The sequence below is a fragment of the Streptomyces himastatinicus ATCC 53653 genome (assembly GCF_000158915.1).
Taxonomy (GTDB): Bacteria; Actinomycetota; Actinomycetes; order Streptomycetales; family Streptomycetaceae; genus Streptomyces; species Streptomyces himastatinicus.
Genome location: NZ_GG657754.1, coordinates 9,173,814 through 9,229,839 on the forward strand (window position 1 = coordinate 9,173,814; position 56,026 = coordinate 9,229,839).

At 72.6% G+C, this 56,026-nt stretch carries 51 protein-coding genes and 4 pseudogenes (1 of these 55 running past the window's edge); 20 read left to right on the forward strand and 35 right to left on the reverse strand.

All coding sequences use genetic code 11. From position 1 onward, the window contains the following. The 10 genes and pseudogenes from SSOG_RS54345 to SSOG_RS39090 all read right to left on the reverse strand — a co-directional run. Positions 1–211: pseudogene (locus SSOG_RS54345) on the reverse strand (hypothetical protein); the annotation flags it as partial. Between the two features lie 12 nt (positions 212–223). Beyond that, on the reverse strand, positions 224–1,441 hold the full coding sequence (locus SSOG_RS39055) for an NAD(P)/FAD-dependent oxidoreductase (RefSeq protein ID WP_009719834.1): 1,218 nt from the start codon (positions 1,439–1,441) through the stop codon (positions 224–226). 12 nt (positions 1,442–1,453) lie between these two features. Continuing rightward, on the reverse strand, positions 1,454–2,242 hold the full coding sequence (locus tag SSOG_RS39060) for an enoyl-CoA hydratase/isomerase family protein (RefSeq protein WP_009719835.1): 789 nt from the start codon (positions 2,240–2,242) through the stop codon (positions 1,454–1,456). Between the two features lie 868 nt (positions 2,243–3,110). Then, positions 3,111–3,968: an amidohydrolase family protein gene (locus SSOG_RS39065; RefSeq protein ID WP_009719837.1), complete on the reverse strand. Its 858-nt coding sequence runs from the start codon at positions 3,966–3,968 to the stop codon at positions 3,111–3,113. A gap of 16 nt (positions 3,969–3,984) precedes the next feature. Beyond that, a complete protein-coding gene (locus SSOG_RS39070; RefSeq protein ID WP_009719838.1) occupies positions 3,985–4,740 on the reverse strand; it encodes an SDR family NAD(P)-dependent oxidoreductase in 756 nt (251 codons plus the stop codon). Further along, complete coding sequence (locus SSOG_RS39075) at positions 4,737–5,942, reverse strand: CaiB/BaiF CoA transferase family protein (protein ID WP_009719839.1); 1,206 nt, start codon at positions 5,940–5,942, stop codon at positions 4,737–4,739. Before SSOG_RS39075 ends, SSOG_RS39070 begins: the two co-directional genes overlap by 4 nt. After that, positions 5,939–6,427, reverse strand: coding sequence for an AMP-binding enzyme (locus tag SSOG_RS56845; protein ID WP_342634424.1), 489 nt, complete (start codon positions 6,425–6,427; stop codon positions 5,939–5,941). The genes SSOG_RS39075 and SSOG_RS56845 overlap by 4 nt, the downstream gene beginning before the upstream one ends. After that, positions 6,428–7,621: pseudogene (locus SSOG_RS56850) on the reverse strand (AMP-binding protein); the annotation flags it as partial. It abuts the gene before it with no gap. Positions 7,622–7,697: 76 nt separating this feature from the next. Then, positions 7,698–8,834 (reverse strand): acyl-CoA dehydrogenase family protein, encoded by a 1,137-nt coding sequence (locus SSOG_RS39085; protein ID WP_009719841.1) that lies wholly within the window; start codon positions 8,832–8,834, stop codon positions 7,698–7,700. A gap of 39 nt (positions 8,835–8,873) precedes the next feature. After that, positions 8,874–10,058 (reverse strand): acyl-CoA dehydrogenase family protein, encoded by a 1,185-nt coding sequence (locus SSOG_RS39090; protein ID WP_208867415.1) that lies wholly within the window; start codon positions 10,056–10,058, stop codon positions 8,874–8,876. 63 nt (positions 10,059–10,121) lie between these two features. On the opposite strand from SSOG_RS39090, the gene SSOG_RS39095 reads away from it, so the two are divergent. The 3 genes and pseudogenes from SSOG_RS39095 to SSOG_RS39105 all read left to right on the forward strand — a co-directional run bounded on the left by SSOG_RS39095 (position 10,122) and on the right by SSOG_RS39105 (position 12,876). Next, on the forward strand, positions 10,122–11,309 hold the full coding sequence (locus SSOG_RS39095) for a thiolase family protein (RefSeq protein WP_009719843.1): 1,188 nt from the start codon (positions 10,122–10,124) through the stop codon (positions 11,307–11,309). Between the two features lie 42 nt (positions 11,310–11,351). Beyond that, the gene (locus tag SSOG_RS39100; RefSeq protein WP_009719844.1) at positions 11,352–12,116 is read left to right on the forward strand and encodes an SDR family NAD(P)-dependent oxidoreductase; all 765 of its coding nucleotides are present in this window, start codon (positions 11,352–11,354) and stop codon (positions 12,114–12,116) included. Beyond that, a pseudogene (locus tag SSOG_RS39105) lies at positions 12,113–12,876 on the forward strand (crotonase/enoyl-CoA hydratase family protein). The gene SSOG_RS39100 and the pseudogene SSOG_RS39105 overlap by 4 nt, the downstream one beginning before the upstream one ends. A gap of 23 nt (positions 12,877–12,899) precedes the next feature. Here SSOG_RS39105 and SSOG_RS39110 read toward each other — a convergent pair. From SSOG_RS39110 to SSOG_RS39130, 5 genes are read right to left on the reverse strand one after another with little or no spacing between them, the layout of a single operon-like run. Next, the gene (locus tag SSOG_RS39110; RefSeq protein ID WP_039939752.1) at positions 12,900–13,631 is read right to left on the reverse strand and encodes a FadR/GntR family transcriptional regulator; all 732 of its coding nucleotides are present in this window, start codon (positions 13,629–13,631) and stop codon (positions 12,900–12,902) included. Between the two features lie 55 nt (positions 13,632–13,686). Beyond that, positions 13,687–14,733, reverse strand: coding sequence for an oligopeptide/dipeptide ABC transporter ATP-binding protein (locus SSOG_RS39115; RefSeq protein WP_009719847.1), 1,047 nt, complete (start codon positions 14,731–14,733; stop codon positions 13,687–13,689). Then, a complete protein-coding gene (locus tag SSOG_RS47815; RefSeq protein WP_078510514.1) occupies positions 14,708–16,696 on the reverse strand; it encodes a dipeptide/oligopeptide/nickel ABC transporter permease/ATP-binding protein in 1,989 nt (662 codons plus the stop codon). Before SSOG_RS47815 ends, SSOG_RS39115 begins: the two co-directional genes overlap by 26 nt. Then, positions 16,693–17,634, reverse strand: coding sequence for an ABC transporter permease (locus SSOG_RS39125; protein ID WP_009719849.1), 942 nt, complete (start codon positions 17,632–17,634; stop codon positions 16,693–16,695). The genes SSOG_RS47815 and SSOG_RS39125 overlap by 4 nt, the downstream gene beginning before the upstream one ends. 18 nt (positions 17,635–17,652) lie before the next feature. After that, positions 17,653–19,182, reverse strand: coding sequence for an ABC transporter substrate-binding protein (locus SSOG_RS39130; RefSeq protein ID WP_050800109.1), 1,530 nt, complete (start codon positions 19,180–19,182; stop codon positions 17,653–17,655). 220 nt (positions 19,183–19,402) lie between these two features. Here SSOG_RS39130 and SSOG_RS39135 point away from each other — a divergent pair, with 220 nt between their 5' ends. After that, on the forward strand, positions 19,403–20,896 hold the full coding sequence (locus tag SSOG_RS39135; protein WP_106516530.1) for an aldehyde dehydrogenase: 1,494 nt from the start codon (positions 19,403–19,405) through the stop codon (positions 20,894–20,896). 3 nt (positions 20,897–20,899) lie between these two features. Here the strand turns inward: SSOG_RS39135 and SSOG_RS39140 are convergent, their stop codons facing one another. The 9 genes from SSOG_RS39140 to SSOG_RS39185 all read right to left on the reverse strand — a co-directional run bounded on the left by SSOG_RS39140 (position 20,900) and on the right by SSOG_RS39185 (position 29,243). Then, the gene (locus SSOG_RS39140) at positions 20,900–21,301 is read right to left on the reverse strand and encodes a Zn-ribbon domain-containing OB-fold protein (protein ID WP_039939753.1); all 402 of its coding nucleotides are present in this window, start codon (positions 21,299–21,301) and stop codon (positions 20,900–20,902) included. Between the two features lie 32 nt (positions 21,302–21,333). Next, positions 21,334–22,512 carry a thiolase C-terminal domain-containing protein gene (locus SSOG_RS39145; protein ID WP_039939754.1) on the reverse strand — a complete coding sequence of 393 codons (1,179 nt, stop codon included), beginning with the start codon at positions 22,510–22,512 and terminating at the stop codon, positions 21,334–21,336. Between the two features lie 9 nt (positions 22,513–22,521). After that, positions 22,522–22,992 carry a hotdog family protein gene (locus tag SSOG_RS39150; RefSeq protein WP_009719854.1) on the reverse strand — a complete coding sequence of 157 codons (471 nt, stop codon included), beginning with the start codon at positions 22,990–22,992 and terminating at the stop codon, positions 22,522–22,524. After that, positions 22,989–23,582 carry an FAS1-like dehydratase domain-containing protein gene (locus SSOG_RS39155; RefSeq protein WP_009719855.1) on the reverse strand — a complete coding sequence of 198 codons (594 nt, stop codon included), beginning with the start codon at positions 23,580–23,582 and terminating at the stop codon, positions 22,989–22,991. Before SSOG_RS39155 ends, SSOG_RS39150 begins: the two co-directional genes overlap by 4 nt. After that, positions 23,579–26,065 (reverse strand): CaiB/BaiF CoA transferase family protein, encoded by a 2,487-nt coding sequence (locus SSOG_RS55175; protein ID WP_208867416.1) that lies wholly within the window; start codon positions 26,063–26,065, stop codon positions 23,579–23,581. Before SSOG_RS55175 ends, SSOG_RS39155 begins: the two co-directional genes overlap by 4 nt. Further along, positions 26,062–26,907, reverse strand: coding sequence for a glucose 1-dehydrogenase (locus tag SSOG_RS39170; protein ID WP_009719857.1), 846 nt, complete (start codon positions 26,905–26,907; stop codon positions 26,062–26,064). Before SSOG_RS39170 ends, SSOG_RS55175 begins: the two co-directional genes overlap by 4 nt. Next, the gene (locus tag SSOG_RS39175) at positions 26,904–27,143 is read right to left on the reverse strand and encodes a ferredoxin (RefSeq protein ID WP_009719858.1); all 240 of its coding nucleotides are present in this window, start codon (positions 27,141–27,143) and stop codon (positions 26,904–26,906) included. The genes SSOG_RS39170 and SSOG_RS39175 overlap by 4 nt, the downstream gene beginning before the upstream one ends. Next, a complete protein-coding gene (locus SSOG_RS39180; protein ID WP_039939756.1) occupies positions 27,140–28,345 on the reverse strand; it encodes a cytochrome P450 in 1,206 nt (401 codons plus the stop codon). Before SSOG_RS39180 ends, SSOG_RS39175 begins: the two co-directional genes overlap by 4 nt. 112 nt (positions 28,346–28,457) lie before the next feature. Beyond that, entirely contained in the window at positions 28,458–29,243 is a 786-nt protein-coding gene (locus tag SSOG_RS39185; RefSeq protein WP_009719860.1) for an SDR family NAD(P)-dependent oxidoreductase, read from the reverse strand. 93 nt (positions 29,244–29,336) lie between these two features. Between SSOG_RS39185 and SSOG_RS39190 the strand changes: the two genes are divergently transcribed. The 3 genes and pseudogenes from SSOG_RS39190 to SSOG_RS39195 all read left to right on the forward strand — a co-directional run bounded on the left by SSOG_RS39190 (position 29,337) and on the right by SSOG_RS39195 (position 31,613). Continuing rightward, positions 29,337–29,777, forward strand: a complete 441-nt coding sequence (locus SSOG_RS39190; RefSeq protein WP_050800111.1) for a nuclear transport factor 2 family protein — start codon at positions 29,337–29,339, stop codon at positions 29,775–29,777. Between the two features lie 95 nt (positions 29,778–29,872). Further along, positions 29,873–30,322: pseudogene (locus SSOG_RS57685) on the forward strand (flavin-containing monooxygenase); the annotation flags it as partial. An 82-nt stretch (positions 30,323–30,404) separates the two neighbouring features. Further along, positions 30,405–31,613 (forward strand): flavin-containing monooxygenase, encoded by a 1,209-nt coding sequence (locus SSOG_RS39195; protein ID WP_281048220.1) that lies wholly within the window; start codon positions 30,405–30,407, stop codon positions 31,611–31,613. Here the strand turns inward: SSOG_RS39195 and SSOG_RS39200 are convergent. The 7 genes from SSOG_RS39200 to SSOG_RS39230 all read right to left on the reverse strand — a co-directional run bounded on the left by SSOG_RS39200 (position 31,511) and on the right by SSOG_RS39230 (position 39,167). Further along, positions 31,511–32,524 (reverse strand): LLM class flavin-dependent oxidoreductase, encoded by a 1,014-nt coding sequence (locus SSOG_RS39200; protein ID WP_009719863.1) that lies wholly within the window; start codon positions 32,522–32,524, stop codon positions 31,511–31,513. The genes SSOG_RS39195 and SSOG_RS39200 overlap by 103 nt on opposite strands. Positions 32,525–32,617: 93 nt before the next feature. Next, the gene (locus SSOG_RS39205) at positions 32,618–33,475 is read right to left on the reverse strand and encodes an ABC transporter ATP-binding protein (protein WP_009719864.1); all 858 of its coding nucleotides are present in this window, start codon (positions 33,473–33,475) and stop codon (positions 32,618–32,620) included. Further along, a complete protein-coding gene (locus tag SSOG_RS39210) occupies positions 33,472–34,473 on the reverse strand; it encodes an ABC transporter ATP-binding protein (protein WP_009719865.1) in 1,002 nt (333 codons plus the stop codon). The genes SSOG_RS39205 and SSOG_RS39210 overlap by 4 nt, the downstream gene beginning before the upstream one ends. A gap of 6 nt (positions 34,474–34,479) precedes the next feature. Beyond that, a complete protein-coding gene (locus SSOG_RS39215) occupies positions 34,480–35,331 on the reverse strand; it encodes an ABC transporter permease (RefSeq protein WP_009719866.1) in 852 nt (283 codons plus the stop codon). Continuing rightward, the gene (locus tag SSOG_RS39220; protein WP_039939758.1) at positions 35,328–36,302 is read right to left on the reverse strand and encodes an ABC transporter permease; all 975 of its coding nucleotides are present in this window, start codon (positions 36,300–36,302) and stop codon (positions 35,328–35,330) included. The genes SSOG_RS39215 and SSOG_RS39220 overlap by 4 nt, the downstream gene beginning before the upstream one ends. A 4-nt stretch (positions 36,303–36,306) precedes the next feature. After that, positions 36,307–37,956, reverse strand: coding sequence for an ABC transporter substrate-binding protein (locus SSOG_RS39225; protein ID WP_009719868.1), 1,650 nt, complete (start codon positions 37,954–37,956; stop codon positions 36,307–36,309). A gap of 35 nt (positions 37,957–37,991) precedes the next feature. After that, positions 37,992–39,167, reverse strand: coding sequence for a C45 family autoproteolytic acyltransferase/hydrolase (locus SSOG_RS39230; RefSeq protein ID WP_009719869.1), 1,176 nt, complete (start codon positions 39,165–39,167; stop codon positions 37,992–37,994). A gap of 128 nt (positions 39,168–39,295) precedes the next feature. On the opposite strand from SSOG_RS39230, the gene SSOG_RS39235 reads away from it, so the two are divergent. From SSOG_RS39235 to SSOG_RS39245, 3 genes are read left to right on the forward strand one after another with little or no spacing between them, the layout of a single operon-like run. Beyond that, positions 39,296–40,198: a MurR/RpiR family transcriptional regulator gene (locus SSOG_RS39235; protein WP_009719870.1), complete on the forward strand. Its 903-nt coding sequence runs from the start codon at positions 39,296–39,298 to the stop codon at positions 40,196–40,198. A gap of 24 nt (positions 40,199–40,222) precedes the next feature. Beyond that, a complete protein-coding gene (locus tag SSOG_RS39240) occupies positions 40,223–41,095 on the forward strand; it encodes a polysaccharide deacetylase family protein (RefSeq protein WP_009719871.1) in 873 nt (290 codons plus the stop codon). A 17-nt stretch (positions 41,096–41,112) separates the two neighbouring features. Next, on the forward strand, positions 41,113–42,084 hold the full coding sequence (locus SSOG_RS39245) for a polysaccharide deacetylase family protein (RefSeq protein ID WP_050800112.1): 972 nt from the start codon (positions 41,113–41,115) through the stop codon (positions 42,082–42,084). Here the strand turns inward: SSOG_RS39245 and SSOG_RS39250 are convergent. Genes SSOG_RS39250 through SSOG_RS39260 form a run of 3 tightly spaced genes read right to left on the reverse strand, consistent with a single transcriptional unit; the run spans position 42,047 to position 44,286 of the window. Further along, on the reverse strand, positions 42,047–42,448 hold the full coding sequence (locus SSOG_RS39250; RefSeq protein WP_039939760.1) for a YunG family protein: 402 nt from the start codon (positions 42,446–42,448) through the stop codon (positions 42,047–42,049). The genes SSOG_RS39245 and SSOG_RS39250 overlap by 38 nt on opposite strands. A gap of 42 nt (positions 42,449–42,490) precedes the next feature. After that, the gene (locus SSOG_RS39255; protein WP_009719874.1) at positions 42,491–43,306 is read right to left on the reverse strand and encodes an MBL fold metallo-hydrolase; all 816 of its coding nucleotides are present in this window, start codon (positions 43,304–43,306) and stop codon (positions 42,491–42,493) included. Between the two features lie 23 nt (positions 43,307–43,329). Then, complete coding sequence (locus SSOG_RS39260) at positions 43,330–44,286, reverse strand: PDR/VanB family oxidoreductase (protein WP_009719875.1); 957 nt, start codon at positions 44,284–44,286, stop codon at positions 43,330–43,332. Between the two features lie 174 nt (positions 44,287–44,460). On the opposite strand from SSOG_RS39260, the gene SSOG_RS39265 reads away from it, so the two are divergent. From SSOG_RS39265 to SSOG_RS39290, 6 genes are all read left to right on the forward strand, one after another. Next, complete coding sequence (locus SSOG_RS39265) at positions 44,461–45,690, forward strand: acyl-CoA dehydrogenase family protein (RefSeq protein WP_009719876.1); 1,230 nt, start codon at positions 44,461–44,463, stop codon at positions 45,688–45,690. A gap of 61 nt (positions 45,691–45,751) precedes the next feature. After that, positions 45,752–46,300: a DUF4442 domain-containing protein gene (locus SSOG_RS39270; RefSeq protein ID WP_106516532.1), complete on the forward strand. Its 549-nt coding sequence runs from the start codon at positions 45,752–45,754 to the stop codon at positions 46,298–46,300. Further along, positions 46,300–47,199: an alpha/beta hydrolase family protein gene (locus tag SSOG_RS39275; protein WP_009719878.1), complete on the forward strand. Its 900-nt coding sequence runs from the start codon at positions 46,300–46,302 to the stop codon at positions 47,197–47,199. The genes SSOG_RS39270 and SSOG_RS39275 overlap by 1 nt, the downstream gene beginning before the upstream one ends. Then, positions 47,196–48,365 carry an amidohydrolase family protein gene (locus SSOG_RS39280; protein ID WP_009719879.1) on the forward strand — a complete coding sequence of 390 codons (1,170 nt, stop codon included), beginning with the start codon at positions 47,196–47,198 and terminating at the stop codon, positions 48,363–48,365. Before SSOG_RS39275 ends, SSOG_RS39280 begins: the two co-directional genes overlap by 4 nt. Beyond that, entirely contained in the window at positions 48,362–49,531 is a 1,170-nt protein-coding gene (locus SSOG_RS39285; RefSeq protein ID WP_009719880.1) for a MalY/PatB family protein, read from the forward strand. The genes SSOG_RS39280 and SSOG_RS39285 overlap by 4 nt, the downstream gene beginning before the upstream one ends. Then, positions 49,522–50,391: an SCO6745 family protein gene (locus tag SSOG_RS39290; RefSeq protein ID WP_009719881.1), complete on the forward strand. Its 870-nt coding sequence runs from the start codon at positions 49,522–49,524 to the stop codon at positions 50,389–50,391. The genes SSOG_RS39285 and SSOG_RS39290 overlap by 10 nt, the downstream gene beginning before the upstream one ends. On the opposite strand, the gene SSOG_RS39295 is transcribed toward SSOG_RS39290, so the two are convergent. Beyond that, positions 50,293–51,729 carry an MFS transporter gene (locus tag SSOG_RS39295; RefSeq protein ID WP_208867418.1) on the reverse strand — a complete coding sequence of 479 codons (1,437 nt, stop codon included), beginning with the start codon at positions 51,727–51,729 and terminating at the stop codon, positions 50,293–50,295. The genes SSOG_RS39290 and SSOG_RS39295 overlap by 99 nt on opposite strands. A 181-nt stretch (positions 51,730–51,910) precedes the next feature. Here SSOG_RS39295 and SSOG_RS39300 point away from each other — a divergent pair, with 181 nt between their 5' ends. The 4 genes in view from SSOG_RS39300 to SSOG_RS39315 are tightly spaced (at most 9 nt apart) and all read left to right on the forward strand, a layout consistent with a single transcriptional unit that may run on beyond the window. Next, positions 51,911–53,056: an ABC transporter ATP-binding protein gene (locus tag SSOG_RS39300; protein WP_009719883.1), complete on the forward strand. Its 1,146-nt coding sequence runs from the start codon at positions 51,911–51,913 to the stop codon at positions 53,054–53,056. Between the two features lie 9 nt (positions 53,057–53,065). Then, on the forward strand, positions 53,066–54,451 hold the full coding sequence (locus tag SSOG_RS39305; protein ID WP_009719884.1) for an ABC transporter substrate-binding protein: 1,386 nt from the start codon (positions 53,066–53,068) through the stop codon (positions 54,449–54,451). Further along, positions 54,448–55,290 (forward strand): metallophosphoesterase, encoded by an 843-nt coding sequence (locus SSOG_RS39310; RefSeq protein ID WP_009719885.1) that lies wholly within the window; start codon positions 54,448–54,450, stop codon positions 55,288–55,290. Before SSOG_RS39305 ends, SSOG_RS39310 begins: the two co-directional genes overlap by 4 nt. A gap of 3 nt (positions 55,291–55,293) precedes the next feature. Then, positions 55,294–56,026, forward strand: the 5' portion of a protein-coding gene (locus SSOG_RS39315) for a carbohydrate ABC transporter permease (protein WP_009719886.1). It continues 212 nt past the right edge of the window; the window shows 733 of its 945 coding nt (coding positions 1–733); its start codon is at positions 55,294–55,296; the stop codon falls past the right edge of the window.

The following is a 56,026-nucleotide window of genomic DNA, read 5'->3' on the forward strand; positions in this document are numbered from 1 at the left end:
CGGGACGAGCAGCCGCCACCGGGGCGCCCGCGTGGCCGCCGCCCGGGGCCACGGCCTCCTCCACCCTCGCCATGTCGGGTCCGGCGCCGAACAGCGTGCTCATCGCGGTGTGCCGGTCCCTGGCCTCGCGTGGCGTCAGCTCGTGCAGGGGCGGGGCCCCGCTCGCGGCCGCGCGGGCGAGGAATTCCGACGTCGCTGGGTCGAGTGTCATCGTCGGCTCCGCTCATCCGCCCGCGGGCGCGGCGCGCCGCTCTTCGGCGAGGGCCAGTGCCTGGTGCCAGCCGCCGCCCGTGCGCAACAGCTTCTGATACGGGGCGAGTTCGCGCGCCCCGCCGAACCCGACGACCGCCCGCAGCGTGCCCCCGCTGCCCGCGATCGCCGTGAAGTCGCCCTCGTCCGGATCTCCCGCGACGGTCCGGACCTCGTCCTCCGCGCCGACCCGTCCATGGATCCGCAGCCGGCCGCCGAGCTGATCCGACCACACGTACGGCACCGCGTCGCAGACCAGGGGCGTCCCGGTGAGGTTGGCGGCGACGACGGACGCCTGGTCGGCGGCGTTCGTCCAGTGCTCGACGCGGAGGTCCGTACCGTAACGGGGGTGGTGCCAGCGGGCGATGTCCCCGGCCGCGTACACGTCCGCCACTCCCAGCGCGCCCAGGTGCTGATCGCATACGACGCCGTCCCGCAGGACCAGCCCGGACCCTTCGAGCCAGCGGGTGGCGGGCCGGGAACCGACGCCCAGCACCACCAGATCCGCCGGGACGAGCCCGCCGTCCCCGAGCCGTACGCCCCGGAGCGCGCCCCGGCCGTCGTCCTCGATGCCCGCCACCGTGGCCCCGAGGCGCACCGCGATGCCGTGCCGGACGTGGCGCCCGGTGAGGGCCGTGCCGAGCACCGGCCCGAGACCCCGCACCATCAGCGCGGGCTGCGGTTCCACGATGGTGACCGCGCAGCCCAGGGACCGGGCGGTGGACGCCACTTCGGCGCCGATGAACCCACCGCCGACGACCACCAGCCGGGCCCCCGCCCGGCAGCCCGCCCGGATGGCCGCCGCGTCCTCGGCGGTACGCAGCATGTGCACACCGGGGCACGGCCGCAGCCCGGGGAGGGTGCGGGGAGCGGAGCCGGTCGCGATCACCAGGGCGTCGTACGGCAGTGGCGGCGCGCCGCGCAGCGCGACGGTGCGGCCCGACGGGTCCAGGCCGGTCGCCGTCGTACCGAGGAGCGGTTCGACGCCGAGCGCGGCGAGTTCCGCCGCCGACAGCAGCGGCGGGGCCTCGGCGCCGGGGTCGGCGAGATAGCTCTTGGACAGCGGCGGCCGGTCGCACGCGACCGTGGGCTCGGCCCCGACGAGGGTGATCCTGGCCTTGCTGCCCCTGCGGCGCAGCAGCTGTACGGTGCGGACGCCCGCGAGGGAGGCGCCGACCACGACGATGTGCATGGCGCGCCTCCTTCAGGCGTCGGGTCCGGGGAAGCGGGGGCGGCGCTTGTCGAGGAACGCCTGTGCGCCCTCGGCCATGTCGGGGCTGCCGATCGACTGCACGAGCATGCCGAGGCCGCTGCTGAAGGAGTCGCGGGCCGCGTTCCACCACACATTGGAGCTGATCTTGGTGATTTCCAGGTAGCGCGGGCTGAGTTGCGCGAGTTCGGCGATCCACGACTCGACGGTCGGCTCCAGCTCGGCGTCGGGCACGACGGCGTTGACGAGGCCGAGTTCCAGCGCCTGCGCGGCGGAGTAGCGGCGGCAGAGCATCGCCATCTCCTTGGCGCGCTTCTCGCCGATCTGCACCCCCATCACATTGGTGGCGCCGGTGACGGGGGAGCTGCCGACCCGGGGACCGGTCTGCCCGAAGGTCGCCGACTCGGCGGCGATGGCGAGGTCGCAGGCGACGACGAGTTCATTGCCGCCCCCGGCCGCCGCGCCGCCCACGGCGGCGATGACCGGGCGCGGACAGTTGCGGACGGCATCGAACAGCCGCAGGGAGGCCCGGTAGAGGCCGCGCATCGCGGTCACATCGGGCCTGCTGAGGCCGGTGAGGGCGCCCCCGGCGCAGAAGCTGCCCGGCACGCCGGTGATGACGACCGCGCGGGAGCGGCTGGCCCCGTCGAGCGCGGCCGCCACCGCCTCGGCCATGGCCGGGTCGTAGGCGTTGCGCCGGTCGGGACGGTTGAGGGTGATCCACGTGGCGTCGCCACGCCGCTCGACGAGGACGTCGCCGCTGTTCCCGGGCCGCCCGGTCACGGCCGACCTGCCCGGTCGTGGCGGCCCGGAGGCGCGCCCGCCCCCGTCTCGGGCCCGCCGGAAGGCCGATCGGCCCAGCCCGGACCGTCGAACGGTGCGCCCGGTTTGCCCGGTGTACTGGGCTCGCCCGGTCCGCCCGTGCGACCGGCGCCACGCGTGCCGCCCGGCCCGTCCGTGCCGTGCGTGCCGCCGTTCGGCGGGAGTTCGCCGGAGGGATGCCGTACGGCGGCCGTATTCGTGCCGTCGGGCTTGCCGGTGCCACCCGTGCCGTGCGTGCCGCCCGGCCCACTTGGCCCGTCCGGCACGCCGGTGCCGCCCGGCCAGCCGGGGCCACCGGGCCCGCCCGGCCCATCCGGCCTGTCCGTGCCTGCCGGTCCGCCCGGCCCGTCCGTGCCGTCCCTTTCGCCGTTCGGCGGGAGTTCGTCGGAGGGATGCCGTTCGGCGGTCGTATCCGTGTCGTCGGGCTTGCCGGTGCCACCCGTGCCGTGCGTGCCGCCCGGCCCACTTGGCCCGTCCGGCACGCCGGTGCCGCCCGGCCAGCCGGGGTCACCGGGCCCGCCCGGCCCGCCCGGCCCTTCCGGCCTGTCCGTGCCTGCCGGTCCGCCCGGCCCATCCGTGCCGCCTCTTCCGCCGTCCGGCGGGAGTTCGTCGGAGGGATGCCGTTCGGCGGCCGTATTCGTGCCATCCGGCCTGCCGGTGTCACCCGCGCCGTGCGTGCCGCCTGGCCCGTCCGGCACGCCGGTGCCACCCGGCCAGCCGGGGCCACCGGGTCCGCCCGGCCCACCCGCGCTGTCCGTGCTGCCCCTGCCGGGGCTGGGTTCGCCGGAGGGTGGTCGCATGGTGGCGGTGTCCGTGCCGTCCGGCCCGGTCAATCCGCCCGCGCCTTGCGCGGCGGCCCTCCCGTCGGTCGGGCGGGGCTCGACGGTTGGTGGCCGGGCCGCGGGGAGGCCCAGGAGGCGGGCGGCGTTGTTGCCGAGGATGCCCGCCGTGGCCTCGTCGGACAGGCCGAAGGGCCCGGATCGCCGCGATCTCCGCCGCCGGGTCGGCCATCGTCCAGTCGGAGCCCGAAAGACCACGCGGTCCGCGCCGTGTCTGCCGATGATCGCGCGTACCGCTCGGGCGCGAGCCGGGCCATGGTGGGCGGCCATGAGGTCTCCAGGAAGACGTTCTCGCCGAGCAACTGTTCCTCCGCTTCCTCCAGCCGGTGGTAGCCGCCGAAGTGGCAGGCGATCAGCCGCAGATCGGGGAAGCGCCGCACGATGGCGCGGACCATCGCGGGGGTGGCCCGCTCGTTGCTGAGCCGGTCGCCGCCCGCGCCGACGTGGGCGATGACGGCGATCCGCGAGCCGAACGCCTCCAGCAGGTCCCACACCCTCGGGTCGTCGTAGGCGAACCCCTGGAAGAGGGAGTGGAGTTTGACGCCCGTGATGCCGTGGCGGCGCAGGCTCGCGAGGTTGTCCTCCAGCGGCAGGTCCGGGTGGACGGTGCCGAAGGGCAGCAGGTCCGGGCCGCGCCGGGCGGCGACGAAGCGGTTGACCGCGTCGACGTGCCGGGCGGTGTCGGCGATGCCGAGCAGTACGCCCTTGTCGACGCCGGAGCGGGCCAGCACCCGGTGCAGGGAGGAGATCTTGCCGTCGCCGTGCCGTTCCAGCTGGGGCACCCGGCCGCCGAGGGCCCGTTCGGCGAGGGCGTCGGGCCAGGCGTGGCAGTGCACATCGATGATCACTTCGGACCCGCTCCCTTCACGGCTGGCCGCCGTCGACGGTGATGACCGAGCCGGTGGTGTACGAGGACAGTTCGCCGGAGGCCAGATACAGCGCCGTGCCGACGATTTCGGCGGGCCGCCCGCCCCGGCGCAGCGCGAAGCCCGCCGCGCGGGCGGCGAAGGCGTCCATGTCCCAGGCGGCGGTCACGTCGGTGTGGAAGGTTCCGGCCATGATGGCGTTGACGCGTACGGTGGGGCCGAAGGCATGGGCGAGGCCCGCGGTGAGGGCGTTGAGCCCGGCCTTGGCGGCGGCGTACGGCAGGACGTCGGCCCGGGGGCGTACGGCGGCGGTGCTGCTGATGTTGATGATGCTGCCGCCGCGATCGGCGGCCATCCGGGTGCCCGCGAGCGCGGCCAGCCGGAACGGTCCCTTCAGGTTGACCCCGATCACCTTGTCGAAGAGGACCTCGCCGACGTCCGCGACCGTGTCGTAACGCGGCGACATCCCCGCGTTGTTGACGAGGACGTCGAGCCGCCCGAACTCGGCGTACGCGGCGTCGACCAGGCCGTCGAGCCCGTCCCACCGCCCGACGTGGCAGGCGTACGGCAGGGCGCGCCGCCCGGTGGCCCGGCGCACCTCGGCGGCGACCTCGGCGCAGCGCTCCAGGGTGCGGCTGGCGATCACGACGTGGGCCCCGGAGGCGGCCAGGCCGAGCACGATCTCCCGGCCGAGTCCGCGGCTGCCGCCGGTCACCAGCGCCACCCGGTCCGACAGATCGACGGCGGTGGTCATGGCACACGGGTCCGGTCCGGGGCCACGGCCGAGGACGCGGCGAGTTCGGCCAGCTCCTCGCGGGTGAGGCCGAGCAGTTCGGTGAGCGCGGGCCCGGTGTGCTCGCCGATGGCGGGCACCCCCTCGTACAGCGGGCCCGGGTAGCTGTCCAGGTGGACGACGGGGCCGGGCACCAGCACCGGCCCGAGGGCGGTCCCGGCCAGTTCGACCAGGGTGCGGGTGCGGAAGTGCGGGTCCTCGACGATGTCCCGGGCGTCGTTGACGGGCGCGGCGACCACCTCGTGGGCCTCCAGATCGGCGAGCACCTCGGCGCGCGGCCGCTGCCGCACCCAGGCGCCGACCAGCCGCTGGAGTTCCTCGTTGTGCTCCATCCGCGCCGGGTTGGTGGCGAACCGGGGGTCGTCGCCGAACTCGGGGTGTCCCATGGCGGTGAACAGGCGCAGCGCGATGGTCTGCGAGGACGCGGCGATGGACATCCAGTGGCCGTCCCCCGCCTGGTAGATGCCGCGCGGGGAGGCGGAGCCGGAGCCGTTCCCCACCCGTTGCTGGATCTCGCCGCTGCTGGTGTAGCGCAGGATGCTGTCGCCGAGGATGAACATCAGCGGTTCGTAGAGGGCGACGTCCACGGCGTCGCCCCGGCCGGTGCGGGACCGGGCCAGCAGCGCGGTGACCGTGCCGAAGGCGCCCATTAGGCCTGCGATTGAGTCCGTCCAAAGCCATAACTGCGGGGGAGGTGGGCGGGTTGCCTGGCCCACCCCGATGCGTGAACGCCTTTCCCGCTCCGGTACGGACCGGGTCTGGCCGAAGCCGGAGACGCGGGTGAGCACCAGGCCGGGGTTGTCGGCGGCCAGCACGTCGTAGCCGAGCCCCCACTCCTCCAGCCTGCCGGGCCGGAAGGACTCCAGCACCACGTCCACCCGCGCGGCGAGGCGGCGCACCAGGTCGCGGCCCGCGGGCCTGCGCAGGTCGATGCCGATGGACTCCTTGCCCGCGTTGAGCCGGGCGAAGCCGAGCGCGAGGCCGTTGTGCTGCGGTGTCCAGTGCCGGGCGAAGTCCCCGGTGCCCGGGTCCTCGACCTTGATGACGCGGGCGCCGAAGTCGCGCAGCATGCGTCCCGCGGTGGGGGCCGCGTACATCGTGCCCAGTTCGAGCACGGTGACCCCGGCGAGCGGCCCAGGACAGCTGCCCCGTTCGCGGCTCATGCGATGCGCTCCGCGGTCAGGGACGCGGCACCGTGCGGGGCGAGGCGGTCGTGGGTGCCGGGGGTGACGCCCTCGGTGCGCAGCAGCGCCTTGCGCACCCGCTCCGACGGGGTCTTGGGAAGCCGGTCGACGACGCGGACGAAGCGGGGTACGGCGAACGCGGGGACGCGTCCCGCGCACCACTCCCACAGCTCGGCGGGGTCGAAGTCGCGCGCGGCGACGACGACGGCCATCACCTCGTCCTCGCCCGCCTCGACGCCGGCGGCGACGCCGATCACGGCGCACTCCAGGACGGCGTCCCAGCCGAGCAGGGCCTGCTCGATCTCGTACGAGCTGATGTTCTCGCCCCGGCGGCGCAGCGCGTCCTTGTAGCGGTCCACGAAGTAGTACCAGCCGTCCGCGTCCTTGCGCAGGGCGTCGCCGGTGTGGAACCAGAGGTTCCGCCAGGCGTCGACGGTGCGCTCGGGCATCCCGTAGTAGCCCATGCTGCACGTCCACGGGTGCTTCGGGCGGACGACCAGCTCGCCGATCTCGCCGACCGGCACCTCCACGTCGGTGTCGGGGTCGACCAGCCGGATGTCGAACCAGTCGGCGGCCTGGAGCCCGGCGGCACCCGCCGGGCGCTCCTCGCCGTAGGGGCTGAGGATCGGCGCGCTGGTCTCGGTGAGCCCGAAGACCTCGACGAACGCGTCGATGCCGTAGCGCTCGCGGAACCCCGCCAGGATGGAGCCCGCGGTCGGCGCGGCGAACACCGAGCGCAGCCGGTTGTCGGCATCGTCGGGCCGGGGCTCCTGCTTCCAGATGAAGTCCATCATCACGCCGATGAGGTTGGTGACCGTGACGCCGGAGGCGCGCAGCTGGTCGACCCACCGGCTGGCGCTGAAGCGCGGCCGCACCACCAGCCGCGCCCCGGCGATGAGCGTCAGATACGCGGCCATGAACTGGGCGTTGCCGTGGAAGAGCGGGGTGCAGGCTGAAAGTACACGTCGTGGCGGTCAGCCGCTCGAGGCTGTCCACCTCCTCGCCGAAGACAGTGCATCTGGGCGTGCGGCATCGCCACGCCCTTGGAGGGGCCCCGTGGTGCCCGAAGTGAAGAAGATGGAGGCAAACGATGAGGGAGCGGGGGCGGGCGTCGGCGGGCGCGCCCCCGGCCGGGCGCCGCGCGCCAGCTCCTCCCAGGGCTCCGCCCGCCACCCGGCGTCGCGCAGCGCGCGCAGGGCGCCGTCGCGGGATCCGGTGTCGACGACCCAGAAGCATTCGATGACGCGGGCGTCGTCGGCGACGGCGAGGAACCGGTCGGCGAGTACGTCGTCCACCACCGCCCAGCGCGGGCCCGCGGTCACCAGCTGGTGGCCGAGGAACACGCCCTCGTAGGCGGTGTTGACGGGCACCTCGACATAGCCGCCGAGCGACACTCCGAGCCAGGTGCGCACGAACTGCGAGGAGTTGGCCGCCATGACGAGCACCCGGTCGCCGGGGGAGGCCCCGGCCAGGGCCAGCGCGTCGGCGACGGATTCGGCCTGCTCCAGGCTCTGCGCGTAGCTGAAGGTGCGGTGCTCCTCCGGTACGTCGAGGAAGACCGCGTCGGGGCGGACGTGTGCCTGGTGGCGCAGCACGGTCGCCAGGGTCCAGTCGCGCTGGTCCGGGAAGACCGGCACCAGGTCCGTGTAGGTCCTCATCTCACCCCTTGTCCGCGCGGTGGCGATGACTCGAACAGAATTGATATAACCATAGTCATGGTTTTGGGGCCAGGGTTCAGCCGTGGCCTTGCGTGAGCGTCTTGGCGAGCTGGCCGGTCAGCACCTCGTTGCCGCCCTCGTAGATCCGCATCGGGCGGGCATTGCGGTAGAGCCGCTCGATGGTGGACCCCGTGACGAGCCCGAAGCGGCCCATCATCTGCACACAGCGGTCCACCACCCGGCCCGCGGTCTCCGTCGCCGCCACCTTCGCCATCGAGGACCAGGGCAGCGCCGCCGCCGGATCCTCGGCGGCCCTCGCGGCCGCGGTGTAGGTCAGGGCGCGCGCGGACTCGATCTCCATCCACGAGGTGCCCAGCAGATGGGGGAGCGGCCCGAGCCGGGCGAGCGCCCGGCCGAACTGCTCGCGCGAGGTGGTGTGCCGTACGGCCTCGTCCAGCGCGGCCTGGGCGAGGCCGACGGCCGAACCCGCCACCGAGACGCGGAAGGTGGACAAGGTCTGGAGCACCAGCGGGAACGCGCCGCCCGGTGTGCCGATCCGGTGGTCCGCGGGGACCGACACCTCGTCCAGGAACACGGTGCCGAGGATGTGCGGGGCGATGATGTCCGGGCCGCTCTCCACCCGTACGCCGGGGGCGTCGGCGGGGACGAGCACCAGGCTGTGGCCGTCGCCCTCCCGGCACAGCACGGTGTAGAAGTCGGCCGCACCGGCGTTGGTGATCCAGGACTTACGGCCGCTGACCACCAGGCCGCCGTCGGCTTCGGTCACGCGCGTGGTGACCGACCGCAGATCGGAGCCGATCTCGGGCTCGGTGAGCGCCAGCGCGGCGATCGCCTCCAGCGCGGCCACCCGGGGCAGCCAGGCGTCCCGTAGCCGCGGGTCGGCCGCGGACAGCGCGAAGCTGCCGATGCCCTGCATGGCGAACAGCGAGTCCAGATGCGCGGAAACGGCCATCAGCGCCTCGCGCACCACCGTGACGGCGAGGGGGTCCACGCGCGCGTCCTCCCCGCCGTGTGCGGCGGGGACGGTGAGCCGGACCAGGCCGCTCGCGCGCAGCGCGTCCCGCGTCGCCGGGTCGATGCCGGTCGCGGCGTCGGCGCGGTCGGCGCCGGGGCGCAGCCGCTCGGCGAGTTCCGCGGCGCGCTCGCGCAGGGCGCAGTGACGTCGGGGTAGCCGGGTCAGATCGAACGGCATGGGCGGTCTCCTTCGCGTTCGTATCCCCGCAGGTGGGGGTCAGCGACGCTGGTCGAAGCTCCGGCCCAGCAGCTCGGAGACGATGCGGGTGCGCTGCATGGTGGGGGTGCCGCCCGCCAGGGCCCAGCCGTGGGCGTCGCGGTGCAGTCGCTCGATGCCGTATTCCTCGGTGTAGCCGTTGCCGCCGTGCAGCTGGATGGCCAGGTCGGTGACGCGCTTCGCGGTCTCGTTGGCCGTGCACTTGGCCAGCGAGACCTCCAGTGGTGAGGGCAGGCCCCGCCCGGCGCCCCGGGCCGCCCGGTAGACCAGCAGCCGCGCCGCCTCGACCTGGAGCACCATGTCGGCGAGGGTCAGCTGGGTGGCCTGGAACTCGATCAGGGGCTTGCCGAAGGCCGTACGGGTCTGTACGTAGTCCACGGTGCGGTCGACGGCGGCCTGGGCGAGGGCCAGGCTCATGGTCGCGTTGCCGAGCCGCTCCAGGGAGAAACCGGTGAACAGCTCGCGGAAGCGGCCCGCGTCCACCAGCAGGTTGGCGGCGGGGACCCGTACGTCGTCGAAGTGGATGTCGCACGACGGGATGCCGCGGAAGCCCATGAGCTTCTCCTGCGCGCCGTACGAGATGCCCGGGGTGTCGGCGTCGACCACCAGCGCGCCGATGCCGCGGGCGCCGGGCACATCGGCGAGCCGTGCGTACAGCAGGTACTGATCCGCGTGACCGCCGCCCGATATCCATCGCTTCGATCCGCTGACCCGGTAGGAGTCGCCGTCCCGGACGGCGCGGGTGGTCATGTCGGTGGCGGCGGAGCCCGCGTCGGGTTCGGAGATGGCCACCGCCATCGTCGCGTCGCCGCGGATGACGGGCGGAAGGCAGCGGGCACGCAGCTCGTCGCCGCCGAGCAGATTGACGACGGCGGCCGGGCCGGTGGTGCACTCGAACACCTGGAACGCCGCGGGGCGGCACTCCTTGGCCAACTCCTCGATCACCACGAGCGCGTCGAGCACCGGGGCGCCGGAACCGCCGAACTCCTCGGGCAGCGTGATGCCGAGCAGCCCCAGATCGCCGAGCCTGCGGCGCTCCTCGTGCGGAAGCGGCAGGCGCTCGGCGTCCCAGCGCGCGGCCAGCGGTGCGTAGTGCTCCCGGGCCAGCTCCCGCGCCATGCGGCGCACCTCGAGCTGCTGCTCGGAGAGGCCGTTCGTGGGGTCGTTCACCATGGTTCCGGACACGAATCCATGGTAAAGGTATGCATAGTTTTTCTGTCAAGGCACCTCACGGAACCGGGGAACGCCATGCCCGCAGCCGTCATCGTCGACGCCGTGCGCTCTCCCATGGGCCGGGGCAGGCCCGGTGGCGCGCTCTCCGATGTCCACCCGGTCGATCTGCTGGCTGCGGTCCTCACCGCGCTCCTGGACCGCACCGGCATCGACCCCGGCACCGTCGACGACGTCCTCGTCGGCTGCGCGGGCCAGGCCGGTGAGCAGTCCGCCACCCCCGGACGGCAAGCCTGGCTGGCCGCCGGACTTCCCGAGCACGTGCCCTCGGTGACCATCGAGCGCAAATGCGGCTCCGGCCAGCAGGCGCTGGACTTCGCCGTGCAGGGGGTGGTCGCGGGGGCGTACGAGACCGTGGTCGCGGCCGGAGTGGAGTCCATGAGCCGGGTGCCGATGGGATCGGCCCGCCTGGGCGCCGACCCCTTCGGCGCGGGAGTGGCCCGCCGGTACGCCCCCGGCCTGCTGCCGCAGGGCATCGCGGCGGAACTCGTCGCGCGGAAGTGGCAGCTGAGCCGCGAGGCGCTCGACGCCTATGCCGCGCGCAGCCACGAGCGCGCCGCCAAGGCCGTGGCCGACGGCGCCTTCGCGCGCGAGACCGTGCCCATCACCACCCCGCACGGCGTCGTCTCCGCGGACGAGACGATCCGCCCCGGTACGACCCCCGAGGGGCTGGCCGAACTCCCCGCGGCCTTCGCCGGATCCGGATACCACCGCCGCTTCCCTGACCTCGACTTCAAGATCACCGCGGGCAACGCCTCCCAGCTCACCGACGGCGCAGCGGCGCTCCTGGTGATGTCCGAGGAGCGTGCGGCCGCCCTCGGCCTCACCCCCCGGGGCCGGATCGTGGCCTCCGCCGTCTGCGGCGACGATCCGCTGCTGATGCTCACCGGCCCCCTCCCCGCCACCCGGCGGGTGCTGTACCGCTCAGGGCTGACCCTGGACGACATCGCCGCCGCCGAGGTCAACGAGGCGTTCGCGAGCGTGCCGCTCGCCTGGCAGGCCGAGTTCGGGTTCCCCGACGACCGGCTCAACCCCCGGGGCGGCGCCATCGCGCTGGGCCACCCGCTCGGTGCCTCCGGCGCCCGGCTGGCCACCACGCTGCTCGGCCACCTGGAGGACACCGGCGGCCGCTACGGACTCCAGACCATGTGCGAGGCGGGCGGCATGGCCAACGCCCTCGTCCTGGAGAACCTCGGCGCGCCCTGAACCCGTACCACCTCGCTCACGAAGCCAAGGAGGCGACCAGCCATGGACGTCACATCAGGGTCCGCCGTGGTGACCGGCGGGGCCTCCGGCCTGGGACTGGCCACCGCCCGGCGGCTGGTCGCCGCCGGAGTGCCGACCGTCCTGCTCGACCTGCCCGCCTCCGACGGCAAGGCCGTGGCCGCCGACCTCGGCGCCCGCGCCCATTTCACGCCCGCCGACGTCACCGACCCCGACGCCGTCGCCGAAGCCGTCGCGGCCGCCGAAGCCCTCGGCCCGCTGCGTACGCTCGTGCACTGCGCGGGCCGGGGCGGCGCGATGCGGGTCGTGGACCGCGACGGCGAACCCGGCTCCCTCGACCTTTACGAGTCCGTCGTACGCGTCAACCTGATCGGCACCTTCAACGTGCTGCGCCTCGCCGCCGCCCGGATGGCCCGCAACGAACCGGTCGACGGCGAGCGCGGTGTCTGCGTGCTCACCGCCTCCGTCGCCGCCTGGGAAGGCCAGATCGGCCAACTCCCCTACGCCTCCGCCAAGGCGGGCGTCGTCGGGCTGACCCTGGTGGCCGCCCGTGACCTGGCCGGCAAGCTGATCCGGGTGTGCACCATCGCCCCCGGCCTCTTCGACACCCCGATCCTGGCCCGGCTGCCCCAGCGGGTGCGCGACTCGCTCTCCACCATGGCGCCGCATCCGCGCCGCTTCGGCGTCCCGGACGAATACGCCCGGCTGGCGCTGCACATCATCGACAACCCCATGCTCAACGGCGAGACGATCCGCCTCGACGGCGCGATCCGGATGCAGGCGCGATGAGCCCCGAGGTCACCGTCGAGGCGCGGGGTGCCGTCCTCGTCGTCACCATCGACCGCCCCGAGGTGCGCAACGCCGTCGACACCGCCACCGCGCGGGCGATCGGCGCCGCGATGGAACGGCTCGACGCGGACGACGCGCTGTGCGTCGGCGTACTGACCGGCGCCGGGGGCACGTTCTGCGCCGGAATGGACCTCAAGGCGTTCCTCGCGGGCGAGCGCCCCTCGGTGCCGGGCCGCGGCTTCGCCGGGCTGGTGGAGGCGCCGCCCGCGAAGCCGCTCATCGCGGCCGTCGAAGGCTTCGCCCTGGCCGGAGGGTTCGAGATCGCGCTCGCCTGCGATCTGATCGTGGCCGCCGAGGACGCCTCGTTCGGGCTGCCCGAGGTGCGCCGCGGGCTGATGGCCGGGGGCGGCGGCCTGCTGCGGCTGCCGCGCCGGGTGCCGCTGGGCACGGCGGCCGAGTGGGCGCTGACCGGGGACCGTATCGACGCCGTACGGGCGCATGCGGCGGGCCTGGTCAACCGGCTCACACCGCCCGGCGGCGCCCTCGCCGGGGCGCTGTCGCTGGCGGGCGGATCGCGGAGAACGGCCCCCTGGGCGTACGGGCCACCAAGCGGGTCCTGAACGAGGGCGGCCGGTGGCCCGCCGAGGAAGCCTTCGCCCGGCAGCACGCGATCTACGAACCGGTCCGCTCCTCCGAGGACGCCCGCGAGGGCGCGTCGGCGTTCACGGAGAAGCGCAAACCCGTCTGGCGCGGCCGCTGACCGTATGGACAACGGCCATGCGATCAGCGCCAGTTGACGACCTGGTCGACGAGCGAGGGGTGGCGCCTGCGCACGTAGTCCGCGTACTCCTGCATGTGCTGCCGCATCAGCCGCTCCGCCGTCGCGGCCTGCCCCTTGGCGATGGCCCGCGCGATGGCCTTGTGCGTGGCCTGCACGTCCTCGCGCCGGTCGGGCGGGAAGAGGAAGCCGCTGACCTGGTCGTGGAAGATGTCCTCGAGCGACATGCTCACCAGGTTGAGGATCGGGTTCCCCGACATCGACGACACCTTGCGGTGGAAGTCATGGGTGGCGGCGAAGTACCGATCGTCGTCCTCCACCACGGACTTCTCGCACGACTCGGCCAGCTGCTCACCCAGCTCCGGCGCGTTCCGCTCGGCGGCCAGCCGGGCCATCGTCGCCTCCATCACCAGCCGCGCCTCCAGCAGTTCACCGAAGGTGACGCCGCCGAGGTGGTAGAAGAGCGTCGACATCCGCCCGTAGTCGCGGGTGCGCACCTCGATGACCATCGGGCCGCCGTTGCGCCCCGGCTTCATCGTGATGAGCCCGTGGACCTCGAGGATCCGCAGGGCCTCGCGGAGCGAGCCGCGCCCGACGCCGTAGTCCTCGATCATCTGCGCCTCGGACGGCAGCAGCGTGCCCGGGGGAAGCTTGCGCTTCACGATGTCGTGGACGATCTCCTGCGCCAGCGCCTCGGCGACCTTGGCCCCGCGTTTCAGTGTCTTCGTCGGTGCCATTTCCTCACCTGATAGCCAAGGTCCCTCCATGGGGCGGAGTATACCGGAACCCTTATCAGGGTTGGCGCCCATGCCCGTTTCCCGCCGGGGAGGGGCCGGGGAGCGGCGCGCCCGCGTCGGGGTGGCCCGAGCCCGGATCGTACCGGTGGCAGCTCAACTCCACCTGGCCCACGGTGGTGGGGGCGGGCCGCGTCGACCAGCACACCTCCGCCGTATGCGGGCAGCGGGGCGCGAAGGGGCACCCCGGCCCGTCCACGGCCACGGCCGCCGCCGTCGAGGTCGACACCGAGGCCCGCCGCACCTGGCGGCGCTTGCGCTGGAGCGCCGGATCCGGCACCGGGGCCGCCGCCACCAGCGCGCGGGTGTACGGATGGCTCGGCCGCAGGCACACCTCGGCGGCGGGCCCCGACTCCATGACCCGGCCCCGGTAGAGGACGACGACGCGGTGCGAGATGTGCCGTACGACCGCGATGTCATGGGCGATGAACAGATACGCCACGCCCAGCTCCGCCTGGAGCGCGGCCAACAGATTGATCACCTGGGCCTGGGTGGACACGTCCAGCGCGCTGACCGGCTCGTCGCAGACGACCAGACGGGGCGAGACCGCCAACGCCCGGGCGATGGCGACGCGCTGCCGCTGACCGCCCGAGAACCGCGCCGGATGCCGGTCCGCCGCGTCGTCGGGCAGCCCGACGGCCGCCAGCAGCCGCCGGATCTCCGCCCCCGCCCGCTCCCGGCCCGTCCCCTTGCGCCGCAGCAGCGGCTCGGCGAGCGTCTTGCCCACCGGATGGCTCGGGTTGAGGGAGCTGTACGGATCCTGGAAGACGACCTGGAGGTCGGACGCGAGCGCCCGGCGGACGCGCGCTGACGCACGCGTGATGTCCGCGCCGTCGAACGAGATCCGCCCCTCGGCGGCCCGGGTGAGGCCGAGGACGGCCCGGCCGATGGTCGACTTGCCCGAGCCGGACTCACCGACCAGGCCGACCGTTTCGCCCGGTTCGACGCGCAGGCTCACCCCGTCCACCGCGCGCAGCGGCGCGGAACGGCGGCCGGGCGCCGGGTAGGTGACCGCGAGGTCAGACAGCTCCAGCAGCGCGCTCATGGTCCACCGCCTTCCAGGAGTCGGCACGGATACAACGGGCCGCGCGCGGCCCACCGGGCGCGGGGTCGCGCACCAGCATCGGCACTGGCGCCGCCGAACAGGCCTCGGTGGCGTACGCGCAGCGCGCGGCGAACCGGCAGCCGGCCGGCCAGTCGCGCGGCAGCGGTACCGTCCCCTCGATGGCGGGCAGCGGGCCCGCCGTCGCCTCGCGCTCCGGCGTGGAGCGCAGCAGGGCACGGGTGTAGGGGTGCAGGGCGGCCGTGAAGATCTGGTCGACCGTGCCCTCCTCGACCACCTGCCCGGCGTACATCACCACCGCCCGGTCGCAGATGTCGGCGACCACCCCGAGGTCGTGGGTCACCAGGATCATCGCCATGCCCAGCTCCGCCTGGAGCGAGCGCAGCAGATCGAGGATCTCGGCCTGCACGGTGACGTCGAGGGCGGTGGTCGGCTCGTCCGCGATCAGCAGGTCCGGTTCGCCGGTGAGGGCGAGCGCGATCGCCGCGCGCTGCGCCATACCGCCGGAGAGCTGGTGCGGATAGGCGCGGCAGATCTGCTCCGGGCGCGGGATGCCGACGAGGCCCAGCAGTTCGACGGCGCGGGCCCGGGCCCGCGCCCGGTCCAGCCCGCGGTGCCGCCGCAGCGGCTCCACGAGCTGGGACCCGATGGTGAAGCACGGGTCGAGCGCGGTCATCGGCTCCTGCGCGATGTAGCCGATCCGCTTCCCGCGGTACGCCGCCAGCCGCTTCTCCGGCATCCGGGCGAGGTCCGCCCCGTCGAACAGGATCCGCCCCTCCGCGACGTGCCCGGCGCCCGGGACGAGGCCGAGGACGGACAGCGCGGTGACGGTCTTGCCGCAGCCCGACTCGCCCACCAGGCCGACGGTTTCGCCCGGCCGTACGTCGAACCCGACGCCGTCGACCACCGGCTGGTCGCCTCCGCCGTCCTCGGGGAAGGACACCACGAGACCCCGGACCCGCAGCAGCACGCCGTCGTCGGCGGGTTCCGCCGCATCGGAGTCCGCGGGCAGGGCGCGGTGGCCGAAGAAGCGTCCGGTGGCCGCCGCTCCCCGGCCCGCGGGGGCCGCGTCGCGCAGCGCGTCGCCGAGGAAGTTGAACGCCAGGACGGTGAGGACGAGGACGCCTCCGGTCGGGACCATCAGCCAGGCGTCCTGGTTGATGGCGGTGGCGGCCTCGGCGATGCCCGCTCCCCAGTTGGGCGCGGGGGGCTGCGGGCCGAGCCCGAGGAAGCCCAGACCGGACTGGATCAGCAGGGCGGTGCCCAGGGTCAGCGAACTCTGGATGAGCACCGGCGCGATGACGTTGGGCAGTACGTGCCGTACGACGATCCGGGGCGCCCGCAGCCCCGAGACGCGGGCGGCGTCCACGTACAGCTCACTCCGTACGGCCGCCGTCGTCGCCCGCACCAGCCGGATGATGGCGGCGGAGAAGATGACCCCGAGGGCGCCCATGGACACCGCGAACCCGCGCCCGTACACCGCGACCACCGCGAGCAGGATGATGATCACGGGCAGGGCCATCAGCGCCTCGGCGATCCGGCTGATGACGGCGTCGGCCCAGCCGCCGCGGTAGCCGGCCAGCAGGCCGAACGGGATGCCGATGAGCAGCGCGACCAGGACGGCTTCGCCGGAGCCGAGCAGGCTGAGGGCCCCGCCGTGCATCAGCCTGCTGAGCACGTCGCGGCCGAGGGAGTCGGTGCCGAGCCAGTACGTGCCGGACGGGCCCTGGTAGATACTGCGCAGATCCTGGTCGAGCGGATCGTGCGGGGCCAGCACGGAGGCGAAGAGGCTGCCGAGGACGACCACGGTGATCCACGCCAGGCTCAGCCAGGTCCCGGGGCGGCGCAGCACGCCGCGCGCGCGGCCCGTGCCCTTGTCGCCCGGGCGCCGGTGACGGCCCGGCCCGGCGGCCGCCACGGTCTCGGTGTTCACGCCGACGCTCATGCCCGCCTCGCCTTCGGGTTGAGCCAGGCGTTGGCGACGTCCACGAGGAGGTTCGCGGCCAGCACGATGGTGGTCGTGAACAGGACGACGGTGAGCACCACGGGGAAGTCCTTTCCGTTCACCGCCGAAAGGGTCAGCGCCCCGAGCCCGTTCAGCGCGAAGACCTGCTCCACGATGACGGTGCTGCCGAGCAGCCCGATGAACTGGAAGCCGACGCTGGTCACGATGGGAATCGAGGCGTTGCGCAGGGCGTGCCGGAAGATCAGCGAACGGTTGGAGACCCCGGCGGCGCGCAACGTGCGGATGTAGTCCTTGGTCAGCACGTCCAGCATCGCGCCCCGGGTCTGCCGGGCGACGGTGGCGATGCCCACCGCCGCCACCGACAGACAGGGCAGGGCGATCGAGGCGAGCCAGCGGCCGGGGGAGTGGGCGAAGGGCACATAGCCGGTGGCGGGCAGCCAGCCCAGCCGGATGGACAGCAGGAAGACCAGCAGCACGCCCAGCCAGAAGCTGGGGACGGCCATGAAGAAGCTGAGCACGCTCTGCCCCGCGCGGTCCAGGCGCCGCCCGCCGATCGCGCTCAGCACGCCGACGGCCACCCCGACGACGACCGTCAGCAGCACGGCACCGGCGACCACGGAGAGGGTGATGGGCAGCCGGGCACCGACATCGGCGGTCGTCGGCCTGCTGGTGAGCAGCGAGGTGCCGAAGTCACCACGCAGCACGTGCGAGAGCCACGTCCAGTACTGGTCGGCGAGCGGCCGGTCGTAGCCCATCTTCCGGTCCAGCGCGGCGACCTGCTCGGCGGTGGCTCCGTCGCCCAGGATGGTGCGCGCCGGGGATCCGGGGATCAGATTGACCAGGCAGAACGCCAGCGTGGCGATCCCCCAGAGCATCGGGACGACGACCAGGAGCCGTCGGAGGACTGTCCTGAGCACAGCACTTGCTCCTCGGACTCAGGAGGCGGGCTCCAGGCCCCTGACGAACGGCAGCGACTCCAGCGGCACGTAGTTCATCTCCTTGACCTTCTTCGGGTTGTAGAAGTAGTAGGTCTTGCCGATGTTGGTGACGACGAAGAGCGCCTGGTCGACGACCTCCTTGGAGATCTCCTCGTACGTCGCCCGCTGCCGCGCCCCGGTCTCGGCGGCCGCCTTGTCGATCAGCTTGTCCAGCTTCGGGTTGTCGACCCGGTACGGGTTGTACTGACCGTTCTTGCGCAGCAGCCGGTTGGCGTCGATGGGCGTGCCGATCCAGTTGTAGAACCAGGCGTACAGCGGGTTCTTGTCGGAGAGGCGCATCGCCTGGTACTGCGGCAGCGACACGTTGTGGATCTTGATGCGGATGCCCGACTTCTTCAACTGCTGGGCGAGCGCCTGCCCGTAGCGGTCGAAGAAGAGCACGGCGGTGTTGGTGACCGTGAGGTCGATGCCGTTGGGGTAGCCCGCCTGGGCGAGCAGCTTCTTCGCCTTCGCGGGGCTGTACGGATACGCCTTGTCCAGCGCCTTGACGTACCCGGGCTGGCCCGGCGGGAAGATCTGGGTGGTGGGCTGGCCCTCGCCCGCGGTCGCCTGGAGGGCCTCGCGGTCGACGGCGTAGTTCAGCGCCCTGCGGACCCGCACGTCGCCGAGCGCCTTGACCTGGCGGCCGCTGCGGTCGTTGATGTTGAGCGCGGTGAAGTAGCTCAGCGAGGAGGAGACGGCGAGGCCCGCGGCCTTGGCGGCCGGGACGTCGTCGAGGGTGCCGATCGCCCCGTCGATCTGCCCCGAGCGCAGGGCGTTCAGGGAGGCGGTGGAGTCCTGGATGATCGGGAACACCAGCTTGTCGAACTTCACCGACTTGGCGTCCCAGTACTTCGGGTTCTTGACGAAGGTGTACTTGTCGCCCGGTGTGGTGGCGGCCGTGTCCAGGGTGTACGGCCCGGCGCCGACCGGCTTCTTCTTCAGCAGCGCCGGGTCCTTCAGCGCCTTCGGGCTCGCCATCTGGCCGAGCACGGCGGAGAAGACGAGCGGCAGCGAGGGGTCGGGCCGGGACAGCTTGATCCGCACCTGGTCGGGCGCGGTGACCGTCACCTTGCTGATGGCGGCTATCTCGTCGGTCCGGGGGCCCTGGACGGATGTGCCGTGGTCGAGGTTGGCCTTCACCGCGGCGGCGTCCAGCTTGGTGCCGTCGGAGAAGGTCACGCCGTGGCGGATCGTCATGTCGAACGTCGACGGGTCGGCGTAGCGCCACTTCGTCGCGAGCCCCGGCGCGAACGACCCGTCCGGGTTGCGGTGCACCAGGCTGTCGTACGCGGCCTGCTGGGGCTGGAGGAACGGGCCCCAGTCGTTCTGATACGGGTCCCACTGCGAGACGACGGTGGTGGTCCCGAGGGTGAGGGTGCGGTTTCCGCCCCCCGATGTGTCGCCGGAGGAGGAAGAGCCGCAGGCGGTGAGGCCGCCCGCGGCCATCACCGTCACCAGCCCGACCGCCGTGAGTTGTACCCGCATAACGCCTCCTTGGGCCCGCTGGGCTGTCCACACGATTGCCCCAGGTGTTCCGACCCGTCAAGGCTTTCTATGCGATTCCTGCGCATAGATTCGAGGACATGGCTCACGGTAAGCCCGTCGTCGCCCCGATGGCCAGATCCGTGCACCGCCTGTTCAGAAGGGATGCGTGCGGATACTCCTCCCACGGTGGGTGATCTCGGCTACAGTGCAATCCATAGTCATGGTTTCAGGAGACGTCCGGATCAAGGAGACGCCCGTGGCCACCATCGCCCCCGTCGACCGGCAGCGGATGTATCTGGACGGGGCCTGGACCGCGTCCCGGGGCGGTACCCCGCTCGACATCCGCAACCCCGCCGACCAGGACCTCGTCGGCCGTACCGTCCTCGCCTCCCCCGAGGACGTGGAGCGGGCCGTCGCCGCCGCGCGCGCGTCGTTCGACTCCGGTGTGTGGCGGGATACGCCACGGCAGGACCGCGCCGAGGTACTGGAGCGGGCCGCGGACATCCTTCAGGAGCGGTCGGAGTACCTGGTCGACCTGCTCACCCGCGAACTGGGCTGCCCCCGCTGGTTCAGTGCCGCGGCCCATGTGCCCAACCCCATCAGGCACCTGCGCTACTACGCCGGTCTGGTGCGCTCCACCGACCCGGACGAGCCGCGCACCGACGGCGCGGGGAACACCAGCCTGGTCACCCAGGAGCCGGTCGGCGTCGTCGCCGCGATCACCCCGTGGAACGGGCCGCTCAGCTCGCCCATGCTCAAAGTAGCCCCGGCCCTGGCGGCGGGCTGCTCGGTGATTTCCAAGCCCGCTCCGGAGGCCCCGCTCACCCTCTTCGAACTGGCCGAGGCGCTGGCCGAGGCGGGCCTTCCGCCGGGCGTCTTCAACCTCGTCCCCGGCGACCGGGACGCCGGGGCCCACCTCGTGGCCCACGAGGGCGTCGACAAGGTGGCGTTCACCGGATCGAGCGCCGCCGGGAAGCGGATCATGGCCGTCTGCGCCGAGCGCATCGCCCGCGTCACGCTGGAGCTGGGCGGCAAGTCGGCGGCGATCGTGCTCCCCGACGCCGACCTGGCGGCGTTCGTCAGGAAGATCCTGCCCATGGCGCTGATGGTCAACGGTCAGGCGTGCATCGCCCAGACCCGGATCCTGGTCCCCGCCACCCGGCACGACGCGCTCGTCGACGCGCTGGCCGCCGCCTTCCGCGAGGTGCCCGTGGGCGACCCGTTCGCGGCCGGGACCGTCGTCGGCCCGCTGATCAGCGAGCGCCAACGGGACCGGGTGGAGGGCTATCTGGCCACCGGCCGCGCCGAGGGCGCCCGGGTCGTGGCCGGCGGAGGGCGTCCCAATGGCCTCGACGCGGGCTGGTACGTCGAGCCGACGCTGTTCGACGGCGTGCACAACGGCATGCGGATCGCCCGCGAGGAGATCTTCGGCCCGGTCGTCACGGTCATTCCGTACCGGGACACCGACGAGGCCGTGGCGATCGCCGACGACTCCCCGTACGGCCTCTCCGGCTCGGTGTGGACCGCCGACCCGGACGCGGGACTCGCGGTGGCGCGGCGGCTGCGCACCGGCATGGTCAGCGTGAACGGCCACCCGCAGGCGTACGGGAGCCCGTTCGGCGGGTTCAAGGAGTCTGGCATCGGGCGCGAGATGGGCCCCGAGGGCCTGCGGGCCTACCAGGAGACCAAGTCGATCGCCGTGTCGCCGGGGTGAGGTTCAGCCGGGGTGAGGCGGCAGGGCGATCGGGATGGTCTCGCCGCCGCCCTCGGGGGTTTCGAAACCGATGCGCACCGGGTGGCCCGCCCGGAGCTTGGCCGGGTCGATGCCCCGCACCCGCACGGTGATCCACGGGCCCTCCGCCAGCTCGACGTACGCCACCACCGTGGGCGGCACCGCGTCCGTTCCGCGCACGGGGATGACCGTCCAGGTGACCACCTCGCCGAGGCCCGACGCCTCCCGCCACTCCAGCGGCGCGAGCGGGGCACACGGGCAGATGACCGCGGCCGGAGGGAGGTAGCCGCCGCACTCCGTCGACCAGCGCAGCAGCAGGACACCCCGGGCCGCGGCGTCGAAGAACTCCGCGGAGTGTTCGTCACGGGTGAGGGGGGAAACGCTCACGGGCCCAGTCCTTCCGGATTCCTCGCAGATGATCAGGGGTGGGGATGCGGGCCGAGGATCAGCGTCGCATGGTGGTCGAGTACCCCGCCGTTGCCGCTGACCAGGATCGCGTCGGCGCCCGCGACCTGCCGCGGGCCGCCGTCGCCCCGCGCTTGGATGACGCCTTCCGACAGCGGCGTCATGCCCCACATGTAGTACGAGGAGAGCTGGCCGCCCCCGGTGTTGGTGGGATGGCTGCCACCCGGCGCGAGGGCCCCCGAGGCCGCGAACGCGCCGCCCTCGCCCTTGCCACAGAAGCCGTAGTCCTCCAGGGACACCAGCGTCGTGAAGGTGAAGCAGTCGTAGATCTCGCGGACGCCGATGTCGGACAGCGAAAGACCGGCCATGGCGAGCGCCGCCGGGCCGGACGTGGCGGCCCCCGTGACCAGGCCGAAGCCGCTGCCGCGCGCCATCGGGTGCCCGGGGTGGCCCTGGCCCCAGCCGAGCACGTACACCGGCGGCCGGGCCAGGCTCCGGGCCCGCTCGGCGCTCGTGACGATGACCGCGATCCCGCCGTTGCTCACCAGACAGCAGTCGAACAGCCGCAGCGGATCGGCCACCACACGGGACGCCTGATGGTCCTCCAGCGTCAGCTTCCGGTCCCTCATCTGCGCCCGCTCGTTGAACGCCGCCCACTGCCGGGCGGCGACGGCCACCGCGCCCAGCTGCTCGCTCGTCGTCCCGTAGCGCTCCATATGACGCCGGGCGGCGAGCGCGTACTTCGCGGCGGCGCTGTCGAGACCCGCGGCCCGCGGCAGCCCGTCCAGGGCGGACGCCTGCCGGGCGGCGCCGGTGTACGCCGCACCGCTGCCCGCGCCCTGGCGCAGCGGCGCGTCCGCGTACACGCAGGCGACCGTCTCGGCGAGCCCCGCGCTGATCGCGAGCGAGGCGTACTGCACCATGGCGCACGCGGAGGAGCCGAAGCCCTGCACCGTGGAGAGCAGCCGCAGCTCCCCGACGCCCAGCGCGGCCTGGAGCGGCAGCCCGATGTCGCCGCCGACGCCCGGGTTGATGAGCAGACCGTCGAGTTCGGTGAGCCCGATCCCGGCGTCCTCGGCGGCCAGGGCGACGGCGCGCACCGCGAAGTCCGTCGCCGTACGTCCGTACACCTTGCCCATCTCGGTGATGCCGAGACCGGCGATGGCGGTCCTGCCGGACAGCTCGTGGGACATCCGGCCTCCTCAGTCCGTGCCGTACGCACTGTCCGCGCGCAGCGGCAGCGTCGCCCGGACCGTGCCGGGGCCGACGGTGACGCCCGCGGAGTTCTCGCAGCGGACCTCGATGTCGACGGTCCCCGGCCCGTCCTCGGTGGTCACCGACACCACCCGGGCGTGCACCCAGGTGGTGTCGCCGACGACGTTGAACGCCCGCATCCGGAAGCCCCTGATGCCGCGGATGGTCCCGGCCGGACCGATCCAGTCGCGGACGATCCGCTCCCACATCCCCAGCAGCAGCGAGGTGTTGGCGTACATCTCGGGCGCGCCGGTGGCCCGTGCGTAGTCGGTGTTGTGGTGGATGGAGTTGAAGTCGCGGTTGGAGCCGGCGGCCATGACGAGGCGGTAGACGGGCAGCGGATACGCGACGCTCGGCAGCTCCTCTCCCTCGCGCACGTCCTCGAAGCGGCGCTGTCCCGCCGCGCGTCCCGCGGTCACCGTACGGCTCCCTTCGGTGTGGGCTCGTAGGCGTAGGTGCTGGTGCGGATCCGGGCGACGACCTCGCCGTCCGCCTCGGTGACGATGTCGCTCTCCCAGGTCAGGAACGCGCCACGGCCCACCGAGGTCTCCTTCGGCACACAGTCGACCAGCCGTCTGCCGCTGCGCCCCACGCGCTCACCGGCCACCACCGGGCGCAGGAAGTCGAATTCGATGCCGGTGGCGAAGAAGCCCGTGGTGCGCGGGCCGAGCGGCATGTCCTGGTTGTTGATCGGGCTGTGCACGGGCTGCGCGTCCCGCTCGGCGGAGTCGAACAGCGTCTGCCCCGGCTCCCACATGGGCGGGATCGTCCAGGTGATGAGGCCCGTGTACGGCATGGTCACATCGGCGAAGCCGTGGGCGCGGGCCACCGCGGGGTCGGTGTGCAGCGCGCAGTCCAGCTCCAGCGGCTCCAGGAAGCGCCGGATCGCGCCGCGCTCGACGGGATCCGCGCCGAAGACGGTGGTGCCGTCGGAGAAGTCCCGCCCGACCGCGTCCACGACCGGCTTCCAGGCCGCCTGCCAGTCCCCGTTCTCACCAGCACTGTTCACACCAGAACCTTCTCTTCTTCGAGGGTGCGCAGCCGCTCCTCCGAGTAGCCGAGGAGGTCGCGCAGGACGTACGCGGTGTGCTGGCCGAGTGTCGGCGCGGCGCGGCGGACCGACCCCGGGGTCAGGGAGAGCGCCGCGCGGGGGCCCTCGACCACCGTCTCGCCGTGCACCGGGTGGGGCAGCCGGACCAGATGGCCGCGGTGGAGCAGCGCCGGATCGGCGCATAGATCGGCGCTGGACGCGGAGAGATGGGCGGGGACGCCCGCCGCCTGGAGCACGCTCTCGGCCTCCTCTGCCGTGCGGCCCGCGGTCCACGCGGCGAGGTGCGCGTCGAGTTCGGCTTCCCGGGCGCGGCGTCCGTCGGCGGTGGCGAGGGCGGGGTCGCTGGCGAGGCCGGGGCGGCCGGTGGCGTGGGCGAGCCGCCGCCACTCCTCGTCGTCGCGGGCGGTCAGGGCGACGTAGCGGGGTGTGCCGCGCTCCGGCAGGCAGGGGTAGACCCCGTGCGGGACAAGCGCTTCGTCGGCGTTGCCGCGCCGCCGGACCACGGTGCCGTCGGCGGCGTAGTGCGCACAGTAGGGCGACAGGAAGAAGACGCCCGACTCGACCTGGGAGACGTCGATGTAGGCGCCGCGGCCGGTCCGCTCGCGCTGTTCGAGCGCGGCGAGCAGCGCGACGAGCGCCAGCCGCGGCCCGACGTAGTCGGTGTACGGGCCGAAGGGGCCGATCGGCAGGTCGTCCGGCCATCCCACGAGGTCCTGGAAGCCGCTGAGCGAGGCCCCGGTGCTGCCGTACCCGGCGAGCGCCGAGTGCGGGCCCGTCTGCCCCATCAGGGACGAACTCAGCACGATGAGACGGGGGTTGTGCGCCCGCAAGGTCTCCTGGCCCAGCCCCCAGCGGGCCATCCTGCCGGGCGAGAAGGACTCCACCACCACATCGGCCCAGGCGGCGAGGTCGGCCGCGACCGCGCGCCCGGCCTCCTTGCCGAGGTCCAGGGCGAGACCGTACTTGCCCGCGTTGGCGTTGCCGAAGAGGGCCGAGTTCTCCACCCCCGGCACGCCCCCGTGGAACGGCGGCATCAGCCGCGAGGTCTCGATCCGCCGGCTGGACTCGACGCGTACCACCTCGGCGCCGTGGTCGGCGAGGGTGCGTCCGACGAGGGGACCGGCGACGACCCACGACAGGTCCAGCACCCGCAGGCCCTCCAGCGCGGGGGCCGGTGCCCGGTCGGACACCTCCGCGCGCACCCCGGTCCGCCCCGCAGGGGTGGTCCACTCGGTGCGCACCTCGTCGGTGTGCTCGCCGAGCAGCGGCGCGGGACGCCGTACGCACGGATACGGGGAGTCGCTGACGTGCGCGAACCGCCCGGGCAGGGTGACCCGGCGCGGCCCGTCGCCGACCGACGTGAAGTAGCCCCGGTGGGCCAGTTGGGGGCTCGCGGCGACATCGGCCATGTCGGCGATGCCGATGCACAGCAGCCGGTGCTCGACGGCGGCGTCCAGGATCTCCGCCTTCGTCTTCCGGGCGAACCAGGCGCGGATGTCGCGGCGCGCCGCCCGGAGGTCGTCCTGGGTGACCTCGCCGCTCTCCACCCGCTCCGGCAGCAGCCGCCAGTCCCATGCGGCGAAGCGCGGCTCGCAGGCGCCCTCGTCGTGCAGCAGCCGGAAGAAGGTGTTGGTGAAGCCCCCCGAGGCGGCGCCCATCGCGAGATGGAACTCGACCACGCCGTCCCGGCACGCCCACTTCTTCATCGCGCTCGACGTGGCGGCGCCGCTGCCGCTCCGGTCCGTACGGGCGGTCCGTGCGACGGGGTTGCGCTGCCACTCGGGGTTCTCGTCACCGACGGCGTCGGCGAGCGCCCGGCCGAGGGTGGCGAGCGGCAGACACGCCTGGACGGAGACGTCGACGAGCTGGCCGCGCCCGGTGGCGCGCCGGGCCAGGTGGGCGAGCAGCGCACCGGACGCGGCGTCGGCCGACGCGTGCAGATACGCCTGCGGGACGCTGATGCGCACCGGGGGACGGTCGCCCTCCCGGTGCGGGTCGAGCGGGCCTCCGGCCGCCCAGAGCACCAGGTCGCTGTCGGCGTAGTGGGCCTTGGGGCCGGTGAGCCCGAACGGCGTGATGGACGTGTAGACCAGATGCGGATGGGCGCGTAGCAGCCGCCGGTGGCCGAGGCCGCGTTCGGCGAGCCAGGCGGGGGAGAGCGATGTCACCAGGATGTCGGCCGCGGCGATCAGGGCTTCCAGTGTGGCGATGCCTTTCGGCGCGTCCAGGTCGAGGGCGACGCCGCGTTTGTTCGCGGCGTACGTGTGCCAGTAGAGCGAACCGCGCGGCGGGCCGCCGGTGAGCGGGGGATGGCGGCGGGCGGGGGAGCCCCTGGCGGGCTCGACCTGGACGGTGTCGGCGCCGAGGTCGGCGAGGAGGCGGCCGCACAGCAACCCGCGTGCGTCGGTGAGGTCGAGGACCCGTACGTGTTCCAGCATCATCGGCGCGGGCTCCTGCGTCCGGCTTCGAAGATCGCCGAGGTGTCCGCGAAGCGCTCGGCGAGAAAGGGCGAGGACCCGGGCGCGCTGGTCATCCCGCCGTCCACGCACAGGGTCTCTCCGGTGATGAAGCGCGCGGCGTCCGAGGCCAGGAAGGCGACGGCCTCGGCGATGTCGTCGGCCTGGATGGGCCGCCCCATCCACGCGGTGTCCGCCATCTTCCGCTCCGCGCCCGCCAGGTCGGCCGCGTCCCCGGTCGTGACGTCGGCCATCATCGCGGTGACGGTCGCGCCGGGGACGACGGCGTTGACGCGGATCAGGTCGGCGCGCAGCTCGGCGGCCACGGAGCGGGTGAGGCCGATGACCGCCGCCTTGGCGGCGCTGTAGGCGTGCGGGCCCTGGCCGCCGGAGAGCCCCGCGGGACTGGAGGTCGAGATGACGCAGCCGGACCGCCGGGGGCGCATGACCCGGGCCGCGTGCTTCATACCGAGGAACACTCCGCGCAGATTGACCGCGAAGGTACGGTCGACCTCCGCCATGTCGGCCGTGCCGATCGGCCCGATGGCCCCGAGGACCGCCGCGTTGTTGAACATGATGTCGAGCTGTCCGTAGCGCCGTACCGCCTCGTCGACCAGCGCCGCGACGTCGTCCTCGGCGGCGACGTCCGCGGTGAGCACGGTGAGCCGGTCGCCGTGGCCGGAGAGGGCGCCGCCGGGGTCGGGGCCGCGCAGATCGCCCGCGACGACGGCGGCGCCCTCGTGCAGGAAGCGGCGCACGGTCGCGGCGCCGATCCCGGACATGCCTCCGGTGACGACGGCGACGCGGCCTTCGAGGCGGCCGGTCACGGCTCGCCGTCCGTCGTGGTGGGCGCCGGTGCCGCGTCGAGCAGGGTGATGGCCATCTCGGGGCAGGCGCTCTCGGCGTCGGCCGCCTGGCCCAGCAGCGGGCCGGGTACGGGGAGGTCGGTGCCGCGCTGTTCGACGAAGCCTTCCTCGTCGTCGCTCAGCAGATCGGGTGCCACGGTGTAGCAGCGCCCGTGGCCGGTGCAGCGGGCCGCGTCGAGGCGGAGCCGGGCGGTCATGCGTCCCACTCCAGCGGCAGGCTCATCAGCGTCAGCTGGCTGCCCCGCTCCACGAGCGGCGCGTCGGAGGCGATGCGGTAGTGGGGGATGCGCCGGTGCCATTCGCGCAGCACGATGGCCAGCTCGACGCGGGCCAGGTGCATGCCGAGGCAGCGGTGCGGCCCCGCGCCGAACCCGAGGTGCTGGTTGACGCCCTTGCGGCCGAGCCGGAACGTCCCGGGCTCGGGGAACTTGCGCGGGTCGCGGTTGGCGGATCCGATGCCGAGCCACACCACCTCGCCCGCGTCCAGGCGCAGCCCGTCGAGTTCGACGGGGCGGGACACCTCGCGCCCGGCCTGGATGACGAGCGGATAGAGCCGTATGAACTCCTCGACGGCGGCGGGTACGGCGTCCGGGTCCCCGATGAGGGTCGCGCGGTCGTCGTCGTGCCGTGCGAGGTGCCAGAACATGTAGCCGAGCGCGCTGCGGGTGGTGTCGAGCCCCGCCATCGTGAGCGTCAGGCAGACGGTGAGGATCTCGTCGTGGGTGAGCGGCTCCTCGTCGGCCCCGCGGCGGGCCTGGACCAGCCGGGACACCAGGTCGACGGCGGGGTCGAGCGGGTTGCGGCGGCGCTCCCTCACCCGGGCGTCGAAGTAGTCGGTGATGTTGGCCGACGCGGAGCGGGCGCGCTCCGCGTCGCCGGTGAAGATGCCACCGAAGACGTCCTCGACCCAGGGCACGAAGAACGCGCCGTCCGAGGTGGGCAGGCCGAGCAGGTCGAGGAAGACGTCGGTGGGGTAGCGGATGGCGAACTCGGCCACGAAGTCGCATCTCCCGAGGGGACGCAGCTCCTCGATCAGCTCGACGCAGCGGGCGGTGGCGAAGGGCTCCATCCGGCGGACCGCGGCCGGGGAGAAATACGGATTGACCACGCGCCTCAGCCGGGCGTGTTCCTCCCCGCCGAGCTGCTGGGGGAGCAGGTCGATGCCGCGCTCGGGGTTGAGCGCGCTGGTGACGTCATTGGTGAACGTGTCGGGGTTCTGGAAGCCCTTGAGCACGTCGTCGTACCGGGTCAGCATCCAGAAGCCGCGCTCCGTGGTGTCGCTGAAGTGGTAGCGGCTCGCTTCACGTTCGCGGTCGAGAAGGTCGTAGTGTCCGGCGGGAGCGGTCGTGCTCCGGTAGTCGGTATGACTCACCGGGCACTGCTGGATCTGCTCAGACATCGCCACGGCTCCTGGTTCGCTCGTGCGGCCCGTTTGTCGACCCAACATGACCTGAGGGTTCAGCCCAAGTCAATAACCATGCGCATAGTTCCGGAGCGGGTGCGGCGGCAGGTCAGTCGCGCATACCGCGCCACGCCGTCGTACCGCCGTCCACGGAGTAGACGGCGCCGGTGATGAACGACGCGTCGTCGGAGGCCAGGAAGCAGACCAGTTTCGCCACTTCCTCCGGCCGCCCCATGCGCGGGATCAGGTGGGTGCCCGACATCCGGCGCTCCTGTGCCGCGCGGTCCTCGGCGACGCCCAGCCGGGCGCGGCTCATGGGGGTGTCCACGGAGCCGGGGCAGTAGCAGTTGCACCGCACGTCGGGCGCCAGGTCGATGGCGCAGGCGCGGGTCAGCTGGATCACCCCGCCCTTGCTGGCGGCGTACGCGGCCGCCGGGTACCCCGTCAGCCCCGCCACCGACGAGGCGTTCACCACGGAGGGGCCCCGGTCCGAGGCGCGCAGATGCGGCGCGGCGTACTTCGTGGCCAGCCACATCGCCTTGAGGTTGATCCCCAGCACCGCGTCCCAGGCGTCCTCGGGCAGCGTCTCGAACGTCGCGCCGGGCGCGAAGGCCGAGTCGAGAACGCCCGCGTTGTTCACCAGGACGTCGATGCCGCCCATGGCGGACGCCGCCGCGGCGACCATCTCCTCGACCTGGGGCGGGCGCCGCAGGTCGACGGTGATCGCGACCGCCCGCGCGCCCAGCGCGCGCACCTCGGCGGCGGCCGACTCGGCGGCCTCCGGGGCGATGTCGGCCAGCGCCACGTGCTCGGCGCCGCGGGCCGCGGCTTCGAGGGCGATGGCGCGGCCCATGCCCTGGGCGGCCCCCGTCACGAGATAACGCTTGCCGGGCACTCGTACACCCCCCACAGCGGAAGTAGTGTGCATATCATGCGCCTGGTTTTGAGATAGGGTCAAGACGCGGCACACCCGGGGAAGGACGTGGCCATGGACCTTGAGCGACGACTGCGGGACGTGGAGGACCGGCTCGCCCTCCAGGAGTTGGTCGCCCGGTACTGCCTCGCGATCGACGACCGCGACTGGGAGGCGCTCGCCGCACTGTTCGACGCCGACGCCGCCATGCCCATCCGCGGCGAGGAGGTGCGCGGCCGGACCGCGGTGGTCGCGGCCCTGCGCGAACGGCTGGCGCCGGTCGCGCGGTCCGTCCACGCGCCGCACTCCTGCGTCCTGGACGAGCTGGACGAGGAGAGCGCGCGGGGTACGGTGCTGGGCCATGTCGAACTGGGCCTGGCCGACACCACCCACTACGGCGCCCTCCGCTACGCCGACCGTTACGTACGCCGGGCGGACCGCTGGGTCTTCGCCCGGCGCGAGATGACCTACGTCCACATGGGGCCCTGGTCCGAGGTCGGGCGCTCGCTGCGCTGAGGGCCCGCCCCGCCCCCTTAAAACAGTCGCATATTTTGTGCTTCACTCGTTTTCGTCGCGTCACCTCACCCGCTCACGGTCGGGAGGAACTTCCGATGGCCGACTCCCAGGCGTCCCCGTCCCCTGCCCACCTCGACGCGGTCGTGGTGGGCGCCGGCTTCGCCGGGCTGTACGCGCTGCACCGGCTGCGCGGCCTCGGCCTGTCGGTCCGCTGCCTCGACGCGGCGAGCGGCGTGGGGGGTACGTGGTTCTGGAACCGCTACCCGGGCGCGCGGTGCGACGTGGAGAGCATGGACTACTCCTACTCGTTCTCCCCCGAGCTGGAACAGGAGTGGGTCTGGACCGAGCGCTACCCCGCCCAGCCCGAGATCCTCCGCTATCTGGAACATGTCGCCGACCGCTTCGACCTGCGGCGCGACATCCGGCTGGAGACCCGGCTGACCCGCGCCGTCTTCGACGAGCGGGACCCCGGATGGGACCTCACCACCGACCGCGGCGGGCCCCTCCGCGCGCGGTTCCTCGTCATGGCCACAGGCTGTCTCTCCACGGCCCGCGTCCCCGACCTCCCCGGCCTCGACTCCTTCCAGGGCGCGACGTACCACACCGGGAACTGGCCGCACGAAAGGCGTGGACTTCGGCGGCAGGCGGGTCGGCGTCATCGGCACGGGCTCCTCCGGCACCCAGGCCATCCCGCTGATCGCCGCGCAGGCCGCGCACACCACGGTCTTCCAGCGCACCGCCAACTTCAGCCTCCCGGCGCGCAACAGGCCGCTCGACCCCGCCGAGCAGCGGGCGCTGAAGGCCCGCTACCGCGAGCACCGCGCCATGGTCCGCTACTCGCCCAACGGCACCGGCCGCCGCAACAACGACCAGTCGGCGCTGGAGGTCTCGCCGGAGGCGCGCCGGGCCGAGTACGAGGCGCGCTGGCAGGAGGGCGGGGGCGGCTTCATCGGCGCCTTCAACGATCTGCTTGCCGATGAGCGGGCCAATGACACCGCCGCCGACTTCATCCGGTCCAAGATCCGGGACATCGTCCATGACCCGGCGGTGGCCGAACTGCTGGTCCCGCGCGGCTTTCCGGTCGGGTCGAAGCGGGTCACCGTCGACACCGGCTATTACGCCACCTACAACCGCGACAACGTCACCCTGGTCGATGTCGGTTCGTCCCCGATTGAGAAGATTGTCCCCACCGGCGTACGGACCGCCGACGCCACGTACGAACTGGACAGCATCGTCTTCGCGACCGGCTTCGACGCCATCACCGGAGCCGTGCTCGCGGTCGACATCCGCGGCCGGGGCGGGCGGAGCCTGCGCGAGAAGTGGGCGGCGGGCCCCCGCACCTATCTGGGGCTCGCCACGGCGGGCTTCCCCAACCTCTTCCTGATCACCGGCCCCGGAAGCCCCTCGGTGATCAGCAACATGGTGGTGTCCATCGAGCAGCACGTGGACTGGATCGCCGACCTCCTCCACCACGCCCGGCACGGGCGGCATGGTGTGCGCCGAGGGCGGACGAGGGACGCCGAGGACACCTGGGTCGCGCACGTCAACGAGGTCGCCGACCGCACCCTCTTCCCGCGCGGCGCATCCTGGTACACGGGAGCGAACATCCCCGGGCAAGCCGCGGGTCTTCATGCCGTACGTCGGCGGTGTCGGCACCTACCGCCGCCACTGCGAGTCCATCGCCGAGCGCGGCTACCCCGGCTTCCGATTCCTGCCTGGAGCCTGATCCGCGGTCACGCCCGGAACCGCGGCAGCACCTCGTCCCGGAACAGCCGCATCGTGGCCAGCACCTGCTCCTGCTCCAGGTCGTACCACTGCATCCGCAGGATCACATAGTCCACCCCGAGCGCCGCCAGCTCGCCGAGCTTGGCGGCCGCCACGTCCGGGGTGCAGAAGAGGTACGACTCGTCCGCCACCTGCGCGGCCGCCGCGTCGCTGGTCAAGTGGCGGTACGACGCCGTGGTGTCCGGCGCGTCGAAGGCCGCGTACGCACGGGTGAGCGCGCCCCGCGCCCGCAGCCCGATCTCCCGCGCCCGGTCGCCGTCGTGGTCGAGGACCAGCTCCCTGCGGACGACGTACGAGAACGGGCGCTCCGCCCGGCCGTACCGCGCAGCCTCCTCGCGCCGCCAGCCGATCACGGTCTTCAGCCGGTCCGGTGCGACATGCGGCGGGATGATCCACCCGTCGCCGAGCCGCGCCGCCCGCCGCGCCCCCGCCCGGTGCGCCCCGGCGCCGATCCACACTGGCGGGCCGCCGGGTCGTACGGGAGGCAGGCTGATCCGCTCGCCGTCCACGGTGAAGTGGGTGCCCGTGTGCCGGACCGTCTCGCCGGACCACAGGGCGCGGATGACCTCGACGGCCTCCTCGTACCGGGGTTTGCGTTCGTCCATCGGGATCCCGAACGACCGGAACTCGTTCTCCCGGTAGCCCATGCCGAAGCCCGCGATGACCTGGCCGCCGGACAGATGGTCGAGCGTGGCGTACAGCTCGGCGACCTCCACGGGGTGGTGCAGCGGCAGGATCAGCATGTTCGTGCCGATGTCCATGCCGCCCGTCTCCGACGTCAGCGCCGCCAGCGTCGGGAGCGGCTGGAGGGTGGGCATGTTGCCGAGGTAGTGCTGAAGCATCCACACCGAGGAGAACCCGGCCTCCCGGGCCGCCGCGACCTGCTCGCGCAGGGCGGGGATCCGCTGAGCGGGGACCACGCCCGGCGGGAAGTCGTTCATGATCGCGAGACCGAACCTCATCTGGGACTCCGCTCACCGGCCACGAGGGTGCTGGGCACACGGGACACGGAAACTATGCTCACGTTTTCCCGGCGACGCAAGACACGCGTCCGGTCACGGCTCAGGGGTGAGCTGTCCGCGCATCCGTACCGTCTCCGCCGGGTCCCAGCCCTCGCGCGGCACCGACGACAGCAGCAGCCGGGTGTACGGGTCCTCCGGGGCGTCCAGCACCCGGGCCGTCGGGCCCGTCTCGACGGCCCGGCCGCGCCGCATCACCAGCGTGTCGTCCGTGACGTGCCCGACGACGGCCAGGTCATGGCTGACGAAGACCAGCGCCACCCCCGTCTCCCGGCGGATCTCGGCGAGGAGCAGGAGGATCTGCGCCTGGATGGACACGTCCAGCGCGGCCACCGCCTCGTCCAGCACCAGCACCTCGGGTTCCACGGCGAGCGCACGGGCGATGGCCAGCCGCTGGCACTGGCCCCCGGACAGCCCCCGCGGCCGGGCTTCGGCCTCCCGTTTGCCCAGGCCCACCTGGTCGAGGAGTTCGTCGACCCGCGTGGTGGCGGCCCGGCCCTGGTGCCGCCCGTGCAGCCGCAGCGCCCCGTGCAGACACTGACGCGCCGACAGTCGTGGGTCGAGGGACACATACGGGTCCTGGAACACGATCTGGATCTCGCGGGCGCGCCGCAGCCGCTCCGCCCCGCGCCCGACCGGGCCCCGCGGCCTTCCGCCGCGTACGCCGGGGGTCCGCTCCCGCCCGTTCACGGTGATCGTGCCCGCGTCCGGCCGTACGAGGTCCACCAGCATGCGGGCGACCGTGGTCTTGCCGGAGCCGGACTCCCCGACGATGCCCAGCGAGCCGCCCGCCGGGACGGTGAACGAGACCGTGTCCACGGCCGTCGTCCGGCCGCCGTCCGGGAGGGCGTAGGTCTTGTACAGGCCCTCGACGACGAGTGCGGGGGTGGTCATGTGCTGCTCCTCGTTACGAGTTCCAGTCGGCGGCACGCCGCGAACTCCTGCTCGGCGGACGCCCCGCCGCCGAACGGGATCGCCACCGGCGCCCAGGTGTCGCACTCCGGCTCGGCCTTCGGGCAGCGCGGGGCGAAGGAGCAGCCGGTGAGGGCGTCGGACAGGGACGACGGACGGCCGGGGATGGGGCGCGGTTCGTGGTCCCTGCCCAGGGTGGGCGAGCATTCCAGCAGCCCGCGGGTGTAGGGGTGCCGCGGCTCCGCGAACAGCCCGCGGGCGGGCTGGTGTTCCACCACATGGCCCGCGTACATCACGTACACGCGGTCGCAGTAGGCGGCGGCGAGCGGCAGGTCGTGGGTGATGAACAGGGTCCCGAGGCCGCTGCCTGACTCCCGGCGTTCGGCCTGGATGCCGCGCAGCAGCGCCAGCACCTCCGCCTGGGTGGTGGCGTCCAGCGCGCTCGTCGCCTCGTCGGCGAGGAGCAGGTCGGGTTCGGTGCACAGCGCGGCGGCGATCACGACGCGCTGGAGCATTCCGCCGGACAGCTCGTGCGGGCGCTGCCGCATCCGGCGCTCCGGATCGGGCAGGCCCACGGAGGCCAGCAGCTCCGTCGCCTTCGCCACCGCCGCGCGCTTCGGCAGGCCCAGGACCCGGATGAGCGGTTCGGTGAGGAAGTCGCCGATCCGGCGCACCGGGTTCATCGCGGAACGCGGGTCCTGGAAGATCATGGAGACGGTGCGGGACCGGTGTGCGCGCAGCCGCGCGGGGTCCATGGTCAGGACGTCCTCGCCGTCGACCCGTACGGAGCCGGAGGCGTGGGCGTGCTCGGGGAGCATGCGCAGCACGGCCCGTGCCGTGGTGGACTTGCCGGAGCCCGACTCGCCGACCAGGCCGACCACTTCACCCCGGTCGATCCGCAGCGACACCCCGCTGAGCAGTGGCCGGGCGGCGGCACCGGCGGGCAGCCGGAGGGTGAGATCCTCGATGTCCAGCAGCATGGCCGGTTACCTCCCGTGGCCGAGGCGGTCCGAGACCCAGACCCCGACGATGTTGAAGGCCACCACGACGGCGGCGATGGCCGTGCCCGGTACGAGGGCGGGCAGCAGCGCCCCCTGCACCACGGCGTCCTGCCCCTCCTGCACCATCAGCCCCCAGTCGATCGAGGGCGATCCGGCGCCGAAGCCCAGATAGCTGAGGGTGGCCAGGCTCATCAGCCCCTCGCCGAAGAGCACCACGAGGTAGCCGATGAGCGCACCGGACAGATTGGGCACGAGGTGCCGTACGCAGATCCGCGCCCCGCTCATGCCCTGGACCCGGTAGGCGTCGATGTACGGCTGGGAGCGCTCGGCGAGGGCGACGCTGCGGGTGTAGCGCGCGATCGTGGGTGCGTACGCGAGCCCCAGGGCGAGGATCGACGTGGTGAGCCCGTCGCCGAAGACCGCGATCACCAACACGACGAACAGCAGGCCCGGGAAGGCGTACATCACATCGGTCACGCGCGAGAGCAGGGTGTCCACCCAGCCGCCCCGCCAGGCCGCCACCGTGCCCATGGTGATGCCGAGCACCGCTGCCAGGGCGAGCAGCGCCAGCGGGGCCAGCAGGCTCGACCGGGCGCCGTACAGGACCCGGGAGAGCAGATCCTGTCCCGAGGCGTCGGTGCCCAGCGGGTGCTGTGACGTCGTCCCCGCGAGCGAGGCGGACAGGTCGACCGCGTCGGGCGCGTGGGGTGCGAGCAGGGGTGCGCACACCGCCGCCACCACGACCAGGGCGAGGAAGCCGCCCGCGACGATCACCTGGAGCGGGCGGCGGTCCCGTATCGTCACCGGGACCAGGGCCCCGGCCGTCACCGTCGTCATGCGGTCTTCACCCTCTTCGCCGTGTGCCGCTTCGTGCCCCGTGAGACCCGGGGGTCGATCAGGGGATGGACCAGGTCGACCAGCGTCGTCACCACCACATAGCCGATGACCATCAGCAGCAGTACGGCCTGGGTGACCGGGAAGTCATGCGTACTGATCGCGCTCACCAGCAGTGAGCCGACCCCGCTGAGCCCGAAGGCCGTCTCGACCACGACCGTTCCGGCGAGCATGCCCGCCATGACGAGCCCGCACATGGTGACGATCGGGCCGAGCGCGTTGCGCAGCACATGCCGGATGACGATCTGCCGCTCCGCCATCCCGGAGGCCCGGGCGGCGTCCACGTGGTCGGAGGCGTACGCCTCGGCCATCGCTTGCCGGGTGACCCGGCTGATCACCGCGAGTGCTCCGAGGGCCAGGGCGAACGCGGGGAGCGTCAAGTGGTGCAGCCGGCCGGTGAATCCCTCACCCTGGCCGGTCACCGGGAACCAGCCCAGCCGCACCCCGAACAGCGACACCAGCGCGATGGCCGCGACGAACGAGGGGACCGACGCGGCGAGCGTGGTGCCCCCGACGACGGCCGAGTCCACCCAGCCGCGCCGCAGCGCCGCCAGGACACCGGAGCCGACGCCCAGGATCACGAAGAACACCGTGGCGTAGGCGACGAGTTCCAGGGTGGTGGGCAGCCGCGCGCCGATCAGGTCCGCCACATGGTCGCGGTACTGGAACGACCGGCCCAGGTCGCCCTGGGCGCTGTCCCACAGCCACCTGCCGTACTGGACGACGAGCGGCTCGTCGAGGTGGTACTGCGCGCGGACCGCCGCGAGCTTCTCCGGGGTGAGTTCCTGACGGCTGCCGGAGAGGAGGACGGCGGGGTCTCCCGGGGCGGCGTAGGCGGCGGCGAAGATGACGAACGACGCGGCGAACAGCGTGGCGAACAGTCCGGCGAGCCGGCGCGGCAGTCCGCGGAGCATGGCGTCAGCCCTTCCTCTTGCCGAGGTCGGCGGCCCACGGGTAGTACAGCGACACCATGGACGCCGGGGGACCGGTGTACTTCTCGCCGAGCACCATCACCGACGGCACCTGCACCAGCGGGATCCACACCGCGTTGTCCGCGAACTTCTTCTGCGCGTCGATGATGAGATCCGCGCGCTTGCCGTCGTCGAGCGTCTGCTGTGCCTTGGCGACGAGCGCGTCGTAGCCGCGGTCCGCGTAGCCGAGCCAGTTGTTGGCGTTGCCGGACATGCCGTTGTCGTAGAAGCCCACCGGGTCGGCCTTGGAGATGTACCAGTCGACCGGGATCAGGTCGAAGCCCTTGCGCGCCTTCGGGTCGGAGAAGAACTCCCCGTACTGGCTCGGCGGGATGGTCTTGACGGTCACCTTCAGCCCGATCTTCTGGGCCGCGCCGCGCACCGCGTTGGTGATGACCGTCTGGATGTCGGTGCCGTCGTTGGACACCACCACCGGCTTCCCGGGCTCACCCGCCTGCTCGACCAGCTTCTTCGCCCGCGCGATGTCGTCCCCGGACGGCGACGCCGTGTACGCGGTGGACTTCTCCAGCTCTTTCTGCGCTTGTCGGAACGCGCCCTTCTGATAGCCCCACGCACCCGGGCCCACCGGGGTCGCCCAGGGCTCGGCGAGGCCGCTGAAGCCGGACTTGGCGATCCCCTTGCGGTCCATCGCCAACGACAGCGCCTCGCGCAGCTTGGCGTCCTTCAGCGCACCGCTGTCGGTGGGGACCAGCGACCAGGCGGTGGTGGACTGCCCGTAGTAGGCGCGTACGTTCTTCTTCTTGGCGAGCACGGCGGCGGGGCCGGTGGCCGTCAGATAGGCGCCGTCCGCGGCTCCGGTGGACAGGGCGTTGACCAGCGCGCTGCCGGAGGCCCAGCGGAAGACGACTTGCTTGGTGAGCGGGCGGACCTTGGTGTCCCAGTAGTTCGCGGCGCGCTCGACGGTGAGGGAGGAGCCGGAGTCCCACTTCTTCACCCGGTAAGGACCGGTGCAGGCGTCGGGGTGGCCGGGGGTGCCGAAGTCATCGCCCTGCTTCTCGACCACCTTGCGTTCCATGACGATCCCGGCGTCACCGGCCAGGGCCTTCATGAACAGCGCGCTGGGCTTCTTGAACGTGATGGTGACCTGGGAAGGCCCGGTCTTGGCGATCGTGTCGACGTCCTCGTACTCGTCCGACTCGGACATCTCCGGACGGGCGTGCCGCTTGAGGCTCCACACCACGTCGTCGGCCGTCATCCGGGCGCCGTCGTGGAAGGTGACGTCGTCGCGGAGGGTGAGGACGAGCTTCTTGCCGCCCGCGTACTCGGCCTTCTTCGCGAGGTGCGGTGCGGTGGTGAGGTCCGGCCGCAGCTGGAGCAGCCGCTCGCACACATTGGCCAGCACGGTGCGGGTGCTGCTGCCGCCCTGGCTGTCCATGTCGAGCGTGCCGGGCTCGTTCTCCACGAGCCAGTTCACGGTGGCGGCGGAGCCGGACGCCTTGGCGGTGGTGTCGGTGAGGCGGATCTTGGCGACGTCGGCGGTGGCGCCGCCGCCCCCGGAGGGCGCCCCGGAGCACCCGGCGGTGAACAGCAGCGCCCCCGCGACGCCGACTGCGATGGTGAGTTGCGTGGTTCTCATGGCAGGCCCTCCGGTGGTTCGGAAGATGAGGGGAGTCAGCGCGGCGCGTGCGGGCCGTCGTAGAGGTTCCAGGGCAGGTGCTGGTACTCGCGGTCGCAGGGCGTGCCGGGAGTCACGTAGTAGTCACCGGTGGTCAGGTCCACGCAGGAGGACAGCAGCGTCATCCACCGTTTGACCTCGGGCTGCCGGGGGTCGGGGTGGGTGCACAGCCCCTCGGGGTGGCCGAGGTGGTCGGACATGGCCTGGTGGATGAGCTTGCGGGACTGGTCAGGCGCGGTGGCCCCGCGCAGCTGGCGCAGTCCGGCCTCGGCCCGGGGCACCCGGATCAGGGAATCGGAGGAGCCGGGCCGGTATCCGGCGGCGAGCTGGACGGGGACGGTGGCCTGGTAGTGGTTGCCGTGGACGAGCAGCCCGTCGTCCGGATACAGCCAGCCGTGTGCGCCCGGGGTGGTCTCCAGATCGATGGCGAAGCCTTCGCGGCAGGTCAGCAGGGCGTTGCTGGCGATGTGGCCACGGGTGCGGCACAGCACGTCGACCGCCGCGCTGATCGACTCGCTGTCCAGCACCCGGCGGCGGATCACGGTCTGGGGCAGCCCGATGGCGTCGTCGAACCTGCCGCCCAGACCGTTGGCGTTGAGGGCGACGCCCGCGGAGCTGGCGCCCTGGCGGCCGATCTGGCCCGCCTCGACCTGCATGATCAGGGTGGGCCGCGGGGGCTGGACGATCCGCAGCATCAGGAGGGTGTCCGCGGTGCCCGCCCGCCAGTCCCAGTTCTGGCCGCAGTACACATGGCCGTCGCCGCTCGCCTCGCCCAGGACGGCGAAGGAGGTGCATCCGTCGGCCGCCGCTTCCTTCGCCTCCGCCACGTCTCCCGGGGTGCCCTCGCTGCCGCGCATCCGGGAGAAGGTCTGGTCGTAGATGATCTCGCCGCGGGCGTTCAGCGCCAGGATGTCCAGGAGTCCGACCCCCGCGCCCTCGGCGATCCCGCCCATCTCCTCGACCAGATCGGGCGCGTAGTCGCGCACCGGCTCCAGCCAGCGCTCGGCGCGCGCGGTGACCTGGTCCCAGGTCAGCCCCGACGATTCGCCGAACGCCTCCTCGTAGTAGGTGAGCGCCGCGCCGATCCGCTCGCGCGCCGCCTCGCCGTACTGGCGGCCACGCTCGGCGGGCGGACCGGAGATCTCGATGATCGGGATGGTGCCGGCTGTCATGGCGCTCCTGTGTGCCGAGGACTCATGAGGGCTGTAATGTGCGACTGTAATGTTCGTTTCAGAAATTCTGGTTTCTGGAATGATGAGACCAGATGGTAATGACCACTACAGGGAAGTCAAGAGCTGTAATGAGCGAATCGGATGAGGCGACCGGGGCGACGCGCCTGCACACCGCGGTCCGCGACATGTGGGGAGAGCTGTCCGCCTCGGAGCGCGAGGTGGCCCAGTACCTGGTGAGCGCCCCGCCGGAGAACCTGCTCTTCGCCAGCGCCCAGGAGCTGGGCGCGGCCAGCGGCACCAGCAACGCCACCGTCGTACGCGCCCTCCAGCGCCTCGGCTACGCGGGCCTGCCCGCCCTCAAGCGGGAACTCGCCTCCGGCTTCACCTCCGCCACCGCCCCCGAGGAGCGGCTCAAGCAGCGCATCGCCCATGTCGGCCACGACCTGGAGCAGATCAAGGACCGGGTCTTCGACGAGGCCGTGGAGCGTCTCGACCAGTGCCGCCGCCTGCTGGAGTCGGAGGTGTTCGAGCAGGCGGTCCGGATGCTGGCCGACGCCCGCGAAGTGGTCGCGTACGGGGTCGGCGCCTCCGAACTCGCCGCCCGCCACGTGGTGCTGAAGCTGCGCCGGGCCGGGCGCCGGGCACGCTTCATCGGCGCCACCGGCTTCACCATGGCCGACGAACTGCTCGACCTCGGCCGCGGGGACGCCGTGGTGATCCTCCACCCCGGCCGTCGGCTGCGGGAGTTCACCGTGCTCACCGAGCGGGCGCGGGCCGTCGGCGCGAACGTCCTGCTGGTGACCGACGTGCCCAAGGGCCCCCTCGCCCGCCACGCCGATGTGGTGATCAGCGCCCCGCACACCCCCACCGGCATCACCGCCGAGTCCCTGCCGGGCATCGTCGTGATGGACACCCTCGTCCTGGCCCTCGCCTCGCTGGACGAGCCCCGCGCCGTCGAAGCCTCCCACCAGCTCACCGTGTTGCGCGGGCAGCTCATCGACCGGGCCGAGCCCAAGCAGCGCAAGGGCTGATCACCTCACGGATCGGAGCCGCGAATGTCTGATGGACCGCCGCCGCTTGATGAACCGCCGCCCGTCTGGCCGGGCGGGGCGCGCTGCGCCGTCATGCTCAGCTTCGACGTGGACGGCCCCACCCTGTGGGTGGACGACCGCGCCACCGGGCGGTGCGACGACGCGCGGGGCTTCTCCATCGGCGCGTACGGGCCCTGGCGGGGCACCCCGCGGCTGCTGGATCTGCTGGAGGACCGCGCCCTGCCCGCCACCTTCTTCGTGCCAGGCAAGATCGTGGAACAGTGGCCCGCCGTGGCGAAGGACATCGCCGCGTCCGGCCATGAGATCGGCCACCACGGCTGGATGCACGAGACCTTCTACGACCACCCCAGCGCGGCCCAGCGCGACATCATCGCGCGCAGCCAGGACCTGCTGGAACGCACCACCGGGCGCCGCGCGGTGGGGTTCCGCAGCCCGAGCGGCGACATCGCCGCCGACACCCCGGCGCTCCTGGCGGAGCTGGGGTTCTCGTACTCCAGCTCCATGCGCGGCGACGACCGCCCGTACCGCTGGGAGATCGACGGCCGTCCCACCGACCTGATCGAGATCCCCGCGCACTGGGAGCTGGACGACTACCAGCAGTTCGTCTACAACGAGTCCCCGCCCGAGCCGCAGGGGCTGGACCGCATCGCGAGCACCCTCGCCACCTTCGACAACTGGCGCCGCGAGTTCGACGGCTACCACCGATGGGGGCTGTGCTACGTGCTGATGCTGCACCCCCAGGTCATCGGCAAACCCCAACGGGTGCGCGCCCTGGGGCGGCTGCTGGACCACATCGGACGCCAGGGCGACGTCTGGTTCGCCACCGGCGCCCAGATCGCCGACTGGTGGCGCTCGCGGAGCGTGGTTCCGGCATGACGACGGACAGGTCCCACATGACGACGGACACACCCGCACCCGGCACCGGCGGCCCCCGGCGGCGGCAACCGCGCCCCCGCTGGCCGGAGGGCGCGCGCTGCGCGGTGGTGCTGACGTTCACCCTCGACGCCGAGCTGTTCTGGCTCCGGCTCCACCCGTCCGCCCGGCAGCGGCCCAAGACGCTCTCGCTGGGGACGTACGGGATACTCCGTGGCGTGCCGAGGCTGCTGGACCTGCTGGACGCCTACGCCCTGCCCGCCACCTGGTTCGTCCCCGAACACACCGCCACCCACCACCCCCGGGCGGTCCGGCGGATCGCCGCCGCGGGGCACGAGATCGCGGCCGCGGCACCCCCGGTTTCGGGCCGGACACCGGACGCGGACGTCCGGGACACCTGGGCGCGCACGGTCGCCTCGCTGGAGGCGGTGACCGGGGTCCGGCCGACCGGACTGCGCGCCGCGCCCGGGGTGCTCGGCGACGGGCATGCCGCGCTCCTCGACGAACTGGGCTTCCTGTGGTCCTCGTCCACCCACGGCGACGACCGCCCCCACCCGCTGTGGTCCGGTGGGCGGCCCACACCGGTCATGGAGGTGCCGTGGCAGTGGGAGTACGCCGACCACCCGTACTTCCTCTACAACGGCGCACCCGTGGCCTTCCCGCCCGGTGAGTCCCGCATCGCGGCCTACCGGGACGTCCTGGAGGACTGGAAGGACTCCTTCGACGCCTACCGGGACCACGGCCTGTGCTGGGTCCTGGCCCTCGACCCGCAGTCCATCGGCAAGCCGGGGCGGGCGCTGATGCTCGCCGAACTGCTGGACCACATCCGGGCGCACGACGACGTCTGGTGCGCCACCGCGGGGCAGGTGGCCGAGCACTGGCGGCGGACGGCCGGGCCGGGCCCGGAACCGGCGGGCCACCCGGAGCGGGTGAGGGCGGGCTGGCCGTCCCGGATCAGACGGGCTCCGGGAGCGGACCCAGACGCTCGCTGACACGCTCACGGAGCAGCAGGTACTCCGCCCAGCGGCGGCGCAGCGGACCCGGCGGGCGCGGGACGACCCGGGCGGCCGTGACGGTCTGCCCCTCCTGGAACTGCTCCCGGGTCAGGTCGAGTTCGACGCCGCTGGGCAGCCGGACCCACCAGTGGGAGCCGCGCCGGGAACCGTCCTTGAGATACACCTCGCCGACCACGAGGTCGCCGCCGAAGACATCGGTGACGACCAGGGACGTGATGTCGCAGTGCCCGCGGGCCGGGTTGCCGGGACGCCACTCGGCCAGGTCATCGGGTGAACAGGTGTCGGCGGCCCAGCTTGCCCGCAGCGCCTTGTCGAGGTCGAGCAGATTCCAAGGGGTCATGACGGCAGCATCGCAGCCGGCACTGACAACGCCCCTGGGCAGCTATCCGGCCGACCGCACCGGGATCCTCAGTCCGGGTGCGGCCTGCCGGACGGGGCCGGAGAACTCGCTCGTGGCGGTCTTGGCCAGATGCGCGAGCCACTCCGGCTCGTTGGAGGCGAAGTGGGTGAGCACCAGCTCGCCGACGCCCGCGGCGTGCGCCGTGCGGCCCGCGTCCGTACCGGAGAGGTGGCCGTGGTCGCTGTCGTCGGGCTCGGAAAGGGTCGCCTCGGCGAGCAGGACGTCCACTCCGGCGGCCAGTTCGGTCAGCGCCGGGGTGACACCGGTGTCCCCGGTGTACGCCAGGGAGCCGGACGGGGCCTCCACCCGCAGCCCGCAGTTCGGCAGGACATGCCGCAACTCCCGGGGCGTGACGGTGCAGTCGCCGACCCGGAAGCTTGTCCCGGGGGTGTACTCGCGCACGTCGAACGCCACCTCGAAGGCCTGGTCCAGCAGCGGCAGCGTGGCCACCGGAAACAGCGCGCCCCACCTGGCGAACAACTCCCGGGCGCCCGAGGGGACGTACAGCGGTACGGGGCGGAATTCGCCCGTGCGGCGCGGCGGGCCGCCCTGCACCTCGACCAGGCCGTTCAGCAGCGATTTGCCGATCGGCAGCAGGTCGTAGCAGTGGTCGGAATGGAAATGCGTGATCACCACCGCGTCCAGGGAGGTCGGCGCCGCGACCGCGCCCAGGGCGACGGCCGTACCCGGTCCGCAGTCGAGCAGCAGTCGCGCCCCGGCGGTTTCCACCAGATACCCGGAACTCGGCTGTCCGTCCGCGGGCATCCCGGCCCGGCATCCAAGAACGGTGAGCTGCATGTGATGTCCGATCTAGTCGATGGTCAGAGATCCAGCACCAGGTGCGGGGAAGCGGCCCGGGACACGCAGAGCATCATGGTGGTGCCGTTCTCCCGCTCGTCCTCGGTCAGCACCGAGTCGCGATGCTCCACGTCGCCGTCGAGCACGGTGGTCTCGCAACTGGCGCAGGTCCCCTCGCGGCAGGACGACGGGACGTCGACCCCCGCGGCGCCGAGGGCGTCCATGATGGACTGCCCGGGGCCGACCCGGACGGTTCCGCCCGTGGTGGCGAGGCGGACCTCGAATTCCCGGTCGGGGACGGTGGAGGGCTCCTGGGCGCGGGCCTGGAAGCGTTCGATGTGCAGGGTGCCCGTGCGCCGCTCGCCCCACAGCCGTTCGACGGCGGCGAGCAGCGGTTCGGGGCCGCAAGCGTAGACGGCGGTGTCCGGCCGGGCGGTGTCCAGGATTCCGGCCAGCGGCAGCAGCCCGTGTTCGTCCTCCGGCAGCGCCCGCACCCGCTCGCCGTGGCCGCCGAGTTCCGCGAGGAAGGCCATCCGCTCGCGCCGCCGCCCCCCGTAGTGCAGCTCCCACTCCGCGCCCCGGGCCGCCGCCGCGTCGAGCATCGGCAGCAGCGGCGTGATGCCGATGCCGCCCGCGATGAACAGATAGCGGGGGGAGGCGACGAGCGGGAAATTGTTGCGCGGAGTGCCCACCAGCAGCCGTGCACCGGCCTCGATACGGTCGTGCAGAAAGCGCGAGGCGCCGCGGCCGTTCTCCTCGCGCAATACCGCGATCCGGTAGCGGCGGCGGTCATCGGGATTTCCGCACAGTGAATACTGGCGTACCGATTCGGGATCGGCGTCCGGGGCGAGCACGTCGATATGCGCACCCGGTGCCCATTCCGGCAGAAGCCCGCCGTCCGGATCGACCAGTTCGAATGAGCGCACTTCCGCCGCCTCGTCGCGGACGGCCACGACCTCCAGGGCCGTCCGGTCAGCCAAAGTCGCCACGGTATTCGTCCTCCTGATATCGGCGCGGAATCGGCGGGCACCGGAAGTCTCTCCGAAGGAGAGCGGCGGAGAACGCGCGGCATTCGGTCTCCATTCGGCCGATTGGTTCTGGCAATGACACGGGTCCCGCGCGCGGAGGTCTGGCGGAATGGTCGCGACACACCGATGGTCACGACATACCGATGGTCGCGACATACCGATGCTCGCCCAGCCGAGGAGGAGTCCGCGGTGCCCAGTCCACAGGAACTCGCCGCCCGTACCCGCGCCTTCGTTCACGACCGCGTCCTCCCCGTCGAGCGGGAGGTGGTGGTGGACGGCCGCCCCATGGACGACGCCCTGCGCCTGGAACTCCAGAAGGCGGCCAAGGAGGCGGGCGTCTTCGGGCCGATGTCCGCCGTGGAACACGGCGGTCTTGGCCTGGACATGCGTGGGGCGGCGCTGGTGATGGAGGCGGCGGGCACCAGCCTGATCGGCCCGCTCGCCGTCAACTGCTCGGCGCCCGACGACGGCAACATCCATCTGCTGGCGCACGCCTGCGACGAGGAGCAGACCCGCCGCTACCTCGCCCCGCTGGCCGCGGGCGAGGTGCGCTCGGCCATCGCCATGACGGAGCCCGCCCCCGGCGCAGGGTCCGATCCGCGCATGCTGATGACGGTCGCCGAGGAGACCGACGACGGCTGGGTGATCAACGGCAGGAAGCACTTCACCACCGGGGCCGAGGGCGCCGCGTTCACCATCTGCGTGGCCAACACCGACGACGGCGTCACCCTGTTCCTGGTCGACCAGGACAACCCCGGCATGAAGGTGGGCCGCCGGATGCCGACCCTGGACCACAGCAACCCCGGCGGCCACAGCGAGGTGGCGTTCGAGGACTGCGTCGTCCCCGACAGCGCGGTGCTCGGCGAGGTCGGCCGGGGCCTGGACCACGCCCAGGCGCGGCTGGCCCCCTCCCGGCTGACCCTGTGCATGAACTGGCTGGGCCTCGCCACCCGCGCCCATGAGCTGTCCGCCCGCCACATCGGGGGCCGCTCCGCCTTCGGCGTGCCCATCTCCGAACACGGCATGGCCCAGGGGCTGGTCGCGGACAACGAGATCGACATCGCCGCCTCCCGGGCCCTGATCCACTCCACCGCCACCGTCCTCGACGAGCAGGGCCCGCTCAGTTCGGACGCCCGCCACGCCGCATCCGTCGCCAAGACCTTCGTGGCCGAGGCGGTCTGGCGGGTCTTCGACCGGGCGGTGCAGCTGCACGGCGGGCTCGGGGTGTGCGAGGACCATCTGGTGGCCCGCTTCCTGGTGGAGGCCCGGGCGGTACGGATCTACGAAGGGGCGTCCGAGGTGCTGCGCTGGTCCATCGGCCGCCGGGTGCTGCGCACCGTCCAGCGCGATGCGTGAACCGAACACTCAGCAGCCGCTCACACAGGCACCCATCACTCAGCCATCGATCAAGCAGGGGATGACGAGCGTGACCACCGACGTGAAGACCCAGCCCGGCGGCGCCTACTCGGCGGCGTTCGGCCACATCGACCCGGCCGCCCCGGACTACGACGAGATCCGGCGCGTGTGCACCACCCTCGTGCCGTTCGGCAACCACGCCGGAGTGCGGGTCACCGAGATCGGCCCCGAGCGCGCCGTCGTGGAGGTGCCCGACGCGGAGCATCTGACGAACCACATGGGCACCGTGCACGCGGGCGCCCTGTTCCTCGCCGCCGACATCGCCGGTGCCGCCGCGTTCCTCGGCGCCGCCGCCACCCGGCTGCACACCATCCGCCGCTTCGTGCTGCGGGACAGCAGGACTGCCTTCCGCAAGCCCGCCATCGGCCGTATCCGCGCCATCGGGCTGATCGACGAGCGGGCGATCCGCGAGGTGCTGGCCGCCGAGGGCGAGCTGCGGATGGACGTGGACGGCAAGGCGCTGATGTACGACGACGCCGACGTCCTCGTCGCCAAGGCCACCTTCGACTACGTCGTGGACGTGGCCACCGGCGCGGACCAGGAGCGCTGATGACCACGTCGAGCAAGAGCGATGAGCGCCCCTCGGAGTTCGGCGCGCTCGAAGAGCTGCGGCTGACCACACCGGACGGCGCGGGCTTCGTGATCCGGCTGCTGCCGCACCAGGACCCGGCCGCCCCGGTGGTGCTGATGCTGCCCGCGATGGCGATGAAGGCCAAGTTCTACCTGCCGATGGCCAAGGCCCTGGCCGCGGCGGGCTGTTCCGTCGCCACCGTCGATCTGCGCGCCCAGGGCGAGTCCACCCCGAAGCTGGGCGACGCGCCGAACTTCGGTTACCGGGAGCTGCTCGAGGTCGACATGCCCGCGATCGTCGATGCCGTGGGGGCGCGCTTTCCGCAGGCGCCGCTGCATCTGTTCGGGCACAGCCTCGGTGGCCAGGTGGCGCTGCTGTTCAGTGCCACCGCACCGCACCGGGTCTCCAGCGTCACCATCATCGGCACCGGCAGCGTGTACTGGAAGGCGTTCGAGCGCAGGCGCTGGTTCGAGGCGCTGTGGAAGATCCAGTGGATCGGCCTGGTCGCCCGGTTCACCGGGCGGTGGCCCGGCGGGGTGCTCATCCCCGGCGCCATGCAGGGCCGGGTGATGGCCGACTGGTCCCGCCACTCGCTGACCAGCCACTACCGGCCCCGGGGCGGTTCGTACGACTACGATCGCAAACTGGCCGCGCTGAAGCTGCCGGTGCTGGCCATCTCCTTGGACGAGGACCCGCTGGGCCCGAAGTCCAACGTGGACTTCCTGTGCGGCCGGGCCGCGACGGCCGACATCACGCGCTGGCACATCGACGCGTCGTCGGCCGTCGTCCACCGCGACCACTTCCAGTGGATCAAGGACAGTACGGTCATCGGGCCCCGGATCGCCGGATGGCTCCGGGACGGACAGCCTCCGCGATGAGGCTCTACACGGCCGCCCGGGTCCTGACCGGCGACGGCGGGATCCTGCACGACGGCGGGGTGGTGGTGGGCGGCGGAGTGATCCGGGCCGTCGGCCGGATCAGCGAACTGCCCACGGACCTGGAACACGTGGACTTCCCCCACGGCACCCTGCTGCCGGGACTGATCGACGCGCATGTGCACCTCACGATGGACGGCGGCCCCGACCCCGTCTCGGAACTCCGGCGGACGAACGGCCCCGAGCTGCTGGACACCATGCGGAGCAACGCGCGCGCGTTGCTCGACGCCGGAGTCACCACCGCCCGCGACCTGGGCGGCTACGGCTTCCTGGACATCGTCCTGCGCGACGAGATCAACGACGGCATCGGCCACGGCCCCCGGCTCCTCACCGCCACCCGGCCGCTCACCTCGCCCGGAGGCCACTGCTGGTATCTCGGCGGAGGGTGCGAGGGCGTCGACGAGATCCGCCGGATGGTGGGGGAGCAGGCCCTGTGGGGCGCCGATCTGCTGAAGATCATGGTGACCGGAGGGCACACCACGCCCCAGTCGAAGCCCTGGCTGCCCCAGTTCACCGACGCCGAACTGGCCGCCGCCGTGGCCGAGGCGCACTTCCTCGGCATGCCGGTGGCCGCGCACGCCCACGGGGTCGAGGGCATCCGTGCCGCCGTCACCCACGGCATGGACACCATCGAACACTGCACCTGGCAGACCGAGAGCGGCTTCGACGGCTACGACCCCGCCCTCGCCGACGCGATCGCCACGGCGGGCATCCCCGTGTGCGGCACCTTCAACCCGCTGCTGGCCCGCGACGAGGCGTACGCCACGGAACGCCGCCGGGTGGTGGGCGAGATGCGCCGCCGCGGGGTGCGGTTCATCGCCGGAACCGACGCCGGTATCCGTGACACCCCGCACTCCGCGTACGCCACGGCCCTCGCCACCATGGCCGGTTACGGCTTCACCCCCGCCGAGGTGATACGCGCCGCCACCGGCGACGCCGCAGCCGCTCTGGGAGTGGCCGGATCCACCGGCAGCCTCGCCCCGGGCCGCGACGCCGATCTGATCGCCGTGCACGGCGACCCGCTGGTGGACCTGTCGGTGCTGGCCGAACCGGCTGTGGTGGTCACCCGCGGCAGGGAGTACCGGCCCGAACGGGTGGCCGGGGGATGACCGCGGTCGACTCCGCTGGCCCCGTACCGCCGGTGACCACGGGCGGGCTGAAGTGGACCCGTCACCCGCCGGACGTGCTCGCCGCATGGGTCGCGGAGATGGACTACGGGACGGCGCCGCCCGTCCGGGACGCCGTCGAGGAAGCGGTACGGCGCGGTGGGTTCGGCTACCCGGACGACCGCTCCCGCCGGGACCTGACCACCGCGTGCGCCGAGTGGCTGGGCCGTACCCACGGGTGGCCGCTGGACCCCGGCCAGGTGTTCCCGCTGCCCGATGTGGTGCACGGCGTACGGGTCGCCCTCGAGGCGCACTCCCCGCCCGGCAGCCCGGTGATCCTGCCGGTGCCCGCCTACCCGCCGCTGGCCGACGTGGTACGCGGCTCCCGGCGGCCGCTGATCGAGGTGCCCATGAGCGCCAGGGACGGGCGGCCCACGCTCGACCCGGCCGCCCTGGACCGCGCGTTCGCCGCGGGCGGCCGTACCCTGCTGCTCTGCAATCCGTACAACCCGCTGGGCACCGTCGCCACCGCGCGGGAGCTGCATGACATCGCCGCTGTGGTCGACCGGTACGGCGGCCGGGTCGTCGCCGACGAGATCCACTCCCCGCTGGTGTACCCCGGGCACCGCCATGTGCCGTACGCCTCGCTGTCGGACACCGCGGCACACCACACCGTCACTCTGGTGTCCGCCTCCAAGGGCTGGAACATCCCCGGGCTGATGTGCGCCCAGGCGATCGTCACCTCGGAGCGCGACCGCGCCGTCTGGGCGGCGCTGCCGGTGGCGGTGACCGGGGGCGTGAGCCCGCTCGGCATCGTCGCCGGGACCGCCGCCTACCGCCACGGCGACGAGTGGCTGGCCGGGGTGCTCCGCACCCTGGACGCCAACCGGCGGCTGCTCGCGGACCTGCTGGGCGAGCTGCTGCCGACCGTCCGCTACCGCCTCCCCGAGGGCACGTATCTGGCCTGGCTGGACTTCCGGCAGCTCCAACTGCCCGTCGAACCGGCGGAGTTCTGGTTGCGCGAGGCCAGGGTGGCGCTCAGCGCGGGCCGCCTCTTCGGCGCGTCCGGCGCGGGCCACGCCCGCCTCAACTTCGCCACCTCGCCGTACGTCCTCGACCGTCTCGTACGGGCCATGGCCGACACCAGGGGACGGCGAGCGTGGAACTGAGCCTGGTCCGGTACGCGTGGCACACCGCGGAACCGGTCCACGCCGTCCTGTACTACGCGCCGGAGACCCAGGCGGCCACCGCACCGCTGGGGCTCCCCGGCCGGTGGATGTGGTACTTCGGCTGCCGGGCCGCACCGCTGGGCGCCATCGGCGCCGCCGCCGCGACCTCGGTGTTCTACCACCTGGCACCCGCCATGGTGTCCCGCTCCGTGCCCGTCCTGTGGGACCACGCCACGCCGCATGACTTCCTCCGGGCCAGGCTCGCGGCCATGGACGCGGCGCTGCGCCGGCTGGCCGGGCCGGTGCTGGGCGCCCCGGGCCTGGTCCGGGCGGCCGAACTCGCCACTGCCGCCGCCACCGTCGTGGACGGCGCGGGCGGGCGCCCGCTGGGCGCGGCCAACGCCGCGCTGCCGGTGCCCGACGAACCGCATCTGGCGCTGTGGCAGGCGCTGACCACCCTGCGCGAGTACCGGGGCGACGGCCATGTCGCGGTGCTGGCCGGGCAGGAGATCGAGCCGTGCGCGGCGCATGTGCTGGCCGCCGCCTCCGGCCGCTCACCGCGGTCCGACGCGGAGAAGTACCACAAGTGGACGGAAGGCCAGTGGTCCGGTGCGTTCGGCGAACTCGTCCGCCGCGGCTGGCTGCGCGAGGACGGAACGCTGACGGCGGCCGGTGCCGATGTCCGCGAGCGGATCGAGAAGGACACCGACCGCCTGGCGGCGCGCCCCTACCGGGCGCTGGGGCGGGCGCGCACCGAGGAACTAGTCGCGTGCGTGCGCCCGTTCGCCGACCTCGTCATGACCGCGGGCGCCGTTCCGGTCCCCAACCCCGTCGGCTTCGACTGGCCGCCGCGCCGCTGACCCGGGCAGCACCACCGCCGTCAGCGCGGCTGCCAGGGCCGCGGCCACCGCGGTGGCCAGGAAGGTCAGATGCATCGCGTGGACCGTGCCACCGCGCTCCGGCGACAGGAGCCCCGCCAGCGCGACCCCGAGGACGGCGCCGAACTGCCGGAAGGTGTTCACCGTGCCCGACGCGGTCCCGGCAAGACGCGGCGGCACGTCCCCCATCATGGCCTGGATCGCCACCACCCCGCTCGACAGCGGGACGCCCGCCCCGAGCAGCACCAGCGCCCATGCGTAACCGGGGTAGCCGACGCCGGTCTCCACCAGGGTGAGCCCCGCGAGCCCCGCCGCCACGCACACCAGCCCGGTCACCATCGTGCGACGGGTGCCCCAGCGCGCCACCACGGACGAGGCGGCGACCGCCGCCACCGCCAGACAGCCGAACAGCGTGACGAAACGCAGCCCGGTCTGGAGGGCCGACAGCCCGAGCGCACCCTGGCAATGGGTGGTGAGCAGGAACAGCACCGCGTACAGCCCCAGCAGCCCGAGGAAGTTGACGGTGCAGGCGATCGCCACGGTCGGGATGCGCAGCAGCGCGGGCGGCAGCATCGGCTCCCGCGTACGCGACTCCCACCAGCCGAACACCCCCAGCGCCGCCACCGCCACCGCACCCAGACCGAGGACCGTCGCGGACAGCCAGCCGAGGGCGCGCCCCTCGATGGCCACGAAGGTGAGCGCGGCTCCGCCGCCGGTGAACAGCAGCTGGCCCAGTACGTCCACCCGCCGCCCGGCACCGGACGGCGGGGCGGGCGGCATGGTGGCGAGCAGCCCGGCCAGGGCGACCACACCGATGGGGATGTTGATCCAGAACATGCTGCGCCACCCCGCGGCGTCCACCAGCAGCCCGCCCAGCAGCGGTCCGAGCGCCAGCGCCACCCCGCTGGTGCCGCCCCAGATGCCGATGGCCCGGGCCCGCTGCCGTGGGTCGTCGTACAGGCCCGAGGTGACCGCCAGCGACAGCGGCACGATCGCCGCGGCGAACACGCCCTGCGCGGCGCGCGCGGCGATCAGCGCCCCGGTGTCCGGGGCCAGCGCGCAGCCCGCCGAGGCCGCGGTGAACCCCGCGATGCCCACGGCCAGGACGTTCCGGCGGCCCAGCCGGTCACCCAGCGAGCCCGCCGTCAGCAGCAGACACGCGAACGCCAGCGTGTAGGCGTCGAGCAGCCATGGCCCGGCGGTGGTGCCACCGCCCACGTCGGCACGGATATCGGGCAGGGCCACCGGGGTGATGCTGGTGTCGAGATAGACCAGAAATGTGGCGGCACAAATGAATGCGAGGAGGGGCCGAGAGCGCATGGGTTCCATGCTGACCGGCCACCCCTGTCCTCTTTCTTGTCAATTCCCTTCTCCACTCGGCTGATCGAAGAAATCAATCACCGCCCGGTGAGCGCATATCGTCAGGACTGGTTTACCTCGAATACATCTGTGGCTGTTGTGGTTCTCCCGCACCATAACCCGGCGGGAAAGGAATTGACTCGTGAGCCGATTGGGCATCGAAGGTGTGACCAAAAGCTTCGGCCGGACCGTCGCCGTCGACGGGGTCAGCCTGGATGTCGGGCACGGCGAGTTCCTGGTCCTGCTCGGGCCGAGCGGCTGCGGCAAGTCGACCCTGCTGCGCATGATCGCGGGACTCACTCCGCTGTCCGCGGGCCGCATCCGCCTCGACGACACCGACATCACCCACACCCCGCCGCGCGACCGCGACCTCGCCATGGTCTTCCAGAGCTACGCCCTCTACCCGCATCTGAGCGTCGCGCGGAACATCGGCTTCCCGCTGCGCGCCCGCCGCCGGACGCGGCCCGAGATCCGCGGCCGGGTCGCGGAGGTCGCCGAGGTGCTCGACCTCGGCGAACTGCTGGAGCGCCGCCCGCGCGAACTGTCCGGCGGCCAGCGCCAGCGCGTGGCGCTCGGCCGGGCGCTGGTGCGCGACCCCGGCGCGTTCCTGATGGACGAGCCCCTGTCCAACCTCGACGCCAAGCTGCGGTCCTCCACCCGCGCCGAACTGACCGGTCTGCACCGCAGGCTCGGTTCGACCTTCGTGTACGTCACCCACGACCAGGTCGAGGCCATGACCATGGCGACCAGGATCGCCCTGCTGAACGCGGGCCGCCTGGAGCAGGTCGGCACGCCCGCCGAGGTCTACGACGAGCCCGCCTCGGTGTTCGTCGCGGGCTTCCTCGGCTCACCCCCGATGAACCTGATGGACGCGCGGATCGTCAGCCGGAACGGCGAACTGCGGGCGGTGGCCCAGGACATCGACGTCCCCCTGGGCATTGCCGGTGAACTGCCCCCGCGCGACGTGGTGCTGGGGGTGCGGCCCGAACATCTCGCCCCGGCCGCGACGCCGATGCTGCGCGCCCAGGTCCGGATGGTGGAGAACCTGGGCAGCGACGAGGTCGCCCACTGCACCGTCGGCTCCGCCGCGGTCAGCTTGCGCGGACCGCGCCCGCTCGGCATGTCCACCGGCGACGCGCTGGGACTCGGCGTGGCGCCGCACCACATCCACCTCTTCGACCGGGCTGGCGGACGCCGGCTGACCTGGAGTCCCGACCCGGCATCCGAACCATTCGCCGCATCCCCTGAGCCGAATTCCCCGTACAAGCCCGCTCATACGCTTCGCTAGGAGCATTTCGTGCATTCCGTGAGAACTTCTCGCTTCCGTTTCGGTGCCGCCCTGGGCGCCGTCGCGATCCTGTTCGGCACCTCGGCATGCGGCGGTCTCGGTGCCGCCGAGGACAAGAAGTCCGGTTCCTCTCCGGTGCCCGAACTCGCCGCCGACCAGAAGGTGTCGATCACCTTCGAGAGCTACAATTTCGGACAGGCGGGCCCGTGGACGGACACGTTCACCGCACTTATCAAGAAATTCGAACAGGCCCACCCGAATATCAAGGTGACCGCACAGAAGCCGCAGGGGAACAGCCCCAACCCGGCCGCCGACGCCGTCTCCAGCGTCCAGAACGAGACCGCCTCCGGTAACCCGCCCGACGTCGCCCAGCTCGGCTTCGGCGACCTGGACTACGCCGTCAACGGCCTCGGCGCCCAGCCGCTGGACGACCTGGTGGGCAAGGACGCGGTACGGAAGAACTTCGGCGGCGCCCACCCCTACGCCACCCGGGCCCAGACCCTCGGCGACTGGTCCGGCAAGACCTACGGCGTCCCGTTCGTGTTCTCCACGCCGGTCCTCTATTACAACGCCGACCTGTTCAAGAAGGCCGGTCTCGACCCGGCCAAGCCGCCGAAGACCTGGGACGAGGTGGCCAAGGCCGCCCTGGCCATCAAGAAGAAGACCGGCAAGGACGGCCACTACAGCGACTGCCTGACCAAGATCGCCACCGACTGGTGCTTCCAGTCCATGGTCCGCTCCAACGGCGGCCGGGTCATCTCGCAGGACCGCTCCCAGCTGACCTTCGACCAGCCGCCCGCCATCGAGACGGTCGAGCAGGCGCGGGCCATGGTGAAGTCCGGGGCCACGCCCAAGCTGAACCAGGAGCAGGCGTACACCGAGTTCGCCCGCGGCGATATGGGAATGATCCTGGAGACCAGCGCGGTCCAGGGGCTCTTCATGAAGGGCTCCAAGGACAAGTGGGACCTGCGGGCCACCACCTCGCCCGGCTTCGGCGAGAAGCCGGTCGTCCCCACCAACTCCGGCTCCGCGCTGTTCGTCTACGCCAAGGACGCGGCCAAGCAGCGCGCCGCCTGGGACCTGATCAAGTTCCTCACCAGCGACCAGGCGTACACCATGATCTCCAGCAAGATCGGCTACCTGCCGCTGCGCACCGGTCTGGTCGACGACCCGAAGGGCCTCAAGACCTGGGCCCAGCAGAACCCGCTGATCAAGCCCAACCTGGAGCAGCTCACCCGCATGGAGCCGTGGCAGTCCTTCCCCGGCAAGAACTACATCCAGGCGCGCAACGAGATGCTGGACGCGGTGGAGAAGGCCGTCTACCAGGGCGCCGACCCGAAGACCACGCTCCAGGCCGCCCGCAAGCAGGCCGCCAAGCTGCTGCCGAAGAAATGACCGTGCCCGAACTGACCCTGGTGCAGTTCAGCGACACCCACATCCTTCCCGAGGGTGAGCTGATGCACGGCCAGGTCGACACCCTCGCCAACCTGGAGGCCGCCATCGAGCTGGTGGCGGCCTCCAGGGCCCGGGTGTCCGCGCTGCTGCTGACCGGTGACCTGACGGACAGCGGCGCCCCCGAGGCGTACCGGCGGCTGCGCGGTGTGATCGCCCCGTTCGCGGAGCGGCTCGGCGCCGAGGTGGTGTACGTGCCGGGCAACCACGACGAACGCACCGCGTTCCGGGCCGAGTTGCTCGACGGCGGACAGGCCGCCGACCGGGTGCACTGGGTGGGGGACGTACGGATCGTCGTGCTGGACAGCAGCGTGCCCGGACGCCACGACGGCCATCTGTCCGACGCCCAGCTGGACTGGCTGGCCGGGGAGCTGGCCCGGCCCGCGCCCCGGGGCACGGTGCTCGTCCTGCACCACCCGCCGCTGCCGTCCCCGGTGCCCACCGTCCATCTGCTGCGGCTGCGCGGCGCCGAGCGGCTGGGCGCCGTCGTCGCCGGAAGCGATGTCCGCCTGATCGTCACCGGGCACGCCCACCACACCAGCTCCGGTGTGCTCGGGGCCATCCCGGTGTGGGTGTCGCCCGCGCTGGCGTACCGGGTGGACGCGATGTCCCCGAGCGGCAGGCTGCGCGGCGCCGAGGGTGCCGGATTCACCCGGATCGACCTCATCGACGGAACCCTGGTGGCCACCGCGCTGCCCGTCGAGCCGGGTCCCGCCGTGTACGACAGCGAGCGCGACGCGATGGTGCGCTTCATCCAGGATCTGACGCCCGAAATGGAGTGAGAGATGTTCGTGGAGGTTGCCGCGCCGCCCCGGCCGATGGACAAGGCCATCAAGGCGGCGCGGCCCTCGCTGCCGCGCGCGATCCGGCGCGCGGCGCCGCCGTATCTGTACCTCGCCCCCGCCCTGATCCTGCTGGGCATCTGGGTGTACCGGCCGCTGGCGCAGACCGCCCAGCTGTCGTTCTACTCCTGGAACCTGCTGCCCACCACGCCCATGGAGCCGGTCGGGCTCGACAACTACCGGCGGATGATGGACTCCCCGGAGCTCGGCGACGCGCTGTGGCGCACCCTCGAGGTGATCCTTGGCCTGCTGCCGTTCTCGATCGTCATCCCCGTCGTCGTCGGGCTGCTCACCCGGCGGCTCGGCGGCCGGTCCCGGGCCGTCTACCAGGCCCTGGTGTTCTCGCCCATGCTGGTCGCCCCGGTGGCCGGTGCCGCGGTCTGGGGATGGCTGCTCGACCCGCGCGGCGGCGTGGTCGACCGGGCGACCGGCACCTCGGTGAACTGGCTCCAGGAGAGCGGCTACGCCCAGGTCGCCATCATCATGATCACGGGCTGGCATGTGCTCGGCTTCGCCGTGCTCGTGGTGGCCGCCGCGCTGTCCGGCATCAACGGTGACTACGCGGACGCGGCCGCCCTCGACGGCGCCTCGCGTGGGCAGATCACCCGCTGGATCACCCTGCCGCTGCTCTCCCCGACGCTGGTCTTCCTGACGCTGATGACCGTGCTGCTGTCCG

What these genes read in the sequence shown, in the direction of transcription:
- SSOG_RS39055 (WP_009719834.1), bottom strand. Translation starts at nt 1,441, where the DNA reads ATGCACATCGTCGTGGTCGGCGCCTCCCTCGCGGGCGTCCGCACCGTA.
- SSOG_RS39070 (WP_009719838.1), bottom strand. Translation starts at nt 4,740, where the DNA reads ATGACCACCGCCGTCGATCTGTCGGACCGGGTGGCGCTGGTGACCGGC.
- SSOG_RS39075 (WP_009719839.1), bottom strand. Translation starts at nt 5,942, where the DNA reads ATGAGCCGCGAACGGGGCAGCTGTCCTGGGCCGCTCGCCGGGGTCACC.
- SSOG_RS56845 (WP_342634424.1), bottom strand. Translation starts at nt 6,427, where the DNA reads ATGGGCTACTACGGGATGCCCGAGCGCACCGTCGACGCCTGGCGGAAC.
- SSOG_RS39085 (WP_009719841.1), bottom strand. Translation starts at nt 8,834, where the DNA reads ATGCCGTTCGATCTGACCCGGCTACCCCGACGTCACTGCGCCCTGCGC.
- SSOG_RS39095 (WP_009719843.1), top strand. Translation starts at nt 10,122, where the DNA reads ATGCCCGCAGCCGTCATCGTCGACGCCGTGCGCTCTCCCATGGGCCGG.
- SSOG_RS39100 (WP_009719844.1), top strand. Translation starts at nt 11,352, where the DNA reads ATGGACGTCACATCAGGGTCCGCCGTGGTGACCGGCGGGGCCTCCGGC.
- SSOG_RS39110 (WP_039939752.1), bottom strand. Translation starts at nt 13,631, where the DNA reads ATGGCACCGACGAAGACACTGAAACGCGGGGCCAAGGTCGCCGAGGCG.
- SSOG_RS39115 (WP_009719847.1), bottom strand. Translation starts at nt 14,733, where the DNA reads ATGAGCGCGCTGCTGGAGCTGTCTGACCTCGCGGTCACCTACCCGGCG.
- SSOG_RS47815 (WP_078510514.1), bottom strand. Translation starts at nt 16,696, where the DNA reads ATGAGCGTCGGCGTGAACACCGAGACCGTGGCGGCCGCCGGGCCGGGC.
- SSOG_RS39130 (WP_050800109.1), bottom strand. Translation starts at nt 19,182, where the DNA reads ATGCGGGTACAACTCACGGCGGTCGGGCTGGTGACGGTGATGGCCGCG.
- SSOG_RS39135 (WP_106516530.1), top strand. Translation starts at nt 19,403, where the DNA reads ATGGTTTCAGGAGACGTCCGGATCAAGGAGACGCCCGTGGCCACCATC.
- SSOG_RS39145 (WP_039939754.1), bottom strand. Translation starts at nt 22,512, where the DNA reads ATGTCCCACGAGCTGTCCGGCAGGACCGCCATCGCCGGTCTCGGCATC.
- SSOG_RS55175 (WP_208867416.1), bottom strand. Translation starts at nt 26,065, where the DNA reads ATGATGCTGGAACACGTACGGGTCCTCGACCTCACCGACGCACGCGGG.
- SSOG_RS39175 (WP_009719858.1), bottom strand. Translation starts at nt 27,143, where the DNA reads ATGACCGCCCGGCTCCGCCTCGACGCGGCCCGCTGCACCGGCCACGGG.
- SSOG_RS39180 (WP_039939756.1), bottom strand. Translation starts at nt 28,345, where the DNA reads ATGTCTGAGCAGATCCAGCAGTGCCCGGTGAGTCATACCGACTACCGG.
- SSOG_RS39190 (WP_050800111.1), top strand. Translation starts at nt 29,337, where the DNA reads ATGGACCTTGAGCGACGACTGCGGGACGTGGAGGACCGGCTCGCCCTC.
- SSOG_RS39200 (WP_009719863.1), bottom strand. Translation starts at nt 32,524, where the DNA reads ATGAGGTTCGGTCTCGCGATCATGAACGACTTCCCGCCGGGCGTGGTC.
- SSOG_RS39205 (WP_009719864.1), bottom strand. Translation starts at nt 33,475, where the DNA reads ATGACCACCCCCGCACTCGTCGTCGAGGGCCTGTACAAGACCTACGCC.
- SSOG_RS39210 (WP_009719865.1), bottom strand. Translation starts at nt 34,473, where the DNA reads ATGCTGCTGGACATCGAGGATCTCACCCTCCGGCTGCCCGCCGGTGCC.
- SSOG_RS39215 (WP_009719866.1), bottom strand. Translation starts at nt 35,331, where the DNA reads ATGACGACGGTGACGGCCGGGGCCCTGGTCCCGGTGACGATACGGGAC.
- SSOG_RS39220 (WP_039939758.1), bottom strand. Translation starts at nt 36,302, where the DNA reads ATGCTCCGCGGACTGCCGCGCCGGCTCGCCGGACTGTTCGCCACGCTG.
- SSOG_RS39225 (WP_009719868.1), bottom strand. Translation starts at nt 37,956, where the DNA reads ATGAGAACCACGCAACTCACCATCGCAGTCGGCGTCGCGGGGGCGCTG.
- SSOG_RS39230 (WP_009719869.1), bottom strand. Translation starts at nt 39,167, where the DNA reads ATGACAGCCGGCACCATCCCGATCATCGAGATCTCCGGTCCGCCCGCC.
- SSOG_RS39235 (WP_009719870.1), top strand. Translation starts at nt 39,296, where the DNA reads ATGAGCGAATCGGATGAGGCGACCGGGGCGACGCGCCTGCACACCGCG.
- SSOG_RS39240 (WP_009719871.1), top strand. Translation starts at nt 40,223, where the DNA reads ATGTCTGATGGACCGCCGCCGCTTGATGAACCGCCGCCCGTCTGGCCG.
- SSOG_RS39245 (WP_050800112.1), top strand. Translation starts at nt 41,113, where the DNA reads ATGACGACGGACACACCCGCACCCGGCACCGGCGGCCCCCGGCGGCGG.
- SSOG_RS39250 (WP_039939760.1), bottom strand. Translation starts at nt 42,448, where the DNA reads ATGACCCCTTGGAATCTGCTCGACCTCGACAAGGCGCTGCGGGCAAGC.
- SSOG_RS39255 (WP_009719874.1), bottom strand. Translation starts at nt 43,306, where the DNA reads ATGCAGCTCACCGTTCTTGGATGCCGGGCCGGGATGCCCGCGGACGGA.
- SSOG_RS39265 (WP_009719876.1), top strand. Translation starts at nt 44,461, where the DNA reads ATGGTCACGACATACCGATGGTCGCGACATACCGATGCTCGCCCAGCC.
- SSOG_RS39270 (WP_106516532.1), top strand. Translation starts at nt 45,752, where the DNA reads ATGACGAGCGTGACCACCGACGTGAAGACCCAGCCCGGCGGCGCCTAC.
- SSOG_RS39275 (WP_009719878.1), top strand. Translation starts at nt 46,300, where the DNA reads ATGACCACGTCGAGCAAGAGCGATGAGCGCCCCTCGGAGTTCGGCGCG.
- SSOG_RS39280 (WP_009719879.1), top strand. Translation starts at nt 47,196, where the DNA reads ATGAGGCTCTACACGGCCGCCCGGGTCCTGACCGGCGACGGCGGGATC.
- SSOG_RS39285 (WP_009719880.1), top strand. Translation starts at nt 48,362, where the DNA reads ATGACCGCGGTCGACTCCGCTGGCCCCGTACCGCCGGTGACCACGGGC.
- SSOG_RS39295 (WP_208867418.1), bottom strand. Translation starts at nt 51,729, where the DNA reads ATGCGCTCTCGGCCCCTCCTCGCATTCATTTGTGCCGCCACATTTCTG.
- SSOG_RS39310 (WP_009719885.1), top strand. Translation starts at nt 54,448, where the DNA reads ATGACCGTGCCCGAACTGACCCTGGTGCAGTTCAGCGACACCCACATC.